Below are 57,671 nucleotides of genomic sequence, written 5' to 3'. Positions count from 1 at the left end.
CCAATCCAATATCCGCATTTTTTGTAGTCATAATTATTGTCTCTAAATAAATGGTTAATTTAGTTGAAAAAAAAGCACAGGCTTTTGGCCTATGCTTGGACTAGATGACATATTGAACGTTCAACGATTGTTTTAACTGCAGACCGTTCAACATATTCATACTAAGTTTTCGGTTTCAAATTATTTCAGCGCATTACCGAGCAGATGCAGAGCCAGCTGATAACCGATGCCGGCCACCTGCGCATCGTATCTTTCCCCTTCATCGCGCATAAAGGCATGTTGCCCGTTCACTTCATGCCAGGTGTAATTCAAGCCGGGTATGTTGGCAAAGCGGTTATATAACTCAGCACGCTTATCGCCAGGGATATGAGGGTCCTGTTTGCCCCAGATCATCAGCAATTCACCTTTGATCTCGTTCACACGCTCCATGCTGTGCTGGCCAGGCTGATTAGGAATAAGATTGGTATGTAGATCGGTCGCGTAGAAGCAGGCGGTCGCTTTCACTTCTGGCTGCAAAGCGGCACGGAACGCTAAATGACCACCGATACAGAAACCGGCGGCGCCCAGCTTGCCGCTATACCACGGCTGTGCATTCAGAAACTCTATCATGGCACGGTTATCAGTGTCGTAAGACTGCACGTCTTTGGCAAACTTGTCCGCGTTACCCTTATCGCGGCCGGCATCATCGTAACCGAGCACAGTACCGATAGGGTTCAGTTCATGAAAGACTTCCGGCACTAACACCGCAAAACCATGGCTGGCTAAAAACCGCGCCGCACGTTCTATAGGGCCGGTTTGCTGGAAGATTTCCGAGTAAAACAAAACCGCAGGCACTTTACCATCCTGCTTGGGACGGTGCACATAAATGCGCATTACCCCGGTCGGCGTGTCCAGATCAACGATTTCGCTAGTAATCAGCATAACTATCCTTCAGCAATCAAAAATATCGGCTATTCTAGCGCTGTTTCGCTGCGTTTTCACTGTTATTCATCGCCAGCGGCAGAATTTTTTGCATTTTACTGGTTTAAACGCGCCCAGACATTGCCCACTAAAATGTCACCGGCGTGAACGTCACAAGGAGTCAGCATGCGTACCCTGCTACATGGCTTGATCACACTGTTACTGGTTTTATCTTTGCACCCGGCGCGGGCAGAGCCTGACCGCGAACTGGTCTACCGTTTAAAAGCCTCGGTGGTGAAAGTGCATGTCATCACGCAAAGTGGTGGCCATGGCGTAGGCACTGGCGTGGTGGTGGCCAAAGACATGATAGCGACTAACTGCCACGTATTAGCCAACAGTAATGGCATCAGCATTTCAAAATTCGGCGAAAGTATCAGCCCGGTCGCACTGGTCGCGGACTGGGCGCACGACGCCTGCCTGCTCAAATTCCAGTACCTGGAGCTGACCCCTGTCAAACTCGCCTCGGCAGCTTCACTGCATTATGGTGATGCCGTGTTCAGCATAGGCTTTCCCGGCGGGCCACCCAAGCCACAAACCATCGCTGGCAAAGTGCGTGCGCTTTACCCGTTTGATGGCAGTACTGTGGTACGTTCGGATGCGGCTTTTATCATGGGCTCCAGTGGCAGCCCGACTTTTAACGGGGCCGGCGAGCTGGTCTCGCTCAGCACATTTAAAAGCCCGGGCAAGCATGCCTATTTTTACAGCATCCCGGTCGAGTGGGTGCAGGCCTTGATGCAGCAGGAGAAAACCTCTACGCCTGCGCCCGACGCAACGCCGTTCTGGGACCTGCCATTGCTGGAACGCCCGTTCTTTATGCAGGTAGTGCAACCTTACCAGAACAGTGACTGGCCAGCGCTGGAGGCGATCGCGCGCGGCTGGCTGAACCAGCAGCCAGAATCAGCAGAAGCTTATTTCTACCTGGCCAGCGCCTTGCATGGACAAGGGCAACTGGCGGCGGCACAGCAGGCTTACCAGCGGGCCCTGGCCTTACAGCCCGCCCATATTGATGCCTGGACCGGGCTGGCTATCCTTGCCCAGCAATATAAACAGCCTGCCCTGCTCGCTGACGCCCAGGAGCACATCAGGCAACTGGACCCGCAGGCATACACCGATCTGGAACAGCGCCTGCAGGAAACGCGCTGACACCTGCAAACGAACTGCTCAGCCGCGCCATCGCCCACATGCATGAGCGATCATGCCTCTGTTAGAATAACGTTTTTGATGTATTGACTCTCAAAGGCCTATGACTTCTCGCAATCAGCAACTGTTTGACCTATCCCAAAAACTGATACCCGGGGGTGTCAACTCCCCGGTACGCGCTTTTCGTAGCGTGGGCGGCACACCGATCTTCTTTAAAAAAGGCGTCGGTTCCAGATTATGGGATGCAGATGGCAAGGAATACATAGACTACATCAACTCCTGGGGGCCTATGATCCTGGGTCACGCCCACCCGGAAGTGGTGGCTGCGGTACAGCAAGCTGCCGCTAACAGTCTGAGTTTTGGCGCCCCCACCGGCCTGGAGCTGGAAATGGCCGAGCTCATCAACCGGCTGGTGCCCAGCATGGAACAGGTGCGCCTGGTCAGCAGCGGCACCGAAGCGACCATGAGCGCCATCCGCGTGGCGCGCGGCTACACCAAACGCAACAAGATCATCAAGTTTGAAGGCTGTTATCACGGCCATGCCGATGCCCTGCTGGTAAAAGCCGGCTCAGGGTTGCTGACTTTCGGTGAACCAAGCTCGGCTGGTGTGCCGGCAGAAGTGGCCGCCCACACCCTGACCCTGGATTACAACAACACGCAGATGCTGAAAGACACTTTTGCCAGCATAGGTGATGAGATCGCCTGCGTGATCCTGGAGCCTGTGGTTGGCAATATGAATCTGATCGTGCCGCAGCAGGAGTTTTTGCAGACCATGCGCGAACTGTGTACCCAACATGGCACGGTGCTGATCTTTGATGAAGTGATGACCGGCTTCCGCGTGGCACTGGGTGGTGCACAAGCGCTGTATGGCATCACGCCGGACATGACCACACTGGGTAAAGTGATAGGCGGCGGCTTGCCGGTAGGCGCCTTTGGCGGTCGCAAAGACATCATGAGCGTACTGGCACCACTGGGTGCGGTGTATCAAGCGGGCACCTTGTCCGGCAACCCGGTGGCGGTCAGCGCCGGCCTGACCACATTAAAGCTGGTGCAAGCGCCTGGCTTTTACGAAAAACTCACAGCACAGACCAGCAAGCTGATGGACGGGTTAAAAGCCGCCGCACAAAAAAGTGGCATTGCCTTTAGTGCGCAAAGTGTAGGCGGCATGTTTGGCCTGTATTTCAGCCACAATATCCCGGCTAGCTATGCTGAAATGATGCAGACCGACAAAACCGCTTTCAACAGTTTTTTCCATAGCATGTTAGATAGCGGCATTTACCTGGGCCCTTCTGCCTTTGAAGCGGGCTTTGTTTCGGCTGCCCATACTGATGCAGATATTGCACAGACCGTTGCCGCGGCAGAAAAAGCGTTTGCCGGGTTGTAAATGCATCACAGTTTGCATCACTAAATGTTTTAAATTTACGCCTTTACTTTAAATTTGAATCTATACGGCCCCGCCTGGTTAACCAGGCGGGGCTGATTATTTTACAAGCCCGCTGAATTCCTGTTTAGTAAATATCTTCGACCGTTTTCTTCTGTGAATCTGCATCAGCGAATCGCATAAGCGGCCTGTCACTATCGTTTATAAAATCATGCTTTTCCATTGATCAGTTATTTAATGTCACTTAAACGCGCGCAATCATAACCCTGGTTTAATGGCAGGTAATAAGCAACTGAAAGCCGCTCGGCAACGCCTTCATTTCATGCTGAATGATGTTGGAATTGCACATGATTTTCACACACGACAATCAACAAATGAAAATGATTCTCAATTATGTGGTTAAAAAGTGAGCCTGAGTTATTTAACGCAGGCTAAACGATTGAAATTGCTAAACTTTAACGGTATCATTGAAGGTTCCTCCAAATGTTTTGTAAGTGAAGAATCTGGCAATGGATATGCAGTCCGACAACAACGTGATGAGTGTTTCTCAAGATACCGCAACCGCTCTGGACAACCAGCTCGGTTTAGCCCCGCAATCGCAGGGTTTATACGACAGACGCCACGAAAAAGATAGCTGTGGCGTGGGCTTTGTTGCCCATATTAAAGGCCAGAAGAGCCACGACATTGTTGCCAAAGGCCTGCAACTGCTCGACAACCTGACCCACCGCGGTGCTACCGGTTACGACCCGAAACTGGGTGACGGTGCTGGCTTGCTGATGCAAATGCCAGACACCTTTATGCGTGAAGAAGCCGCAGCCCTGGGTATGACCTTGCCGGCCGCTGGCCAATACGCTGTTGGTCAGGCGTTTCTGCCACAACAGGCAGAAAACCGCGCCAGGTGCGAAGCCATTTTTGCGCAGATCATCGCTGAAGAGAACCAGACCCTGCTGGGCTGGCGCGATGTGCCGGTAGACAACAGCAATATCGCCGATGCTGCCCGTGCGGTTGAGCCGGTGATGCGCCAGGTGTTTATCGCCAGCACCACCGCTGACAGCAATACTTTTGAGCGCAAATGTTTTGTCATCCGCAAACGCATAGAGCATGCTATCCGCATCCTTAACTTGCAGGATAACGCACAGTTTTACATGCCTTCATTCTCCTCGCGCACCATAGTCTACAAAGGCATGCTGCTGGCGAATGAAGTCGGTATTTATTACAAAGACCTGAAAGACGCACGCGTGGTGTCTGCCCTGGCACTGGTACACCAGCGTTTTTCTACCAACACCTTCCCTGCCTGGGATCTGGCGCATCCATTCCGCATGATTGCGCACAACGGTGAGATCAATACCGTACAAGGCAACGTCAACTGGATGACAGCCAGGCACGAGACCATCAAGTCTACCGTGCTCGGTGAAGACCTGGAAAAACTGTGGCCGCTGATCGTTGAAGGCCAGTCTGACTCAGCCTGTTTCGACAACTGTCTGGAATTGCTGGTCGCTGGCGGTTACAGCCTGCCACACGCCATGATGATGCTGATCCCGGAAGCCTGGAACAACAATCCGCTGATGGACGAAGACCGTCGCGCCTTCTACGAATATCACGCCGCCATCATGGAGCCATGGGATGGCCCGGCAGCAGTGGCATTCACTGACGGCAAGATGATAGGTGCCACGCTGGACCGTAACGGTTTGCGTCCTGCACGCTACCTGGTGACCAAAGATGACATCGTCATGATGGCGTCTGAAATGGGCGTGATCACCTTCCCGCAAGAAAAAATCGTCAAGAAATGGCGCTTGCAGCCAGGCAAAATGTTGCTGATAGACATGGAGCAAGGCCGCATCATCGATGACGAAGAAGTGAAAAAAGAACTGGCACAGGCCAAGCCTTACCGCCAGTGGATAGAACAGACGCGTTTCCACCTGTCTGAACTGCCTGCGGCAGGCACGGGTGAAGTCACCTTGCAAGCTGACCTGCTGGATACCCAGCAAGCGTTCGGCTACTCGCAGGAAGACCTGAAATTCGTGTTGCAACCTATGCTGGATAACGGTGAAGAGGGCGCAGGCTCCATGGGTAACGACGCGGCGCTGCCGGTGTTGTCCAACAAGGCCAAGACCCTGTACAACTACTTCAAGCAACTGTTTGCCCAGGTCACCAACCCGCCTATAGACCCTATCCGTGAAGAACTGGTGATGTCGCTGGTCACCTTTATCGGCCCCAAGCCTAACCTGCTCGGTATAGATGAGACCGACCCGCCGCTGCGTCTGGAAAGCAGCCAGCCGGTGATCAGCCTGGATGGCCTGGAAAAACTCAAAAACATCGCCAGCCTGACCCAGGGCCAGTTCAAGTCCATAGTACTGGACCTGACTTATGATGCGACGTTGGGCAAAGCCGGCATGAAACAGGCGCTGGACCTGTTGCATGACCAGGCGGAAAAAGCCGTGCATGACGGTTATAACGTACTGATATTGTCTGACCGCAGTGTTTCTGCCGCACGCGTGGCGATCCCTGCCCTGCTGGCCTGTTCGGCGACGCATGAGTTCCTGGTCAAAGCCGGTTTGCGTACCAGCACTGGTCTGGTGATAGATACCGGCTCAGCGCGTGAAGTGCACCACTTTGCCTTGCTGGCAGGTTACGGCGCCGAAGCGGTCTGCCCATGGCTGGTATACGAAACCATGAAGACCTTGACCAGCGATGTTGAAAAAGCTGGCAAAAACTTTGTGAAAGCGGTTGGCAAAGGCTTGTATAAAGTCATGTCCAAAATGGGCATTTCTACTTACCAGTCATACTGTGGCGCGCAGATCTTTGAAGCGATCGGCCTCAACAGCCAGTTCGTGAATGACTATTTCACCGGCACTGTCAGCCAGATCGAAGGCATAGGCCTGGAGCAGGTGGCTGAAGAAACCATGCGCATGCATGAGCAGGCATTCGGCAACGACCCTACCTTGCTGAACGCGCTGGAAGCAGGCGGTGAATACGCTTTCCGTGTACGCGGTGAAGAACATTTGTGGACACCGCAATCGATCAGCAAATTGCAAAGCGCCACCCGTACCGGCCAGTACGATACCTATAAAGAATATGCCGCCCTGATCAACGACCAGAGCCGTAGACACATGACTTTGCGCGGCCTGTTCGAAATCAAGCCAGCCGCAGCCGCGATCCCGCTGGATCAGGTCGAGCCGGCCAAAGAGATCGTCAAACGCTTTGCATCCGGCGCCATGTCGCTGGGTTCTATCTCTACCGAAGCCCATGCCACGCTGGCAGTTGCCATGAACCGCATTGGCGGCAAGTCCAACACTGGCGAAGGTGGTGAAGACGTTAAACGCTTTATCCCGGTTAAAGTGGATTCCAGCATCGCCAACGTGCTGGGCAGCGAACTGATAGAAGCCGATGTACCGCTCAAAGCGGGTGATTCCCTGCGTTCACGCATTAAACAGGTGGCCTCCGGCCGCTTTGGTGTGACCGCTGAATACCTGAGCAGCGCTGACCAGATCCAGATCAAAATGGCGCAGGGTGCCAAGCCAGGTGAAGGCGGCCAGCTGCCAGGGCATAAAGTTTCGCCATACATCGCGAAACTGCGTTTTTCTGTGCCTGGCGTAGGCTTGATCTCGCCACCACCGCACCATGATATTTATTCGATCGAAGATCTGGCACAACTGATCCATGACCTGAAAAACGCCAATCCAAAAGCGTCTATCTCCGTGAAACTGGTTTCAGAAACTGGTATTGGTACCGTGGCCGCTGGCGTGGCAAAAGCCAAATCTGACCATATCGTTGTTGCCGGCCATGACGGCGGCACCGGCGCTTCGCCGCTGTCTTCTGTCAAACACGCAGGTACACCGTGGGAGCTCGGTCTGGCTGAAACACAGCAAACCCTGGTCCTCAACCAGTTGCGTGGCCGTATCGTATTACAAGTCGACGGCCAGATGAAAACCGGCCGTGACGTGCTGATCGGCGCCTTGCTGGGTGCGGATGAGTTTGGTTTTGCCACCGCACCACTGGTGGTTGAAGGCTGTATCATGATGCGCAAGTGTCATTTGAACACCTGCCCGGTAGGCGTGGCGACACAAGACCCGGAACTGCGCAAGAAATTTACCGGCCAGCCTGAACACGTAGTGAACTACTTCTTCTTTGTGGCAGAAGAGTTACGCGAGCTGATGGCCAGCATAGGTATCGCCAAGGTGGACGACCTGATAGGCCGTGCTGACTTGCTGGATATGAAAGCCGGCATAGAGCACTGGAAGATCAATGGCCTGGATTTCAGCAAGATATTCCATCTGCCAGACATGCCAGCCAGCGTCTCGCGCAAAAACAACGACATTCAGGATCACGGCATTGCCAAAGCCCTGGATAACCAGCTGATAGCGTTGTCGCAAGCAGCGCTGGAAAAAGGTGAAAAAGTCACCCTGAACCTGCCTATCATGAACACCAACCGTACAGCGGGCACCATGCTGTCGCATGAAGTGGCACGCCGTTACGGCAATGATGGCCTGCCTCACGGCACCATACACGTGAATTTCACCGGCACTTCAGGTCAAAGCTTTGCTGCTTTCCTGGCCAAAGGTATCACCTTTGAGCTGACCGGCGAAGGCAACGACTATGTGGGTAAAGGCTTGTGTGGTGGCCGCATCATCATCAAACCGCCAACCACTTTCCGTGGCCTGTCTTATGAGAACATCATCGTCGGTAATACCGTCATGTACGGCGCGACCACCGGCGAGAGTTTCCTCAGTGGCGTGGCGGGTGAGCGTTTCTGCGTACGTAACTCCGGCGCGACAGCCATCGTTGAAGGCGTGGGCAACCATGGTTGTGAATACATGACTGGCGGCACCGTGCTGGTACTGGGTCAAACCGGCCAGAACTTTGCAGCCGGCATGAGTGGCGGCATCGCCTACATTTATGATATCGATGGCCAGTTCGCCAAACGCTGCAACATGAGCATGGTGTCACTGGAAAAAGTCGAAGCGGCCGAAGCCGACGTCGGTAAAGTACAGCACATGGGCCAGCCTGACGAAGTGCTGCTGAAAGGCTTGATCGAGCAGCATGCAGCGCTGACCGGCAGCCCACGCGCCAAAGATATCCTGGCTGACTGGCCTGCTGCACGCGCAAAATTCGTCAAGGTGTTCCCTAACGAATATAAACGCGTACTGACCGAAATGGCTGCAGCCTCTGCCAAACAAGCCGCTTAATCGTTTTTGTTCATTGAATACCCCGCGCACGCGCGGGGCCTAGTTAAGGTTGCGCCTGAACGGCGTGATAGGGAAGAGATAATTTAACATGGGTAAAGTCACAGGTTTTATGGAGTTTGATCGTCTGGCAGAAGAAAATCTGCCGGTCAAGGATCGCGTCAAAAACTACAAAGAGTTTGTTCTGCATCTGACAGACGACCAGGCCAAGCAGCAGGGTGCCCGTTGCATGGACTGTGGCATTCCGTTCTGTACTACCGGCTGCCCTGTTAACAACATTATTCCTGACTGGAATGACCTGGTGTACCAGCAGGACTGGCGCAATGCGATCGATGTGCTGCATTCCACCAACAACTTCCCTGACTTTACCGGCCGTATCTGCCCGGCCCCTTGTGAAGCCGCCTGTACGCTCAATATCAATAACGACCCGGTCGGCATCAAATCCATAGAACACGCCATTATCGACAAAGCCTGGGAAAACGGCTGGGTCACCCCGCAGATCAACCCCAACAAAACCGGCAAAACCGTGGCTGTGGTTGGCTCCGGCCCGGCTGGCCTGGCGGCTGCGCAACAATTGGCGCGTGCCGGTCACAGCGTGACCGTGTACGAGAAGAACGACCGTATCGGTGGCTTGCTGCGTTACGGCATCCCCGACTTCAAACTGGATAAATCCGGCATAGACCGCCGCGTGACACAGATGGAAGCCGAAGGCGTGACTTTCAAGGTCAACCAGTACGTGGGCGAAAATGTCAGCGCGGCCGATCTCGAGCGTGACTATGACGCAGTGATCCTGGCCGGTGGTGCCGAGTTGCCACGCGATCTGCCAGTCACCGGCCGCGAGCTGGATGGCGTGCATTTCGCCATGGATTTCCTGACACCGAACAACAAAATGGTAGCGGGTGACCAGGTGCCTGACCAGATCAAAGCGACCGGCAAACATGTGGTCGTGATCGGCGGCGGCGATACCGGCTCTGACTGCGTAGGCACCTCCAACCGTCACGGCGCTGCCAGCATCACCCAATTCGAGTTGATGCCGCAACCGCCAGAAAAAGAGAACAAGGCCATGGTATGGCCGAACTGGCCGCTAAAAATGCGTACTTCCAGCTCGCATGAAGAAGGCGCTGCCCGCGACTGGTCTATCACCACCAAAGAGCTGATAGGCGAAAATGGCAAGCTGACCGCACTCAAAGGTGCACGTGTAGAGTGGAAAGACGGCAAGATGACTGAAGTGCCTGGCACTGAGTTCACCATCAAAGCCGACCTGGTATTTTTGGCCATGGGCTTTGTTTCGCCTATCCAGAAAGTACTGGATGCGTTTGGCGTAGAAAAAGATAACCGCGGCAATGCCAAAGCGACTACCGATGGTGAAGGCTGCTACAAGACCAGCAAAGCCAAGGTATTTGCGGCCGGCGATATCCGCCGTGGACAATCACTGGTGGTATGGGCGATACGCGAAGGCCGTCAGTGCGCACGCGAGGTAGATGTTTTCCTGAGCGGAAGCTCAACCCTGCCACGCTAATCGCCGTAGCAACAATTAAACGCCGATGCATCACACCATCGGCGTTTTCGTTTGCGCTGACGCAAAAAAACACCATTCTTTCAGGTGAAAGCAGGCGGCGCACTTTATAATGCTATTTTGATTTTAACTGGTCCCAGCAAGCAGCCAAGCGACTATGTTTTGCTGCCTATCAAGACCCATGCCACCCATGACCCAACTGCAAAACGATACCTTTCTACGCGCACTGCTGCGCCAACCTACCGACTACACGCCGGTTTGGATGATGCGTCAGGCCGGGCGTTATTTACCCGAGTATCGTGAAAGCCGTAAAACCGCCGGCAGCTTTATGCAGCTGTGCCAGAGCCCCTCGTTTGCCACCGAAGTGACCTTGCAGCCGCTGGATCGCTATCCACAACTGGATGCTGCCATTCTGTTCAGTGACATCCTGACCGTGCCGGATGCGATGGGGTTGGGATTGTATTTTGAAGAAGGTGAAGGCCCGAAGTTTGAGCGCACCCTGCAGGATGAAGCCGATATCCTCAAGCTGGAAATTCCGGATATGTCCAAACTGCAATATGTGTTTGATGCAGTGAGCAGCATCCGCAAGGCATTGAATGGCCGTGTGCCGCTGATCGGTTTTTCAGGCAGCCCGTGGACACTGGCGACCTATATGGTGGAAGGCAAGGGCGGCACCGATTTCCTCAATACCAAGAAAATGGGCTATGCCAGACCGGAATTACTACATCGGATTCTGGAAATTACCGCACAGACGGTGATCCAGTACCTGAATGCACAGATCGCTGCCGGTGCGCAGGCAGTGATGATCTTTGATTCCTGGGGCGGCGCGCTGTCGCACAATGCTTATCACGAGTTTTCGCTCAACTATATGCAAAAGATAGTCGCCGGCCTGACCAAAACCGCCGAAGGCCGCCAGGTGCCCTGTATCGTGTTTACCAAAGGTGGTGGCTTATGGCTGGAAGCCCAGGCCGCGATAGGCGCAGATGCACTGGGCCTGGACTGGAGCATGGATGTAGGCAACGCGCGCAAACGTGTCGGTGATAAAGTCGCATTGCAGGGCAATATGGACCCTGCGATCCTGCTGAGCTCGCCCGCCGCGATTGAAAAAGAAGTCGCCAGTATTCTGGCGAGTTACGGCCACGGCAACGGCCATGTATTCAACCTGGGCCACGGTATCACGCAGTGGACGCCGCCAGAACATGCCGCCTGCATGCTGGAGACGGTACGCAAGCTGAGCCCGCAATACCACCAGTAATCATCAGGTGTATAAAAAAATCCCGCGATAGCATCAGCGGGATTTTTTTATTGCGCCTGCCTTACTTGAGCGTCATGCGCGACAAGGTCTTATCCTTATCAATAAAGTAATGTTTGAGTGCTCCGACGACATGCAGGGCAATCACAACCAGCAAGATAGTTGCAAACAACTCATGCGAGTCTTTGAAAATATCGCGCAAATCGGCATTGTCCAGGCCGCCAAATACTTCCAGCCCGAACCACTTCAAGCCATATTTGCTATACAGCGTCATTAATACGCCTGTCAGTGGCATTGCTACCATTAAAACATACAGAAAATGATGTGCGGCAGTCGCCAGTTTACGTTCAAAGGTGGAGTTGCTCAGCATGGCAGGCGGGGTATGACTAACGCGCCAGAACACGCGGAATACCACCAGCCAGAGCAAGGTAAAACCCAGTGATTTGTGCAGATTGAAATACAGGGTACGTGCACTGCCTGCTTCATCCATATGCCAGGTGTAAAGCCCCCAATCAAATAAATCGAACTCGGTTTGTTTTGGGCCGTCTTTAGGCAAGCCCCCCATATACCAACCCAGTGCAAACATCCCGGCAATGGCCAATGCGATCAGCCAGTGCAAAATAACGGCAACTTTGGTATATCGTTGCGTAGAACTCATGTCTTCTCCTTGAAATCCCCGGTGACAACGGTCACTTTGTCCTCATGAATATATTGATTATGATGTATGAAACATTCATGGGTGAGTCAGCATGTTATCAAAAATCACGCGACTGTGTGTCGCTGTTACATTCGGCTTTGTAACGTTTTGTACTCCTGTGTGGGCAGACAGCTTTGAGTTGAAAAAAGTTGCCGAAGGCGTGTATGTGCATCATGGCCAGCACCAGGATATCGATGAGGGTTACCAGGGCGATATCTGCAACCTGGGCGTGGTGATAGGCCGCGACGCCATTGCCGTGATAGACAGCGGCGGCAGCAAACATACCGGCGAGCAATTACTGCAAGCCATACGCCGCATCAGCAAGTTACCGATACGCTATGTGATCAACACCCATGTACACCCTGACCATACTTACGGCAATGCCGCTTTTCAGGGTGAGCCCGTGCATTTTGTCGGCCATGAAAAACTGGCCAACACCATGTTGCTACGCAAAGAGCAGTACGAGAAACTCAATGCCAGCCTGCTGGGCGATGCCGGCAAAGCCAGCCCCACTATCCCGCCTGATACTGCGGTACATCAGCAGTTGTCGCTGGACCTGGGCGACCGCGTATTGCAGCTGCAAGCGCAAACCGTGGCGCATACACATACCGACCTGACCGTGCTGGATAGCAAAACCAATACCCTGTTTACCGGCGACCTGGTGTTTGCGCAACGCACGCCTGTGGTTGAGGGCGATATCAAAGGCCTGATCGCGGTGCTGGAAAAGATCAGCCAGAGCCGATATGCCCTGATCGTGCCTGGCCATGGCCAGGAGAGCGCAGACCAGAAAACCATTATCGGCGATGAGCTGCGCTACCTGAACCTGTTGCTGGCCGACGTGCGCAGCAATATCAAAAAAGGCATCAGCATGGAGCAGACCATGGATACCGCGGCCGAATCCGAACGCAAGAAATGGCTGCTGTTCGAGATCGCCAACCGCCGCAATGTCAATCTGATCTACCCGCAGCTGGAATGGGAGTAAGCAGCACCTGGATGCTGAAAACAGCATAGCCCTGATCAGCCAGACAGGGCTATGGCATTGAACCACTGGTTCTGGCCAGGCATTCTGCTCTAGAATAACAGCATGCCATTACATATCCTGATCGTTGAGGATGAACCCTCAATCGCTGACACACTCATCTATGCCTGCCAGTCCGAGCAAATGCTGGCAACACATGTCACCTTGGGCCAGCTGGCGCTGGACTGCCTGAAACAGCAGCCATTTGACACGATACTGCTGGATATAGGCTTGCCTGACATGACCGGATTCGAGGTATGCAGGCAGCTACGCCGCTTTTGCGCAACGCCGGTTATTTTTCTGACTGCGCGCGATCATGAAGTAGACAGGATAATGGGACTGGAGATAGGGGCAGATGACTACGTGCCTAAACCATTCAGCCCGCGTGAAGTCATCGCCAGGATAAAAGCCATACAGCGCAGGCTGCACCCTGAAAATACACCTGCGGTCGCTGGGTTGCAATTAGACGAGCTGGCTAGCCGTATCTACTACCACCAGCATCTGCTGCAACTGACACGTTATGAATACCTGCTGCTTAAGACACTGATACAGCAGCCTCACCGTGTCTTCTCGCGCACTGCGCTCATGGATACTATCTGGCAATCTGCCGAAGAAACCATGGAGCGCACAGTCGATACCCACATCAAGACCCTGCGCAATAAATTACGTGAACTCTCGCTCAAGCAGGCATTGCATAGTCAGGAAATGATAGTCACCCACAGGGGCATGGGCTACAGCCTGCTGCCATGATGCGCTCATGAAGATCAGCCTGAAGATCTTTCTCGGTTATTTTTTGCTGGTCGGCCTGGCGGCATGGTTTGTCCTGGTGGTATTCGTGGACGAGGTAAAGCCCGGTGTACGGCAAGCCATGGAAGACGCCTTGGTGGATACCGCCAACGTGCTGGCGGAACTGGCAAAGCGTGATCTGAAAGAAGGCCATATCCTGAATGGCCAGTTTGCAGAAAGCTTGCGCAACTACCAGGCAAAAGCAGGCGTCGCCAATATCTGGGGCATTCCAAAATCCACAGCCGATTATCGTGTTTATATTACTGATAGTCAGGGCATCGTCGTGTTTGACTCCAAGGCACTGGCCATAGGCCAGGATTACTCCCACTGGAACGATGTCTACCTCACTCTAAAAGGCCAGTACGGTGCCCGTTCCACACCCATAAATGCCTCTGAACCAGACGGCGATACTATCATGTATGTCGCTGCACCTATCGTGGACATGGGCCAGACCATAGGTGTGTTAACGGTGGCAAAACCTAACAGCACCATGCAGCCTTTCATCCGGCGCGCACAACAAAAAATCATGGGTTGGGGCGCACTATTATTTGTCTTATCTCTAGGCTTGGGCATTGCATTTACCTGGCGCTTTACCCGCGCCATTCACCGCTTGCGAGACTATGCCATTGCGGTGGCGCAAGGCAAAAAAGCGGTCGCACCTGATTCCAGCAATGATGAACTGGCGGAGCTGGCACAAGCGATGAAGACCATGCGCGATGAACTCGATGGGCACCAGCATATCCAGCAAGCCATCCAGCAGTTAACACATGAACTGAAAAGCCCGATCACAGCGATACAGGCCGCCGTTGAACTGATACAGCCAGACATGCCGGTGCAGGACCGCACCCACTTCCTCAACAGCATCAAAACACAAAGCCACCGCCTGCAACAGATGGTAAAAAACATACTGGGCCTGGCTGCGCTTGAACAACAGCAAATGCTGGAGCTTCCAGTCAACATTGAACTAGCAACGTTAGTCAGGCAGCAAGTCCAACTGGTACAGGACCGCGCTGATCAACGCGGCATAGCACTCGTCACCAGCCTAGCCCCTGCATTATTGATTCAGGGAGATGCCTTTTTATGCGGACAGGCCATCAGCAACCTGCTGGAAAATGCGCTTGATTTTAGCCCTGACCACAGCACAATACAGATTCGGTTAGCGCCTGCTGCTGAAGGTATCTGTTTACAAATTGAGGATGAAGGGAGTGGCATCCCTGATTATGCTCTCAATAAAGTCAGTGATAAATTTTACTCATTACCCAGGCCTGCAAACACACCCAATGCCGGGCAAAAAAGCACAGGGCTGGGCCTTAACTTCGCACTTCAGATCATGGCTTTGCACCGAGGCACTCTCGCTATTCGCAATGCAGAAAACGGCGGCGTCATTGCCAGCCTGCTTTGGCCAAATTGAGCTCAGGCATCACGGCTAGCCACTTCACACCCGCTTCACATTCAGCACAACATCACTTCACTCAGCCCTTTTAAGCTGCAAGCTCCTTCATAACGGAGTTTGTCATGCAAAAACCACTTTTTTATAAATCCTTGGCCATATTGGGGCTGATACTGCTCATGTCGATAGCCATAGGCTATGTCAATGGTCTGATCACTGAACGACAGGCAAGGCAGGCCCAGGTTGAAAGCGACATCGCCAGATCTTCCACCACCGCACAAACGCTGACCGGCCCGATACTGATCATCCCCTATACCGAGCATTACACAGAGACGCAAGGCTCGGGCGCTTTACAGACCACCGTTGAATACAAAGATGAAAGGCGGGTTTATTTGCTGCCAAGCGCGCTTGATCTTTCTGGCGGGTTTGCCCACAACTTTAAACAAAGAGGGATTTTCAAAGCCTTGATGTATGGCTTTGATGGCGATCTTTCCGGCACCTTCAATCTGGACCAGATCAAGATTGAACCACGGCGTACAGGTGGCAAACTGGTAATGGGGCACCCTTTGCTGGCGATAGGCCTCAGTGATACGCGTGGTATCGATGGCCAACCGCTGTTGAACTGGGGTGGACAAAAGATCGCCTTGAAACAAGGCACTCAGTTACCATTGCTGAATACCGGCATTCATGCTGACCTGGGCAGTTTAAAACCCGAGCAACATAGCGTTGATTTCAAATTAAACCTGCATATCCGTGGCATGCAGCAATTCAGCATCATTCCGCTGGCTGACAAAAACATAGTCCAATTACACTCCAGCTGGCAGCACCCGCATTTTGACGGCCATTTCTTACCTGATGCTTCCAGCCAGAAGATAGACCAGCATGGCTTTCAGGCCAGATGGGAAGTCTCCTCCCTCTCCAGCAGCATTCAGGAGACCCTGCTCACTAAACTGGACCAGAGGTCTGACGATTTCAGCCTCGACGCTATCAGCGTCGGCTTTGTTGAACCGGTGAATATCTACAGCTTGTCCGACAGAGCCACTAAATATGGCCTGCTGTTTATCGGGCTGACTTTTGCCGGTTTCTTTATCTTCGAAATACTTAAACAGCTACGCATACACCCGGCGCAATACACCATGGTTGGCCTGGCCATGGCTGTTTTTTATCTGTTGCTGATCTCACTGGCCGAGCATATCGGTTTTGCCTATGCCTATTTGATCGCCAGTCTTGGCTGCATCAGCCTGATCGGTTATTACCTGGCAAACGTCATGAAAAACACCCGCTTCGGGTTGGTATTCTCACTCAAACTCGGCCTGCTATATGCGACTTTATACGGCATTCTCATTTCGGAAGACAATGCGCTGCTTATGGGTTCGATATTGATATTCAGCCTGCTGGCTTTCACCATGATAGTGACCCGCAAAATTGACTGGTATGCGCTTCGTCTGGATTAATAGACCGCAAGGGCAGATGAGGGAATGGAAACGCTTGGTCTACCTTGGCCCCACTTTCTACTGACCGGCACCTGAATTTTCTCTACACATAAAACCCTGCATCTTTTGCAGGGTTTTATCTGCTTGGCATAGGCTGTTTTCTGCAAAACTTGCACAAGCCGCTTAGCTTCCAATCAAGCAGACCGATAAAAACCACTGTTAAATCATATGGTTATTAATAATTTAATCTTACATACCCAGCTGGCATAACGCTTGCAAAGACATTGCCGTATTGATTCAAAACAATAAGGAAAGTCTTTGTGAAGCATCCATTTTTACGTGCCTATGGCCTGTTCTTGCTACTGGGCGGATTAACTCAATTCCTGCTCTGGCTGTTTGGTGCCTCTTCGCTTGAAGGATTCAAGGATGCGGTGATCGTTTCCACCTTGTGGCTGATCCCGCTCTGGTGGCAACCACAACACTTGCGCAAATGGAGCGCAGGCATCGCAGCATTCATCGGTGTCTCCGCTTTGCCTGGCCTGGCTTATTTCCTGGTTTATCGTCAAGAACTGACCCAGAGCCTGATGATGATTTTGTTTGAATCGAATAAAAGCGAATCCCAGGAATATCTGCATAACTATTTCTCATGGTGGATCCTGCTGGTGTTGCTGGCGTTCATCCTGATCCCCGCCGTTTACTGGCGTGCCTTGAAACCGGCGCAACTGCCAAGATCGCGCGCCGCGGTTTATACCCTGATCACCGTGCTGATCGCTTTCTCTTCGCCTATCAAACCGGCCCTGCAGAATGAGTGGGGCTATGCCTACAAGAGTTTTAACAAGCATTTTAGCGGTGTGCCGCCCTACCAGCTGGCGCTGGGTTATTTGAACTACCAGCAGCAACTGGATGAAGTCAACCGCACCTTGCTGACCATGAACAGCATCCCGCCACTGGCGCACTTATCAGAACAAGCCAAGCCGGGGCCGACCACGATAGTGCTGGTGATCGGTGAGTCGACCTCGCGCCTGCACATGGGTCTGTATGGCTATGGCCGCGACACCAACCCCGAGCTGAGCAAGATCAGGCATGAGCTGACTGTGTTTGAAAATGTGTATTCGCCGCGCCCGAATACCATAGAAAGCCTGCAACAGGTGCTGACCTTTGCCGACCAGAAACACCCGGATGATTACAAGACCAAACCTTCACTGGTGGCGATGATGAAGCAGGCTGGCTACCACACCACCTGGATCACCAACCAGCAGACCCTGACCGGCCGCAACACCATGCTGACTACGTTCGCCAAGCAGGCGGACAAGCAGTATTTCCTCAATAACGAGCGCAGACAGAACGCCTACAGCTTTGATGAAAAGGTGCTGGCACCGTTTGCTGAAAGCCTGAATGACCCGCACCCGAAAAAGCTGATCATCGTGCATCTGCTGGGCACGCATATGAAGTACAGCTACCGCTACCCTGAAAGCTTTAACGTATTTAAAACAGCACAAGGCTTGCCGTCGGCCGGGCTGGATGAAGAGAAGACTGCATTGATCAACAGTTATGACAATGCCATCCGCTACAACGACTGGATCATGGCGCAGCTAATTTCCACCCTGAAAGCCAAACAGCAACATAGCCTGCTGATGTACTTCTCTGACCATGGTGAAGATGTGTATGACACTGCACCACACGATTTTCAGGGACGTAACGAAGCCGCCCCTACCCTGCCCATGTACAGCATACCGCTGATCGTCTGGCACTCAGATAACTGGTTCAACGCCAAGACACTACTCGCGCATGTGGATACGCATGTGCAGTACGACAATGCGGATCTGATTTACACCCTGGCCGATCTGACAGGCCTGACATTCGATGGTTTTCGCCCGGATGAAAGCATAGTCAATGCGCGATTCATGCCGGACAGCATACTGGTCGGCGACCCCTATCTGGGCAAATTAAAGACCCTACCTGGCACCATCAACTTTCCTGAAAACGAGGTCGCGTCATGGAACGCTGGCTTGCCAACAAGCGACTAGCCTGGTTGTGGGGCTTGCTGGGCGTGAGTGCCGTGGGCATTTTCGTCATGGCGGATTACACGCCGCTGGACCTGCTGCTGGCGGACCGTATGTTCGATTTCAGCCTGGGGCAGTTCAGCTACCGGCACACGTTCTTTTTCGACACCGTCATGCATGATGATGCCAAGCAATTGTTACTCGGCATCTGGCTGTTGTGCATGCTGTTCGCCATCTTGCCCAGCAGCCTGCGTCCGGCCTGGCTATCACCGGCCCAGCAGTACCGCTTGCGTTGGGTAGCTGCGCTGGCGCTAGTGCATAGCGGGCTGGTGGCCTGGCTCAAACACCAGATGCCGCACGCCTGCCCCTGGGATATCACACGCTACGGCGGCAGCCTGCCGTGGTTTCCTGCATTTTCTGCACATAGCCCTTACATGGCCGGGCACTGCTTCCCGGCTGGGCACGCCAGTAGCGGTTTATGGCTATCGGCCTTGTGCCTGTGCTGGTTACCGCAACATCCGCGTAAAGCCCTGGCGGTCGCGCTTGCCGGGCTGGCAGTCGGCCTGCTGCTTGGCTGGTGCCAGCAAATACGCGGCGCGCATTTCTTTTCTCACACGCTGACCTCGGCATGGCTGATGTGCGCCTTGCTGCTGTGCGTGTTGTCGTTTTCCCGCAGTGGCTACGCCAATCGTTCTCATATAAAAGACAGTTACGCATGAAAAACTTTTCCTTTCCGGCAGCATTGCGCCAGCTATTCACACCGCAGATTTTATTGATCTGGGGCGTGACACTGTGGCTGATGGTATTTGATAACTATGCACTGGTTTCAAACCTGACCCAGCTCTACCCGCCGCTGGGCGGGCAAAGCGGCTTGCTACTCAGCCTGCTATTGTTTTTTACGCTGATCACAGCTTTATGGCTATTGCTGATCAGCCATGGGCGCAGTGCGCGCTGGTTGCTGGCACTGGTGCTTTTCAGCAGTGCGTTTGCCGGGTTTTATATGCAGGAGTTTGGCATCATTATTGATACGGTGATGCTGGACAATCTGTTACAAACCGATAAAAAAGAAGCGGCTGGATTGTTTTCCTGGCAAATGATCTATTTTGTCACTGCGCTCGGTGTAGTGCCTGCTTTATGGTTGCTGTTCAGAGCGCCGCAAGCCTGGTTTCAACGTGATAGCCTCCGCATACGTGGCCTGCATATCGTGCTGTTACTGGTGGTCTTAGTCACTTGCGTATGGCCGTATTCTGCTGGATATGCCAGTTTTATTCGTGAACACAAACTGGCGCGTATGTATTTAAATCCAGGCTTTACGCACTACTCCCTGATCAAATGGGCCAATCAGCACCTCACTATGCCCGACAATGGCGCACTGCAACAGGTAGCTAAGGATACGCAAAGAATTGGGCACAACAGCAAACATGAATTGGTGATTATGGTGGTCGGTGAAACCGCACGCTATGATCGTTTTTCATTGAACGGTTACCATAAACTGACCAATCCTCGCTTGCAGCAAGAGAATGTTGTGAGCTTTAAACAAGTGAGTTCCTGCGGGACATCCACCGGTGTCTCGGTGCCCTGCATGTTTTCGATACTCGGCAGGGAACAGTATTCGGCGAAAAAAGCCAAGCATATGGAAAATGCGCTCGATGTATTAAAACAGCACAAGATCAGCGTGTTATGGCGTGACAACAACTCCGATTCCAAAGGCGTGGCCACGCGCATGGCTTACGAAGATTTCCAATCGCCGGCCCTCAATAAGGCATGCGATACAGAATGCCGTGATGTAGGCATGTTGGGCGGCCTGGACACGTACATTCAGACGCATCAGGACAAAGACATCATGATAGTACTCCACCAGATGGGCAATCATGGCCCTGAATATTATCGCCGCTACCCGAAAGCGTTTGAGAAATTCACGCCGGTGTGCCGCAGCAGCGATTTGTCGAAATGCAGCCAGCAGGAAATCGATAATGCCTATGACAACGCGATCTTGTATACCGATTATTTTTTGAGCGAGGTGATTCAACTATTGAAGAAATACGACCATAGCCATGAAACCGCGATGTTATATGTCGCAGATCATGGCGAGTCTTTGGGCGAACATGGCCTTTACTTGCATGCCGCCCCCTATATGATTGCCCCCAAGGAGCAAACACATGTACCGGCCATTTTATGGCTGGGCACGCAGTTTGAATATTCAACGCAGCAGATTCGACCCTACCATGACTACCCGCTCAGCCATGATGATCTGTTCTGCACTTTGCTGACGGCGTATGAGTTGAAATCAGATACTTGCCACTCGCATTACAACTGGCTGATTGCAAACCCTGAGGTACGTGCAGAACTCAAATTGCCACCGTTGCCAGCACCGCCTGCGGCACCGCAACTTGCAGCGCCTGCTGTCGTCAGCGGTAATCAGAAAATACAAACTCAAGACGGGCCAGGACCACAGGTCGTCAGTGTGAAATCCATCCCTAATACTGCATCAAGGCGTAGCAGCGCTGCAACGTAGACTGGGCGGATCGCTGAGGACTTTGTTGCCGGCGACCCACAGAATGGCGCGCACACGCTCATCCAGCTTGCAGGCATCGATATACCCTATCGCACTTTCGGTATAGGCGACATAGCGTATCATTGCTTCCTGCGATTCCACGGTATAAGGCGGCTGGGTACCGTGGAAATACAGCTCGTTCCAGTAACCTACCTGCGACTTGGGGCTACTGTGCAACACCTGCTGCGAAAAGCGCAGGCGCAAAGGATGGTCGCTGGATAAATTGGCCGGGTGCAATGGCTTGCCGTGGTTGTCGTATAACTTTTTGCGCCAGTAGACCGAAGCCAGGTCATTGACAGCCACCGGAACGCTGTAAGCCGCCTGGGCAGACACAATGACGGCGATCACCGGCTCTTCTGCCATCGTCACCGATGGCAGGCATACAATCAAGATGAGCCAGGCCCTGAGCAGGTGCAAACGCATCAATACATCATCGCAAATGAAGTGGTGAATCCGCGAGGTACGTCTTCATAATCTCCGCTGCCGCCAACCACCTCGAACTTCAGCAATTGGTTGGGCTTGAGCCGCTTGGTCACACCCAGCACCCAGCGATCGCCATCAGGTGCATCCGGCTTATGCAGGCTTTCCAGACGTGTGATCCAGTACCAGTCATTCTTGATCAGGAAAGCACTTTGCAAATAAGCACCACTGCCGCCGCCCTGGCCATGCTCGGCTTTGCGGGTATAGGCCTCGCCGCTGAACTCCCAGCGGTTGAACTCGAGCAGGAAATCGAGACCGACTAGGTTGTACTTGGTACCGTTTGGTTTCTCGTCGCGATAACTTGAAACATTGAGGCCTATGGTGTTGAGACCGGCATTATCATCGCTGAAATTGAAGACGTTATTGATGGCGACGCGGGCGCCGCGCATGTCCTTGTATTGCGTTTCGCCACGGCTTTCAGGCTGCGCGTTCATGGTCGCGGTGTACAGCTGGTAATCTACAGAGCGCTCACTGAAAGGCACGGTGCCGAACAGTTGCAAACCACTGGTAAAACTTGGAAATAACTCTGTGGTCGACAGTGGCCGGCTGGCTGTCCACACCAGCGGCGAAGCATGCAGCTGGTTCCAGCGGCCCAAGGGGGTTAAAAAACGACCTATGCGCAGATTGGCTTTTTCATGCAGATTGACATCGAAATACAGGCGTTCGGGGTTGATATACACGTCACGGAAATCCAGGCCTTGCCTGTGGGTATAACTGGCGACATTTTCCAGGTCCAGTTCGCCGAAAAATTTGATGCGTGAATTCTTATCCCAGGTCACGATCATGCTTAATTCGTTCCAGTTCAGGCGGGTAGATTCGGTGCGCGGCACATGCAGATCGACACTGGTATAGCCACCGACGCGGAAGCCTTCCCAGAACGAAGACTCCTCCTCTGCCAGCAGTGGCTTGCACATCATGCACAGGCTGATTACACTGACCGCGCAACGCAGTAAAATAGTGGACATAAACACTTTCTGATCAAGCAAACAAACGCCTAAATTAAGCCACCATTTTCTCATATATCATGCCAAAACAAGCGCCTTTAACCATCCGAAAAATGCTGCTGATCGCATTTTTGCTGGCAGGATTACTGCCAGCATTGCTGGTGAGTGTGCTCAGCTTTTACCAGGCGCGTACCGCATTGCGCACCGAGATCAAACATGACCTGCAAACCACAGGCAAAGCGGTGGGTGAACACATAGACCGCGTGCTGTTTGAGCGCGTGCAGAACGTGCGCAGCTGGAGCCAGCTGGCCATCATGCAGGATATGCAGATCGGCGATATCGATAAACGCTTGTCTGTGTTTCTGGAAGAGACACGCCTCAGTTATGCCGCACAATATATTTCTATAGACGTGGTCGACCTGCAATCAGGCATAGTGGCATCCAGTGATCCGCACCATATCAACCAAAGGCTGAGCAGCCCGCCAGTCTGGTTTTCGTTCAAAGACGGTGACCAGCCTGTCACCATCTACCATTTGCAGAATGACCAGCTGATGATCGCTACGCCCATCTACTCTGATTTCACCTTGCAGCCTATGGGCCACCTGATCGCCACGTTTAACTGGTCAGTGATACAGGACCTGCTTAATCACGCCGCACAGCACGCCACCGAACTGGCACTGGTGGACGAGCATGAGCGGCTGCTGGCGCAATCCAGGAACTGGTCGCAGCCGCGCTACAACCTGCATACCCATATCCCCATGCAAAGCACGCTACCTATCTATGGCTGGGAAGTAAAACTCAATAAAGAGCATGATGTCGCCGTCGCACCAGTGCACAGGCTGGGGCTTATTTTCCTGATCCTGCTGGTGGTGATCCTGTTTTTCTCCCTGATCCTGGTCAGGCCACTGGCCAGGCGCATCACCCAGCCACTGGACGAGCTGCTGGAGTTTGTGAAAAAACTGCGCCAGCCCAACGTGGTGAGCCCGCCCCTGACCGGCCCGGTTGAAGTGCAGGCACTGCACCAGACCTTTACCAGAATGGCAGCAGATCTGGCGGAGTCAGAGCAGCAACTGACGCGTGCAGCCAAGCTGGCGGTGGTGGGTGAAATGGCCGCCGCCATGAGCCACGAGGTGCGTACGCCGTTAGGGATCATGCGTTCTTCTGCCGATGTGTTGAAACGTGAACCTGCCCTGACTGACGATGGCCGCGAAGTATTGGGATTCATTGTTTCCGAGACCGAGCGCCTGAACAAGCTGGTGACTACACTGATCGATTCGGCCAGGCCGCGCTTGCCGGTCAAAACGCCGCTGGAACTGCAATCGCACCTGCAACACGTATGCGATATGCTGCAAAAGCAGGCACAGGATAAACATATCCAGTTGTCGCTGCATGCGCCTGAGCCGCTGACTATCCAGGTAGACCAGGACCAGATGACACAGGTGATGGTCAACCTGATCATCAATGCCATCCAGATATTGCCAGAACAGGGCCAGGTGGCTGTCTCACTCGCGCAAGATACGCGATACGCCCATATCTCGGTCGCAGATAACGGCCCTGGTGTGCCACCAGCACAGCAGGCACATTTGTTTGAAGCCTTTTTTACCCAGCGCGCCGGCGGTGTCGGCCTCGGGCTGGCAGTGGTGAAACAGATCGTGGAAGCGCACGGTGGTACAATCAGCTACAGCACCAGCCCATGGCAAGGCGCCCAATTCAACCTGGCACTGCCGTTAGACCCTTAACCTGAATCCAGCACACTGCCGATAGACTATGTCCACCCCGACCCTCACCATACTGGCCGTAGATGATGAACCGAATATGCGACGCCTGCTGGAGATCAGCCTGCGCCAGGCCGGCTATAGGGCTTTATCTGCGGGCAATGGCCGCGAAGCGCTGGAGATCATACGCCAGCAACAGATAGACCTGGTGGTGAGTGACCTGCATATGCCGGGCATGAATGGCCTGCAATTGCTGGAAGTCTTGCGTAACGAGCATGAGCACCTGCCGCTGATCATGGTCACGGCGCAAGGCGAGATAAAAACGGCGGTGGCGGCGATGAAACTGGGGGCCAGCGATTACATTTTGCGGCCGTTTGAGCTGGAGACCCTGGAAATCGCCATCGCAAAAGCGCTGAACGTCAAACGTATACAACAGGAAAACACTTTTCTCAGGCAGATCCAGCAGCCGGACGTGACCGGGCTGATAGGCAACAGTGCGGCCATGCAGTCGCTGAAACAGATGATTCAGCAAGTGGCGCCGGAACGGGCCACAGTGTTTATTGTGGGCGAGACCGGCACCGGCAAAGAGCTGGTGGCGAAAGCCCTGCACGAAGCATCACCGCGGCATGCGGCACTGTTTGTCGCTATCAACTGTGCTGCCATCCCGGCAGATATGCTGGAGTCTGAACTGTTTGGTCATGAAAAAGGGGCTTTCACCGGCGCGCTGAAAGAGCGTATCGGTAAATTTGAACTGGCCAATGGCGGCACGCTGTTCCTCGATGAGATCACCGAGATGCCTATCCAGCTGCAATCAAAATTACTGCGCGTATTACAGGAAAGCGTAGTGGAAAAGCTGGGCGGTAACCGGCAGATCACGCTGGATGTGCGCGTGGTGGCCGCCACCAACCGCGACCCGATACAGGCAGTCAAAGAAGGCAAGCTGCGTGAGGACCTGTATTACCGCTTGAATGTATTGCAACTACAGATCGCACCGTTGCGCGAGCGTCACGATGATATAGGCCTGCTGGCTGAATTTTTTCTGGCGAAACGCCAATGCCAGCTAAGTGAAGAGGCGCGCTTGTGCCTGCAGCATTATGGCTGGCCAGGCAATGTGCGTGAGCTGGAAAATATTCTGGAACGTGCGGCTATTCTGGCAGGCAACCAGCTGATACAGCCGCAACACTTACCGGCCGATATCGGCCAGCATGCGGCGAGTGCCGCTGCAGAAGTGACCACCCCTGCAGAAACAAATATGCTGTCTATCCCGCGCACCACAGAAGCCATGGAGCGCCGGCTGATCATGCAGGCGCTGGATACCTGCCAGGGCAACAAAACCAAGGCGGCCAAGCTTTTGGAGATCAGTGAGCGTTCACTGTGGAACAAACTGAATCAATACCAGTTACGTTGATCCTGTTGTATCACTGGCGGTTTTAACACCGGCGGTATCGCCGCGTTTTTTCTAAGCACTTTCCCAGACATAGGCATCCATCGCCAGGATACCGTAAGTGGTTTCCGGCGTGAATCTTCTGGGGGCCCCCTGACCACTGCCTGCGGCGACAAACAGCGGCATCAGGTGATCTTCACTCGGGTGAGCCTGACTACCATGCTCACTGACAAGCCGGTAGTTCAACAAGGTTTGCGCCTGTTGCGTGTGTAGTTGCGTGGCCACCCAGTCGGCAAAACTTTCCACATAGGCTAATGGCGCAGCATCACGCTCAGCGCTAAAAAAATCCGACAGATTATGCGTGACCGCGCCGGAAGCCAGTATCAGCACATTCTGTGCATGCAAGGGCTGTAAGGCCTGGCCTAAAGCAAACTGCTCTGCCGTCGTGCTGCGGCTCTGTATCGATAGCTGCGTGATCGGAATATCGGCCTCTGGATACATCAACGCCAGTGGCACCCAGGCACCATGGTCCAAGCCGCGCTCGGCATGGCTATGCACCGCTATGCCGTTCGCCTGCAGCAATGCCATGACTAGCTCAGCCAGCGCCGGCGCACCCGGTGCCGGATAGCGGATGTCATAAAGGGCTGCCGGAAAGCCGGAAAAATCATGTATGGTGGCCGGGTGTGCCGCCAGGCTGACGGTCGCCACCCGGGTATCCCAGTGCGCGGAGACCACCAGGATGGCATCCGGCCTGGGCAATGACGCAGCCAGGTGCGCCAGCATCTGGCCAGTCTGCCCCGGTTCCAGTATCAACGAGGGCGCGCCATGCGAAACAAATACGGTGGTCATTCAGTCACTTGCGGCCACTGCCAGGTTAACGACGACGGTTATCCAGGCTATAAGCACCCGGGCCGAAGGCAACCACCAGCAACAAGCCACCTGTAATGGTCAGGTTTTTCAGGAACATGATCTGTTGCATCTGGTCAGCCAGGTTGAAATGGAACAGGAAAGCCGTTGCAATGGTAAACAATGCAATACCCGCCGCAGCCCAACGTGCCTTAAAGCCGACCAGCAAAGCAGTCGCCAGGCCGAGCTCTACGATCAGGGCAATGGCGTAAGCGACTTCAGGCAACGGCGCGCCCACACTCTGGATATAGCCTATGGTGCCTTGCGGATCTGCGGCCTTGCTTATGCCACTGATAATAAAGATATGTGATAACAAAATGCGCCCAACGACACTGACGACGGATTGAAAACTATTCATCTTGTGCTCCTCCTGTTAATAGTCTTAGGTTTATTTTCGTAGGTTAATTTTCAAAGATAAACAGTCACCGCCGGTCTGGTTCCGGCCACTATGCGTAACTGCGTATGCGTATTGTATGCCTGATTGGGCAAAAGCGGAGCCTCTATACAACCGGGATGACTTCCTGATGGAATAGCAGTGGTCGAACATCGCTCGCTGCCTGGCCGCCATATCACCAGCCTTCACTCCATGGCACTTAAGTGTCGGACCCTGTCTACGCTATAGCCGCCAGGGCCAAATGCAATGACCACCAGCAAGCCGCCTATGATAGTGGTGTTTTTCAGGAACATGACCACCTGCACCGGGTCTGCCATATTGCTGTGAAACATCAAGGCCGTGATAAAGGTAAAGATGGCGATGCCGGCCGCGGCCAGTTGGGCGTGAAAGCCGACCATTAAGGCAGTGCCCAGGCCCAGCTCTACGCACAGTGCCACCACATAAGCGACCTGTGGCAGCGGCAGATGCGCGCTCTCGATATAAGCGATGGTGCCCGCCGGGTCTAGCAGCTTAACCACCCCGCTGATAATAAAAATCAGGGATAACAATACCCGCCCCACTAAACTGACCCAACGTTGCCGCACATTCATACTCATCGCTCCTGATCATGATAGTACTAGTCGTCCGCGCAGCTCTGTGGCCACTACGAACCTCGGTATGATGCAGCCGGCGACAGGCTGGGCAGCGATGTATCACTCAGCGACTCAGCCCCTCTGACTACCGGTGTACCACATTTGTTACTCTGCACCATTCTGGCCTTAAATACCAGCATATAAACCAGCAGGCGTTGACTTTATAAATTAACAATGTTAAGTTAACGGCGTTAATGTTTTAAAACCGTGTTTAACCACGCGTATTTATTCATGCCGCCAAAAGTGAAAACCGAAGCAGAAAAACAGGCCTTGCGCACCGTGATCATCGATGCCGCGCGCGAACTGTTTATTCATCAGGGCGTAGAGGCGGTGACCATGCGCGCCATTGCCACCCGCATCGGCTATTCAGCCACCAGCCTTTATCTTTATTTCAGCGACAAGGAACAATTACTGCGGGCAGTGGTAGACAGCGATGTGTTGAAACTGGCACAGGCACTGCAATCGACCTTAAGCATAGCCGACCCCTTGCAACGCTTTCTGCAATTCGCGCAGCACTATGTGCAGTTCGCGCTGACCAATCCCAACCACTATCGCATGATGTTTATGACCCAGCATCCGCCATGCGACCCGGCCCTGTCTAGCATAGAACAGAATAATCCCGAACAGGACGCCTACTCGCAACTGATAGGCGTGGTCAGCAGCGCTTATGCAGCCGGCATCTTCAAACCGGCCTTTACCGATGCGACCCTGATCGCGCAAACGGTGTGGGCCGCCATGCATGGGCTGTGCTCATTGCAGATCAATATGGCGGAAGATGCCTGGATCAACTGGCGGCCGCTGGAAACACGCATCAACTGCATGGTGCAAATGTGTACGCATGGACTCCTGAAAGAAGCTCAGCATGAATAAAACCATCATGATTGCGACCATTGCCTTGCTGCTGACCGCCTGCCAGCAGCCAAGCCAGCAAGCAGCTGCGCCGCGCCCGGTGTGGGTCATGACGGTGGGCACTTCCGGGCACGCTGTCGGCGGCAGTTATACCGGCGAAGTGCGCTCGCGTTACGAATCAAACATAGGCTTCAGGGTCGCGGGCAAGATCACGGCGCGAGCAGTCAATGTCGGCGACCAGGTGAAAAAAGGCCAGCTGATCGCACAACTGGACCCGAATGACTCCAGGCTCAACGCGCAAGCGGCCAGCGCCGACGTGCAGAGCGCACAGGCCAACCTGGCACTGGCACAAGCCGAACTGGAACGCCGTCAGCAACTCTACCAACAACAATTCATTTCCAAGTCTGCGCTGGACACTTACGAGACCCAGGTCAAAACCGCCCAGGCGCGCGTGACCCAGGCACGATCACAAGCCGCGGTCAGCCAGCACCAGACCGCCTATACGCAACTGCTGGCCGACCGCGCCGGGGTGATAGGCATGATACAGGCCGAACCAGGGCAGGTCGTTGCCGCCGGGCAAACCGTGGCGCAGATCTATGACCTGCAAACACTGGAAGTACAGATCTCGGTGCCCGAGACCTTGATAGACCGCCTGCAGGTCGGCGACAAGGCACAGGTCAGCCTCAGCGACGCGGCCCAGGTGCATGCCGGGCGTATCCGCGAAATCTCGCCAGCGGCCAACAGCCAGACCCATGCCTTTGATTTGCGCATCCAGCTGTTGCAGGTGGACACTCGCATCAAGCTGGGCATGACCGCACAGGTGACTTTTAGCCAGGCAAGCGCGATACAGAAAATCATCATTCCCGCTACCGCGGTCACCCGGCATGGCGATCAGGCAGCGGTGTGGGTGATAGATAAAAAGCAGCAGGCACATTTGCGGCCAGTCACCACCGGCGACCTTACCGAAGCAGGCATAGAGATTACCACCGGCCTGCAAGCACAGGAGACCATTGCCACCATAGGTGTACACACCCTGACTGAGGGCATGCAGGTACAAGCGGTGACACCAGGGCCGGAGGTGCTCAACTGATGTCAGCGCCACAAGCACCAGAACCGCAGATGCCGGATGGGCAGCCAGCCCATCGCTTCAATCTTTCCACCTGGGCACTCAAAAACCAGGCGCTGGTGCTTTATTTTATTATCCTGACCCTGCTAGGCGGCATGCTGGCCTATACCCACCTCGGCCAATCCGAAGACCCGCCGTTCACCTTCAAGGTCATGCTGATCCGCAGCAGTTGGCCTGGCGCTTCCGCGCATGAAGTCGAGCAACAGGTCACTGACAGGATAGAAAAAAAGCTGCAGGAGATCCCGTCTATCGATTACATGAACAGCTACTCGCGCCCCGGCGAGTCGGTCGTGTTTGTGGTGATACGTGACGATACCTTCTCGGAGAAGATCCCGGAACTGTGGTACCAGATACGCAAGAAGATCGGTGATATCCGGCATACTTTTCCGGCAGACCTGCAAAGCCTGACCTTTAATGACGAGTTCAGCGATGTCTACGGCACCATGTACGCCATGACCGCCGATGGCCTGACGCCACAGCAGCTGAAACGCCAGGCGGAGTGGGTGCGCGCCCGCCTGCTGAAACTGCCGGACATTGAAAAAGTCGATCTGTTTGGCGAGCAGCCGCAAAAGATCATTATCGAGTTGTCCAACCAGAAACTCACCTCCCTGGGCATCAGCCCGGCGCAGCTGGCGCAAATGCTGCAGCAGCAAAATGCGGTCACAGGTGCCGGCACGTTTGATGCAGGCCTTGAGCGCATACGCATGAGTGTGAGTGGCCGCTTGCAGACGCTGGCAGACCTGCGCGATTTTCCTATCCGCACTGGCAGCCAGAACCTGACCCTGGGTGAGATCGCCAGCATTAAACGCGGTTATGCCGACCCGCCGGCACAGCGCATACACTTCAATGGCAAGGCCGCGTTACTGATAGGTGTCAGCATGCAACAGGGCGGCGATGTGATCGCCCTCGGCAAAGCCTTGCAGCAGAATATCACCAGCGTACAAAAGCAATTACCGCTGGGCGTGCAATTACAACTGGTCACCTCGCAGCCCGAGATCGTCCAGCATTCGGTGCAGGATTTTGTCCACTCGCTGACTGAGGCGCTGCTCATCGTGCTGGCGGTCAGCCTGCTGTCACTGGGCTGGCGCACCGGCATCGTGGTCGCCGTGGCTATCCCTATCGTGCTGGCCGGCACTTTCCTGCTGATGGACTGGTTTAACATAGGCCTGCACAAGATCTCGCTAGGCGCTCTTATCCTGGCGTTAGGCTTGCTGGTGGATGACGCCATTATTGCGGTAGAGATGATGGCGGCCAAAATGGAGCAAGGCTGGGAAAGGATGCAGGCGGCTTCGTTTGCCTTCACCTCTACCGCCATGCCCATGCTCACAGGCACCCTGGTCACCGTGGCCGGTTTTCTGCCTATCGCCACTGCCGTTTCTTCCACCGGCGAATACACGCGTTCTATATTTCAGGTGTCCGCGATCGCACTGACTTTATCCTGGGTCGCCGCTGTGATCGTGGTGCCATTCCTGGGTTATCACCTGTTGCCCGGGGCCCATCAATCCAAGCAGGATTCCTCAGGCAGGCTATCCAGGATCAAACAGTATTTTGGCTGGAAAGAAAAGCCTGCAACCGAAGCAAGTACTCACCACACCGCGCTTTACGAGACGCGTTTCTACCGGCGTCTGCAAGGCATAGTCAGCTGGTGTGTGCTGCATAAAGGCAGTGTGATCATCGCCACCATCGTGCTGTTCGTGGTGGCTATGCTCAGCTTCGGCAAAGTACAACAACAGTTTTTCCCTGACTCTACCCGGCTGGAGATTGTAGTCGACCTGCGTCTGGCTGAAAACGCCAGCGACCAGGCCACGGATGACGCCGTCAGGCGGCTGGAGCACTGGCTGCAGCAATGGCAACAAAGCCATGCGCCATTGCAGAACGTGGTGTCTTATGTCGGCTCCGGCGCACCGCGTTACTACCTGCCGCTGGATGTGCAATTGCCGCACCGGGCATTCTCGCAACTGGTGATCCTGTGTAGTGACCTGCAGCAGCGAGAAGCCTTGCGCAATGATTTGCTCACGCTGTTTGAACATGACTTCCCGCAGTTACACGCCTCTATCCTGCGTCTGGAAAACGGTCCGCCGGTGGGGTTCCCGGTGCAGTTCAGGGTCAACGGCCAGCATTTGCCGGCTATCCGGCAGGTGGCGCACGACATTGCCGATGCCATGCGTGCCAATCCGCACCTGCGCAACGTGCAGTTAAGCTGGGAAGAGCCGAGCAAAGTCATGCGGGTGGACATTGACCAGCACAAGGCGCGCCTGCTGGGTGTCAGCTCTGCCGATATCGCGCAATTGCTGAATACCCAGTATTACGAGCAAGTGATCAGCGAGTTCCGCGAAGGTAACGAGCGCATAGACCTGGTGATGCGCAGCACCGAAGCCGAGCACGCCAGGTTGTCGCAACTGGCGCAATTGACGGTATTAAGCCAGCGCGGCGAACGCGTGCCGCTGGCGCAAGTGGCCAATATCCATTATGGCTTTGAAGAAGGCGTGGTCTGGCGGCGCAACCGCGTGCCATCGATCACGGTCAGGGCGCACCTGAGCGGCAATATGCAGGCGCCTGTGGTTTCAGAACAGATACAGCAGGCACTGCAGCCGCTACTGCAAAAACTCCCTGCTGGCGTGGCAGTAGAGACTGGCGGCGCGATCGAAGAATCAGCCAAAGGTGCTCAATCGGTAGCCAAAGGCGTGCCGCTGTTTCTCGCCGCCGTATTCACCTTATTGATGCTGCAACTGCGTAGTATCAGCAATGTGCTGTTAGTGGTATTGACCGCGCCGCTGGGCATGATAGGCATCACCTTCGCCCTGCTGATATTCAACATGCCATTCGGCTTTGTCGCCATGCTGGGCAGCATCGCTCTCTCGGGCATGATCATGCGTAACTCGGTCATTCTGGTGGACCAGATCAACCAGGATATTGCCGAAGGTGCCACGCTGCAACAGGCGGTGGTGCAATCCACCGTGCGCCGCTTCCGGCCTATCGTGCTGACGGCGGCAGCGGCGATACTGGCGATGATCCCGCTCACACGCAGCGTGTTTTTCGGGCCTATGGCGGTGGCTATCATGGGGGGCCTGGCAGTGGCGACCGTGTTGACCATATTATTTGTGCCGGCCTTGTATACATTCTGGGCCGGATTGACTGCCAGAGCCTCGAAATAAGGGCGCAATAAACTATAATGGTGACAGAAACAGGCATTAAATGCAGGGCGGGCTGCAAGGGCACTTGCTTAGCATCCTGCAACTAGTGGACATTGAACTTACACACAGGACTAGACCATGACAGACCAGGCAACCGCACGTTTTAACATGATAGAGCAACAGATCCGCACCTGGGAGGTGCTGGACCCCAAAGTGCTGGCAACGCTTAACAGTATACCGCGTGAGAACTTTGTGCCGGATGCCTATCGCGGGCTGGCCTTTGCCGATATTGAGATCCCCCTGGCGCACGAGCAGCAGATGCTCAGCCCTAAAGTCGAAGGCCGCTTTTTACAGGCACTGCAACTGCAGGCAACCGACAAGGTATTACTGATAGGTGCCGGTAGCGGCTATCTGGCGGCGCTGATGGCGCAGCATAGTGCGCAAGTGACTGCGCTGGAAGTATTCCCTGAATTATGCACGCTGGCCAGCCATAACCTGAGCAAGCAGGGCATACAGAATGTGCAGGTCATAGCAGCCGACGGCCACAGCGGTTACGAATCGCACGCCCCGTTCGACGCCATCGTGTTCACCGCCTCCAGCCCGGTAGAGCCTGAAGGCGTGCGCCGCCAGCTCAGCATAGGCGGCCGCATGCTGATCGTGCTCGGCAAGGCCCCGGTGATGCAGGCAACCCTGATCCAGCGCCTGGCCGAGCATAGCTACAAACAGGATGTGCTGTTTGAGACCAGTCTGACCGAGATGCAGAATGCCCCGCAAGCACAGGCATTTTCATTCTAACTTGCCAGCGCTCATGCCAGTTGCCAGGCTTATCCGCTACTTGTTGCTGGCCGGGCTGAGCCTCGCATCATCGGCCTGGACATCACCAGCCTGGGCTTCATCGCAAAGCCTGCTGGATATTTATCAGGAAGCCAAAGCCAATGATCCGCAACTGGCTTCTGCCGGCAGCGCCAACCAGGCGGCGCAGGAGATCATAGAACAGGCCAAAGCCGGTTACCGGCCTTCGGTCAATTTTCTGGCCGGGGCCAGCGCCAACCGCACCGACTTGAAGATCGTCGGTAGCCAGGCACCTTTCCCTGGCGGTCGCAATAACTTTGAAGGCTACCAGGCGCAATTGCAAGCCAGACAGCCGATATTCCGCAAGGAAAACCTGGAACGCATAGACCAGAGCAAGGTGCAGGTCAGCATTGCCGACAAGCAATATCATTTAGCCCAGCAAGGGTTGATGCTGCGCACCACCCAGGCTTATTTTGATATGTTGCTGGCGCAAGACCGTATCAAGCTGATAGATGCACAGAAAAAAGCCATTCAACGCCAGTTACAACAGGCCAGGGCCACTTTTGAGGTCGGTTCCGCCACCATTACCGACGTCAATGAAGCGCAGGCCCGCTATGACCTGATCGCCGCACAAGAGCTGTCCGCACTGAATGAGATAGAGATCGCCAGACGCAGCCTGCAGTCTATCACCGGCAAACTGCCGGAGCAGCTGGCCGCTGTACGCGAAGATATCCAGGTCACACCCAGCCTGAAACCGATGCAGGAATGGCAGGATGTGACCAATGCCAGCAACCTGAATATCCAGATCCAGCAGGAAACCATACAGGTCAGTGAAAAAGACATTGAGATCGCCCGCGCCGGCCATTACCCGTCAGTGGATGCGGTGGCCAGCTATCAGGACAGTTACAGCAATGGCGGCCAGTACGGGTTTGGCAGCGACCTGACCAGTGCCAGCATAGGTGTAGAAGTCTCCATACCGCTGTATCAGGGCGGCGCTGCGACGTCACGCGTGCGCCAGGCCGCCTTTAACCGGCAAAAAGCAGTGGATGATCTGCAGAATGCATTGCGCCAGACCACACTGGAAACCCAGCGCGCCTATTTGAACCTGAATACCAGCATCGCCCAGGTGAAAGCTCTGGAGCAGGCGCTCAAAAGCAGCCAGAGCCAGATGGATTCTACCCAGTTAGGCTACGAAGTCGGCATACGCACCAGCGTAGATGTGCTCAACGCACAACAGCAATACTTCAGCGCCAACCGCGATTTATTACAGGCGCGGTACAACTACCTGGTGAATATCATCCGCCTGAAAACCGCCAGCGGTATCGTATCCGAAGCGGATCTGCAGGATATAGACCAGCAACTTGCCAAAAAGTAAACTTGCCACAAAGTAAAAAGGTATAACCATGAACCCTGTCATCGCCAGCACTGATGCTGTCTGGATGCTAGTCGATGTGCAAACACGATTGTGTGCTGTGATGCCTGACAGCCACATGGCTACGGTGGTCAAAAATATCCAGCGCCTGATCCAGGCTGCGCAACTGCTCAATATCCCGCTGTGGGTGACCGAGCAATACCCGGAAAAACTGGGCGACACGCTGCCGGAATTACAGATGATGCTGCCTGAATATACCCCGCGCTATGGCAAACTGGCTTTTTCAGCCTGGCACGAAACAGCGTTACAGGAATCCTCGGTCAGTGTCGCACCCCAGGTGGTGCTGTTCGGGCTGGAAGCGCATATTTGCGTACTGCAAACGGCGCTCGATGCGCTGGCCGCAGGCAAGCAGGTATTTATAGTTGAAGACGCCGTCATCTCCCGCAGTGAAGCCAACCGCCTGAATGCCCTCGCGCGCCTGCGCGATGCCGGTTGCATCATCACCAACACCGAATCCATGTTGTTTGAACCGCTGCAAGGCGCTACCCACCCACAATTCAAGGCCATCTCGGCGTTGATCCGTTAATAAAAGCGCGTGGTTTTTTCTGCGATAATGTTTTATCGCAGACACGGGTCGATCGCAAAAATGAATCAAATCGAATGGAATGATTTCACCAAAGTAGAACTGCGCGTTGGTCGCGTACTTTCAGCAGAGGCGTTTCCTGAAGCTCGTAAACCCGCCTACAAGTTGCACATAGATTTTGGGCCTGAAATCGGCATGCGAAAATCCAGTGCGCAAATCACTGCCCATTACTCGCAACAAGACCTGATAGGCAAACTGGTGGTTGCGGTAGTGAATTTCCCTAGCAAACAAATCGGGCCGTTTATCTCCGAATGCCTGGTGACCGGCTTTCACGATGCTGACGGCAATGTCACGCTGTGCATGCCCGAACATGAGGTGCCACTGGGCACCAAGCTACTGTAAGCCATTAAGGCTAGTGTAAGTCATCAAGAAAAGTGTTCTATGCATATTCGTGAAGCAACCATCGCAGATTTTGATCAAATATGGCCTATCTTCCAGACCGTAGTCACTGCTGGTGAGACCTACACCTACCCTCGCGATACCACTAGAGAACAAGCCATCAAACTTTGGCTGGAAGCGCCAAGAAAAACCTTTGTCGCCGAAGAAAACGGCAAGATCCTCGGCACCTATTACATCAAGACCAACCAGCCTGGCGGCGGCGACCATGTCTGCAATTGTGGCTATATGGTCTCCCCTGCCGCGCGTGGCCGCGGCCTGGCAAGCAGCATGTGCGAACACTCGCAACAGATCGCCAGATCACTAGGTTACCTGGCCATGCAGTTCAACTTTGTCGCTTCGACCAATGAGGGCGCAGTGAGACTATGGACAAAATTAGGGTTTGAAACGGTGGGCAGATTGCCCAAGGCATTTAACCACCCTGGCCTGGGCTATGTGGATGCACTGGTCATGTATAAATGGCTGGCTGCATGTTAAAACTTCAGCTACCCTGATTTACCTTGTTGTGTTGCAGTCACTTTGGAAGATCAAGCTTATGCGATTGGATGCAGTACTGTTTTCATTTAAATCGGCGCTCAGCTATTCGACTCGCTGCTTGCTGGTATTTTGTCTGTTGACACCTTTACAGTCATCTTATGCAAATGAAACAGCCAATCAAGACGATGCCGAGTTGATAAAGCTCAGAATAAAAGAATTGGAATTAAAAAAGGAAATACTTGAGCTAGAGGCAAAGAAAGAGAAAAGAAATACTTATCCTGCGCCTACGCCGCAATCATATTCAGCTCCGCATTCAAATAGCGTAGATAGTAGCCGATTCATCAGAGGGCCCAGAGGCGGATGCTATACCTACTCAGCATCTGGTAACAAAAGATATGTAGATCGTAGCCTGTGCAATTAAAAAAGCCCGCTTGCGCGGGCTTTTTTGTTGACGGCTAATTACTCAGCAGCCGGTGTTTCTTCTCTTGCTGGTGGGTCGATCAGGGCTTTGATGCTTAAACGCACTTTGCCTTTGTCATCGATCTCTACCACTTTCACTTTCACAACGTCGCCTTCTTTGAGGTAGTCGCCTACCGCTTTTACGCGTTCGTGAGCGATCTGTGAAATATGTACCAGGCCATCTTTACCTGGCAGCAGTGTCACCACGGCACCGAAGTCCAGGATCTTGACCACTGGGCCTTCGTAAACCTGGCCGATTTCAACTTCTGCAGTGATGGCAGCGATACGGCGTTGTGCTTCAGCACCTTCTTCTGCACTGGTGCAGGCGATCTTCACGGTACCGTCATCTTCAATATCAATGTTGGTGTTGGTTTCTTTAGTCAGTGCCTGGATCACAGCGCCGCCTTTACCGATCACGTCACGGATCTTGTCCGGATTGATTTTCATGGTGATGATACGTGGTGCGAATTGTGACATCTCGGTGTTAACGCCGGATACCGCTTCTTTCATCAGGCCCAGGATATGCGCACGGCCTTCTTTGGCTTGCGCCAGTGCCACTTGCATGATCTGTGCCGTGATACCGGTGATCTTGATGTCCATCTGCAGCGCAGTGATACCTTGGTCGGTACCAGCTACTTTAAAGTCCATATCACCCAGGTGATCTTCGTCACCCAGGATATCGGTCAGCACCGCGACGCGGTTACCTTCCTTGATCAGGCCCATGGCGACACCTGCTACGTGTGCAGTCAATGGCACGCCAGCGTCCAGCATGGACAAGCAACCACCACAGACAGATGCCATGGAGCTGGAACCGTTAGACTCGGTGATCTCGGAAACGACACGGATAGTGTAATCAAACTCGCCTTTGGCTGGTAACACTGCTTTCAACGCACGTTTAGCCAGGTTGCCATGGCCGATCTCGCGGCGTTTTGGTGTACCTACGCGGCCAGTTTCACCAGTGGCGAACGGAGGCATGTTGTAGTGCAGCATGAAGTTTTCGTAGTATTCGCCACCCAGCGCATCAATCAATTGCTCATCTCTGCCGGTACCCAGGGTAGTCGCGACCAATGCCTGTGTTTCACCACGGGTAAACAGGGCTGAACCGTGTGTACGTGGCAATACACCTGAACGGATCACGATAGGACGCACAGTGCGTGTATCGCGGCCATCAATACGTGGTTCGCCGTTCAGGATCTGGCTACGCACGGTTTTGGCTTCCAGTTTAAAGAACTCGTCTTTGATCTTGTTGGCTTCCAGCGTTGAGGTCTCTTCAGTGATCAAAGTGCTCATCACTTTAGATTTCACTTCATCCAGCTTGGCAGAACGCTCACCTTTGGATTTGATCTGGAAAGCGGCATTGATATCAGCAGCAGCGATAGACTCGATTTTTGCGATCAAGGCAGTGTCTGGCTCTGGAACAGTCCAGTCCCAGGCATCTTTACCGGCTTCATTTGCCAGTTCGTTGATGGCTTTAATCACAGACTGCATTTGCTCGTGGCCGTAAACAACAGCGCCCAGCATCACATCTTCTGGCAACTGTTTCGCTTCTGATTCCACCATCATCACAGCAGTTTCTGTCGCTGCAACCACCAGGTCCAGTTCAGATTCTTTCAGCTGTGTCGCGGTTGGGTTCAATACATATTCACCATTGATATAACCCACACGCGCAGCACCCATAGGGCCGTAGAATGGGATACCTGATAATGCGATCGCGGCAGAAGCACCGATCATGGCCGGGATATCGGCGTCGATCTCAGGATCGTAGGACAATACTGTGGCCACGATCTGCACTTCGTTGTAGAACGCATCCGGGAACAGAGGGCGCATAGGGCGGTCGATCAAACGTGCGGTCAATGTCTCTTTTTCTGAAGGACGGCCCTCGCGTTTAAAGTAGCCACCTGGAATACGGCCAGCTGAATAGGTTTTTTCCTGGTAATCAACCGTCAGTGGAAAAAAGTCCTGGCCTTCTTTCACTGTGGTTTTTGCAGTAGCGGCAACCAATACGACGGTATCGCCATAGCTCACCATCACGGCACCGTCAGCCTGGCGCGCAACTTCCCCGGTTTCAATGGTCAGGGTATGCGCACCGAACTGCACGCTTTTTTTAGTAATTTCAAACATTGTTTTTCCTTTATCTACCATGGCTATTCACTACCTAATAGCCAATCTCAACAATAGAAACAGCGAATAAATGATTTATTCCCTGTTTCGCGATATGCGGTGACTTCTATCAGCACGCTGTTTGTTTGCTCAGCAAGCAAAACGCACTCACAGAAGCCACCCCGTTGGTGATGTTTCACCCTGGTATTTCATGCAGATCCAGGATTTTTAAAGCAAAAAAGCCGAGGCAATCACCATGCCGTCGGCTTTTATTTCGTTAAAAGTGAGCTGTAACTTTCGTCACTTTAACCAAATTATTTACGCAGGTTCAAACGCTCGATCAATGTCTGATAGCGGCTGACATCTTTACCTTTCAGGTAATCCAGCAAGCTACGACGTTGGCTTACCAGCGCCAGCAGACCACGACGTGAGTGGTTGTCTTTTTTGTTGGATTTGAAATGCTCTGTCAGGTAAGTGATACGGTTGGTCAATAAAGCAACCTGCACTTCTGGGCTAGCAGTATCGTTAGGACTGCGTTGGAAATCTTTGATAATTTTTGCGGATTGTTCTGCGGTAACAGCCATCTTTAATCTTCCTAATTAGCGTCAATATCGTTGCAGCCAGACAACCTATTTGCCTTACCGCGTCGATAATCAATTTACTCGAACCCAGCATTATAGTGACAAAGCATTGCCTTGCAAAGTGATTTGTTCAGTAAGTTTCTGTTTTTGCTAATTTTTTGCCGATGGCAGCGCAAAACTGGCCAGACGAAATCATAAGCCAGGTGAAAGCCGGAGCTAAGTGAAATCCTGATAAAACCCGGCTTGCTCAGGCACGGCACCCCGGATACCACAAATGGCCGCAGCAAATCTGGCCGCCTCTGCCAGCATGGCTTGTCTGGGCTTATCAGCCAGCAGGCCGCGAATGACGATCGCAGTGTAGGCATCGCCAGCGCCCACGCTATCTACAAAGGCTGTTTTTAACGGCACAGGTGCCTCGCGGAAACTGCTGCCTTGCGCATCCAGCCAGAAACTGCCTTGCTCGCCACAGGTGACGAACATTTCGCGCAGCTGGAATGCTGCCAGCAGCTGCCTGGCCTGCGCGTTTAAGTCCGGTTGCTCCGGCAAGCCCAGCAGCTTGCTTACTTCAGGCAGCTCTTCATGGTTGATCTTGAGGATATCAGCCGCGTTCAGGGCCAGCGCCAGGCTGTTTTTGTCATACCAGGGCGCGCGCAGGTTGATATCGCAAAACACCGTAGCGCCATGACAAAGCTTTAACCATTGCTCTGCCACACCTTGCATGGGCGCATGCCTGAGGGCCAGGGTGCCGAAATACACCAGCTTGGGCGGATATTGCTCGGTCAAGGCCTGCACCGGCAGCCAGTCCAGCGCATCATAGGCCTGCCCATCCAGGATCTCGAATCTATGCCCATGTTGCTCAAAATGCACCTGCACCTGCCCGGTGGGCAGCGTTGCGTGCTGCTGCACGCCTTTGGTCGACAAGCCAGCCGCCTGCATCTCATTCAGGATACGCTGGCCCAGGGCATCTTTGCCGACTGCAGTTAACAGGTGTACGTCCAGGCCAAAAGCATGGCTATGCCGCGCAACGTTATACGGAGCGCCGCCGATAATGGTTTGCTCGGGGAAAACATCCCCCAGCACTTCGCCTAAAATCATGACTGAATCTGACATACGTTTTATCCTATTTTTATTAAGTGCTGACTTTGTAATGCTCACGCTAGTTCACTGCCGCAGGCGGTGTTCGAGGTTTGACCGCCATCTACCGCGGTTGTTGCAGTTTGCGTACGCACACCGCCATATCCATCATACAGCCGCATCAGGCCTGGGCTGCCGCTGCGATGCCGCAAGTATAGCTATACAAAATAACGCCTTTAAAATAGCTTACACATGGTCGCTGTGAAATTTTTTATCTTTTGTGTGCATTCGCGAATATCTTTGCTATAATGCGCCTCTTGCAATTCGGGGCGACTCGGATTGTTGTTGGCCAGATAGCTCAGTCGGTAGAGCAGAGGATTGAAAATCCTCGTGTCGGCAGTTCGATTCTGCCTCTGGCCACCACTTCTTCCATGCCTTCCGGCATCTTATTCCTGGGTTTGTTGATGTCATTAAAACACTTAACACCGGATGAATTACACCCCCTATTGAATGACCCATCCTTGTTGCTGATCGATATCCGCAACGATCACGAGCTGGTTTCCGGCATATTGCCTGGCGCATTGCATGTGCCTTTGGGCCATCTTGCCAGCGCTTTCAACCAACTGCCACACGATAAAAAACTGGTGTTTTACTGCCGCAGCGGCGTTCGCTCCGTGTCTGCAGGTGAATTCGCCCTAGCACAAGGCGTGACGGATGTCTCGCATCTGGCGGGTGGCATATTGGCATGGGCTGGCGCTGGCTTGCCGATCACAGCTGCCTAGCAGGCGCCAACCTTCCAGGATATTCATATGCTGAGTGATAAAGAAGTCGATGCCCGCAACCTGAATTGCCCCTTGCCTATTTTGCGCTGCAAAAAAGCCCTGAATGATATAGGTCCATCCCAGGTGCTGAAGATCATGGCGACCGACCCGGGGTCGAAAAAAGACTTTGACGCGTTTTGCCGCCAAACCGGCCACAGCCTGCTTGAAATGCAGGAAGCCGATGGCGTATTCACCTTCTGGATCAGAAAACGCACCGATTAACCCGGCCATAAAACAAAAAAGCCCGCATCGCTGCGGGCTTTCTTATTTGGGTCAGCTATGATTATTTAGCGTTTTCCAGGCTACCCATGGCTTTAGGGAAGGTGACCACACCCCAAGGCATGTTTTTCACTTCCACCTGCTTGGTCACTTCTAGTTTTTCGGCATCGATCACAAATACGGCATCAGACTTGCCGCATGCCAACAGGATATCCTTGTTGTCCGGGGTAAAGCTGAAATGCCAGCAACGATTGCCGGTTGGCACTTCCTTGATCTTGTCATAGGTCTTGGCATCAAACACCTGCAACAATTTGGCCTTATTGGTGGCGACAAAGATACGCTCGCCTTTGGCATCATAGGCAATGCCATACGGCGTTTCTGCGGTATCTACCGTGCGCACCACATTGAACTCTTTATCCAGCACCAGGAATTTATTGCCGAATTCCAGCGTGGCCAGATAGGTGTTGCCGTCTGGTGAGACCTTGATACCACGCGGACGGTCACCATGCGCATGTGTCTGCACGGTTTTGATCAGTTCGCCGGTTTCAATGTTATGCACGGTCACCGTATTATCGGCTTCGTTGGTGATCACCAGTTGCGTGCCATCGGCTGAAAACTCGATACCTTCGGTTTCCGGCCCGCCAGTGATCTCGCGGATCTTCTCGCCTTTGCTTAAATCAACCACCGCGATCTTGGCCGGTACTTTTTCATCATCATCGTCATCGTCGTCTTCTTCACCTGCTTTTGGTGGAGGCCCGCCTTTTGAGCTAGGCTCGGATGATACAAAAGCATAATTGCCGCTCACGCGCACAAATTCGGGGTTTTTGCCGACATTGATCTGCTGCAGGACTTCGCCTGTCGCCGTATCGATCACAGAGATACTTTCGTTATCTTTAGTCGCGACTATCAGTTTCTTACCGTCGTCTGTGACTGCCAGGCCGCGTGGGCCGGTTGCCTTGACGTCAAAATGCCTGGCGACTTGCCAGGTGGTCAGGTCAATGACATCTACGCCTGCATCCTGGGTAGACACATAGGCCACAGCGCCAGCCGGCGCACTGGCAGCAGGGGCGGCAGCCTCTGGCGCGGATTCGTCGACTTTATTACAGGCAGCCACGCTGGCAACCAGCGCCAGCAGTAGCAAACTGATGCGCGTACGACGCGCGAAAGGTGAGTTCAACATGCAAAGTATCTCCTGATTATTATTTAAAGTTTAATCACACCAGCAAAAATCATTCTCGCCCGGTAAACGGGCACCAGGCGCCACCCAATACTGATTGATATCAATACGCCCGCAAAATTGGCTGTTATAAACCACCATCATGGCTGTTTTCAGCCGACCAATCCCTCTCAGCCGAGGAATAATTGATAGGCCGGGTTAGCGCTTTCATCCCAGTAGGGATAGCCTAATTGCTTGAGAAACTGCTCAAACGCCGCCTTCTCTTCAGGCGGCACTTGCATGCCTACCAGCACGCGGCCAAAATCAGCGCCATGGTTACGGTAATGAAACAAACTGATGTTCCAGTTGTGACCCATAGATTCGAGAAAGTTCATCAAAGCGCCGGGTTTCTCGGGAAACTCGAAGCGGTAGACCACTTCATGCTGCGCTTGCGGCGCATGGCCGCCCACCAGGTGCCGCAAATGCAATTTGGCCATTTCATTGCCGGTCAGGTCCAGGGCTTTTAACCCGGCCGCATCCAGCGCCCGTGTGATCTCGGCCGGCTCGCCAGTGCTTTGTACCGAGACGCCAACAAAGATATGTGCCTGCCTGGCATCGGCGTAGCGGTAATTGAATTCGGTGATATTACGGTTGCCCAGCAAGCGGCAAAACGTCTTGAAAGCGCCAGGTGTCTCCGGGATGGTCACCGCAAACACCGCTTCGCGGTGCTCGCCCAGTTCGGCACGTTCGGCAATAAAGCGCAGGCGGTCAAAATTCATATTGGCGCCGGAGGCGACCGCTACCAGATTCTTGCCCTGCAGCCCATGTTGCGCGGCATAGGCTTTCAAGCCGGCCACCGCCAGCGCGCCGGCCGGTTCCAGTATGCTGCGGGTATCTTCAAACACATCCTTGATCGCGGCACAGATCTCATCGTTATCGACCACTATCATGTCATCAACATATTGTTGCACCAACGCAAAGGTATGCTCGCCCACCTGCTTGACGGCTGCGCCGTCGGCAAACAAGCCCACTTGTTCCAGCATGATGCGCCGGCCGCTTTGCAGCGATGCTGTCATGGCTTCGGCATCTTGCGCCTCTACGCCTATGACTTTGATCTCAGGGCGCAAAGCCTTGATATACGCAGCCACCCCAGCCAGCAGACCGCCGCCGCCTACACAACAGAAGATCGCCTCTATAGGCTCGGGGTGATCCTGCAACACTTCCATGGCGATCGTGCCCTGGCCGGCGATCACATCCGGGTCATCATAAGGGTGCACAAAGGTCAGGCCTTCGGATTTTTCAACTTCCAGTGCATGGGCATATGCGTCTGAATAACTGTCGCCAAACAGCAGCACTTCCGCACCACGCGCCCGCACGGCATTGATCTTGATCGCTGGCGTAGTCGTCGGCATCACGATCACCGCACGGCAACCCAGCTTTTGCGCACTGAGCGCCACCCCTTGCGCGTGGTTGCCGGCACTGGCGCAGATCACGCCGCGCGCAAGCGCCTCGGCAGAGAGGTTGGCCATTTTGTTATAGGCACCACGCAACTTGAATGAGAATACCGGCTGCATATCCTCGCGTTTGAGCAGGACCTGGTTACGCAGGCGCACACTCAGGTTAGGCATCAGGTCCAGCGGCGTGTGGCGGGCAACGGCATAGACTTGGGAGTGTTCGATTTTTTCGCGGTAGTCGGTGGTCATCAAGTGCTTTAAGATTTTAAAACCGCATGGTTGCAGTGTATGATAGGAAATTGTTTGTATTATAAAGAATTAATCAAGGATTTAAGCAGATGGCATTGGATAAAGCACAACAAGACGCACTCAAACTGGAAGTGGCAAAAGCGGCAATCACCTACGTAAAAGACGGCATCATAGGCGTGGGCACCGGCTCTACCGCCAATTTTTTTATTGATGAACTCGCCAAGGTCAAACATAAGATCGAAGGCGCAGTAGCCAGCTCAGAAGCGACCGCGCAACGTTTGCGCGCCCACGGCATTGAAGTATTCGATTTAAACAGCGTAGACAGCCTGGATATTTATGTAGACGGCGCCGATGAAATCACCGAGCACCTGCATATGCTCAAAGGCGGCGGCGGTGCATTGACACGTGAAAAGATCGTGGCAGCGGTGGCCAAATCATTTATCTGCATCTGTGACGAAAGCAAATTTGTACCGGTCATGGGTAAATTCCCATTGCCAGTGGAAGTATTACCTATGGCCCGTAGCCAGGTCGCACGTGAGCTGGTCAAACTTGGCGGCCAGCCAAAACTGCGTGATTTCACCACTGATAATGGCAACATTATTCTGGACGTGCACGGCCTGACCATCACTGACCCGATAGAACTGGAAACAAAAATCAACCAGATCGTCGGCGTAGTGACCAATGGCTTGTTTGCGTCACGTCCAGCCAATGTCTTGCTGCTGGCAACGCCAAACGGTGTTAAAACCCTGACCAAATAATTGAAAACTATCACGCTAACAACTATCATAAACTTGTCATATTGTACTGGTAACCTAGCGGGCACAATAATTAGGAAATTACGTCATGCAATTTGAACACACCTCAAAACAATATGATGTTGAACTGGAATCGGTACGCGCCAAGGTTCTGGAAATGGGTGGGCTGGTTGAACAGCAGATTGTAAACGCGCTGGAATCGCTTACGACTGCCGATGTCAATCTGGCCAAAGACGTGATGGCGCGTGATGCTCGCGTCAACGCACTGGAAGTACAGGTTGATGAAGACTGTAGCCATATCATCGCCCGCCGCCAGCCAGCGGCACGTGACCTGCGCATGATCATGATGATGGTGAAAACCATTACCGACCTGGAACGTATAGGCGACGAAGCAACCAAGATCGCGCGCACTGCACAGCGTATCTACGAGCAGGACCGCATGTATAAACCGCGTTTTAACGAGATCAAATCCATGGTCGGCATCGTGCGCGAGATGCTGCGCACTTCGCTGGATTCATTTGCGCGTCTGGACGTGAGCCAGACAGTAGAAGTAGCCAAACAGGATGAGCAGGTCGACGAGCAATTCCGCGCCGCCATGCGTCAGCTGATCACATTTATGCTGGAAGACCCACGCACCATCTCCATGTCACTGGAAGTGTTGTTTGTGGCAAAAGCGGTGGAGCGTATCGGTGACCACGCGAAAAATATTTCCGAATATGTGGTCTACATGGTGAAAGGCAAAGATATACGCCACACCAGCCTGGAAGACATCAAACGCGAAACCATGTCTTGATCAGCCAAACAAAAAGCACTCCTAGGAGTGCTTTTTTTCAGCCCGGTGATTTAAGCACTGGGTGGCACATAACCCGTGGCGACATCCGCACCATCCCCAAAGAAATACTTTTCAGTTTGCTCAGACAGATATTTCCTGGCACTGGCATCTGCCAGGCTCAGGCGGTTCTCATTGACCAGCATGGTTTGCTGCTTTAGCCAACCTGCCCATGCTTCCTTGGACACATGCAGATAAATCTTTTTACCCAGCTCGCCAGGATAGGGAGGGAAATCCAGCCCGTCCAGCTCTTTGCCCAGTTTCACGCACTGCACCAATCTTGCCATGTTCATCCTCATTCCACTGCTAAAAGCGTTATCATAGCGCATGTTAAAATGTGATGTAGAATTTTAGAGACTATCCATGCAAAACAAACCCTCACCCACTCACGAAGAAAGCCCGTTCAAAGGCAAAACCGGCCTGCGCCGCCTGGTGAATGCTTTCGGTTACTCCATGGACGGTTTTAAGGCCGCCTACCAGCATGAAGACGCCTTCAGACAGGAAGTATGGCTGTCGCTGGTGCTGATCCCGCTGGCGTTCTATCTTGAAGCCCAAGCCTTGCACCGTATCCTGATGGTAGGCAGCGTGCTGCTGGTCATGATAGTGGAATTACTGAATTCTGCGGTGGAAGCGGTGGTAGACCGTGTATCGATAGAGCGCCACGCACTGGCCAAACGTGCCAAGGATATCGGCAGTGCTGCGGTGCTGCTGGCACTAATCAACCTGGGGGTCGTGTGGGGTCTGATATTACTCGGCTAAATTCTGAATCAACGTGTTCAGGCAAATAAAAAAAGGTTGGCGATCGCCAACCTTTTTTATTTTGTCATATTGCGGCAGACACTCTCAATGCTAGAAGTCAGCCCTGGCACCTACCAGGATAGCACGCGAACCCGCCGGAGAAATATCCTTGAGGAAAGAGGCATGCTCGCGGATCTCGTCATTCAGCAGGTTATTCGCTTTGGCAAACAATTCAACGTGATATTTCACTGGCAGCTTGTAAGCCAGCAGTGCGCTCAGGTTGGTATAGCCATCAGTTTTCAACTCGTTTTCGGCGACGTCATTCTGCTTGAAAGCACGCAACACATCGACACGCGCATTCCAGTTACCCAAACGGTAATCCAGGCCGCCGCCGAGACGCCATGGGGAGATGCGCGGCAGGTACTCGTTGTTGCGGGTATCTTTGGCATGTACATAGTCACCACGCATTTTAAGTGTCCACTCGTCGTTCAGGGCAAACTTGCCTTCCAGTTCCAGCCCTTTGAACAAAGCCGGCACTGCAGTGAAATTGGCAATCGGCTGACCTGTCCCGGGGTCGGTCTCGCCTGAATTCAATAGCCCGATAAAATTCTGGAAGCGGGTAGCATAAGCACCCAACGTGATGCTGTGGCCGTTGGCCTTCCACTTCAACTGCGCATCAATACCATTGGATATTTCTTTATCGAGGTTGGCGCTACCGACTTCAAATTGCCCGGTTGCGGCGTGTTCGCCATTGGCATATAGCTCGAAGTAGCTAGGCGCACGTTCATTATGTGACAGGTTAGCCGTCGCACTCCAGGCATCATTGAGCGTATATAAACCACCTAAAGCAAAGCTGTTAGGATTGAAGCGGTTGTTAAATGCCTGGGTAAATTTATCATCCGCTGTTGAGTTGACTGAGGTTTCACCAAAGCGTGCGCCAAAGGTGATCTTGTGCTTATCTATAGGCAACTCTTCATAGACATACAGCGCCTGTGATTGTGTCACTACATTAGGCACAAAGGCCTCTTCGCCCAGCGCCTGGAAACGTGTGTTCTGAAGTTGATAGCCGACCACGCCATTGATACCGGCCCAGGGCACATGCGTTGCCTCCAGGCTGCCTTCCATACCCCGGTTCTTAAATGTTGTCACCGCTTCGCCATCTTCCAGTTCGACGTGCTGGTAATCAGTATGCGCCATGCGTAATTTCAGTTTCTGGATGGGACCGCGCAGTTCCCTCACTTCACCGGCCATCTCCCAGCGCTGCTGGTCCATATCGATACGCACATTGTCTTCAGCCACCACACCATAATTGTTATTCATATTGGCGTAGGAAATACCCAGATAACCTGTATCGAATGTCCATGCCGCGCCCAACGCTGCACCATCGGCATTGGCGCTACTGTTACCAAGTTTTCCGTTATTGGTACGTGCCTCGCCATCCGCCAGCGCTTTGCGCTTGGAAACGGCATAGCCTGGGATATCCAGGTTGCTGGTTTCACGTGTATATACATCTGCATGGATCGCAAACGTACCATTGCCTACATCCACCACAGCGGCGCCATTGCGTGTGCTGTCCGGACCGCCAAAACGTGCTTCGGCACGGCCAGTGGCGCCATTTAAAGGCTCTTTGGGAATGCGGTGATCAATGGCATTCACCACGCCACCGACCGCACTGCCACCATAGAGCAAAGCCGCTGGCCCGCGCACAACATCGATCTGCTCTATGACCAGCGGGTCTATTGCTACCGCATGGTCAAAACTGAGAGATCCTGCATCCAGGATGCCGACGCCGTTTTGCATGATACGCACGCGCTCACCATCCAGGCCGCGAATGATAGGGCGTGATGCATTGGGGCCAAATTGCGTGGCGGTGACGCCGGGAATACCATTCAATGTTTCGCCCAGTGTACCCTGGCGCCGCAAACTCAGTTCACGCCCGCCCAGCACCGAGACCGGCACTACCATATCATCAGAGGCGACCCCTAATGGATTGCCGGTGACCGGCACATTGTCCAGATCCAGGGTGTGGCTGTGTTCTTCGGCATGCAAGGCCGTGACTGGTAACGTCAATGCTGTCGTTAACGCCAGCCAGATCGGGTTCAGGGTTAACCGGGACACACGGGCAGTGTGTTTCACTGTATTCATCATGATTCTTTCTCAACAATTATCCGTTCGCAGACAAGCACACACGCCACAGTCATGTGGCAACAGCCTCTGCAAACAATGATTCAAACGCGCTGATGCGCGGTGATAGGGTGCTTAAAGTTGAGTGAGTACAGGTGGGGCACGTGCAGCGTAGATCCTGTGAAAGGACTGCACCAAAGCGTGGGAGGCAAAGGTATCAACCGGCTCAGCGCTGGTGACCACCGGGAAGACAAAAGTCAGTGTGGGCAAAGCACCTGCCATTAAAGACAGGCTCAAGCAGAGCGTACAAGGCTCGCTGCCGGTATGCTTAGAATCAGGTTGTGACTGGCTGGCAAGCTCGTTTAAGTGGCTGATCTCATGCGCGGCCAAACTGATCTGCGTGACCGCAAACAGCATGGACAAGAGCACATAAATATAAAACCGCTTTAACATGTTGAATATATTAACATATCTCGCGCCACCTTTTTTGCAATTTTGTTGCAAAAATATGACTACTGCACTATCTATGACTACTGCACTATCAGGGTCTGCAAGATAGACTCAACTGCATGGGCATTGTTTGCTGGCACATAGCCCCCTTCCAGCACCCAGACGCTTCTGCCTTGCGCGTACTGATCAGCCAAGCCGATCACTTTGCGCGCGATGGCGGCGTAACCGGCATCTGAATAATTCAAGCCGCCAAGTAAATCACCCTGGTGCGTATCCAACCCAGCCGAGACTAAGATCAGCTCGGGCTGAAACCCTTGCATGGCAGGTAGCAGTTGTTTTTCTATGGCTGCCAGCAGCACCGACTCGTCACTGCCTGGTGCTATATCTATATTCATGGTGTAACCCTTGCCTTTGCCAAGCCCGGTCTCTTGCGGACGGCCTGACCTCGGATAAAGCGGGTGCTGATGTGCGCTAAAGTAAAACACACTGTCATCCTGCGCAAAAATATCCTGGGTGCCGTTGCCGTGGTGCACGTCTATATCCACGATCAATATCTTTTTCACAGCATATTGCTTTTGCGCATAGCGCGCTGCAACCGCCACATGATTGTAAATACAGAACCCCATGCCGCGATCTGCGGTGGCGTGATGCCCGGGCGGCCTGACCAGCGCGAACGCACTCTTGCTCTGCTGCTGCATGACTGCATCGACACCTGCCATGGCGGCACCACTTGCCAGCCTGGCGACGGCTAGCGAATCTTTTGAGATCACGGTATCGCCGGTAGTTAAGGTGAGATAAGGTCTGGTGGGGCTTAGCTGTTGCTGCCCGGCTTCTAACAGGTCAAGGTAGCTGGCTTGATGCACAGCGAGCAAGTCTGTGCGGCTGGCGGCAGAAAACACAGGCCAGCGCAGCTGGTCGTTCAGGGTGTTGTGCTGTTTAAGTTGCTGGACGATAGTTGCAAGCCGGTCCGGGGTATCTGGGTGGCCGCTACCGGCATCATGCTGCAGAAAGCGTTCACTGTAGAGCAGTGTGACAGGTGCGGCCTGGCAATCAGGCGGCAGTATGGATAGCATCAAGAAACCAAGTACATAACTGCGTAACCAGAAATGCATGTTACTCCCCTCAATGACCGTTTTACCAGGATGCTCTTATCCAGGAAGTCTTTATAAAGACCAGCCAGACAGTGACGTTATAAATTCACCACCCGCTTGGGCGCGATGCGGCCATTCGCCAGTTGCACACCCAGGCCGAGAAACAAGCCTGCTTCACTGTAAACCCGCAAATCACCCTCGGGTATCAGGCCAGGCAGCCATACCGGGTTGCCCTGCTTGAAATAATACGCGGCATCTACAGAAAGCTCTAATTTAGGCAGAGCAGTAATAGCAGTGTCCACTGGCAGCAACAGTGCATCCCGTGCTTCCAGGCTCATGGCTTCCAGAGCTTCCAGTGTCACCGTATGCCCTATCTGGTAGGTGGCTGTCGCTGTCCTGCGCAAATCTGTCAGGTGGGCACCTACCTTTAGCGCATGGCCTATATCTTCGGCCAGCGTGCGGATATACGTGCCTTTACTGCAGGTGACGGTTATACGCGCAATATTATCCTGGCACTCCAGCAATTCCAGCGCATAGATAGTCACCTGGCGTGGCTTGCGTTCCAGTTCTATGCCTTCCCTGGCATAAGCATACAAGGGTTTGCCATCTACCTTGAGGGCAGAATACATGGGCGGGATCTGGGTGATTTCACCTGTCAACGCAGGCAGTACCGCATTGATCTGCTGTGGCTGCACATTGCAGGCGACCTGCTGCAGAATATCGCCTTCTTTATCGCCGGTGGTCGTGGTGACGCCAAATTTGACGGTGGCAATATAGGTCTTGTTCTCGTCGGTCAGGTGTTGCGCAAACTTGGTCGCTTCACCCAGGCAAATAGGCAGTACGCCAGTCGCCAGCGGGTCCAGCGTGCCGGTATGGCCGGCTTTTTGTGCCTGGTACAGCCATTTGACCTTCTGCAATGCCTGGTTGGATGAGTAGCCATGCGGCTTATCAAGCAGTAACACGCCGTGAACGGCGCGTTTGATGCGTTTGGTTTGCATAAAAGAATTATTCTTGCGCTGTATCGGGCGCAGCCGGTTCAGGCACTGCTGGTTCGGAAACCGCCTGGTTGATCAGCTTATCCATGTGCATGCCGCGGTCTATGGATTCGTCATAGACAAAATGCAGTTGCGGCATGGTACGCAGCATCATGCGTTTGCCTAGTTGCGAGCGTAAAAAACCGGCGGCTTTTTCCAGGCCTTCCTGCAGGCCTTTGCTGTTTTTAGCGGCAGTGTAGAACACCTTTGCATGTGCCATGTCACCAGCCACTTCAACATCGGTCAAGGTGACCATGTGCACACGCGGGTCTTTCACCTCGAACATGAGCAGATCCGCCAGTTCGCGGCGTATTTGCTCGGATACACGGTCGTTACGTGAAAATGCTTTAGCCATTTATTCCTCCTGACTTTAAAAGCCTAAATGAGGCCAGGCGTCACACAAAAAATGGAGCGCGGCATATCTTGAATATGTAAGCGAACATTTTTTGGGTGGCAACAAAGCATCATGACGGATTTTAAAGTCAAAGCGTACGAGCCACTTCAACGACTTCATATATTTCCAGCGTATCGCCGACTTCGATCTCGTTGTAGTTCTTGAGTGACAGACCACATTCAAGGTTGTTTTTCACTTCCTTGACGTCGTCTTTAAAGCGCTTCAGCGAATCCAGCTCACCAGTATGAATGATCACATTGTTACGCAACAGACGCACTTTGGCATTCCGTTTGACCACGCCGTCCTGTACATAACAACCAGCCACAGAGCCCACTTTGGAGATACGGTACACTTCGCGGATCTCCACCGTACCTATCATCTGCTCTTTCTGCTCTGGTGCCAGCATGCCACCCAGTGCAGCTTTGATCTCGTCTACTGCTTCATAAATAATGTTGTAGTAGCGCAGATCCACACCCATGGTTTCAACCAGCTTGCGTGCGCCAGTATCGGCACGCACGTTAAAGCCTATCAATACCGCTTTAGATGCAGCTGCCAGGTTGACATCAGACTCACTGATGGCACCTACAGCCGTATGGATGATGTTAACGCGCACTTCGCTGGTAGACAGTTTTTGCAGGCTGGTGGTCAATGCCTCGAAAGAACCCTGAACATCTGATTTCACAATCAGGTTCAATGTCTGCACTGCGCCTTCACCCATATTTTCAAAAATATTTTCCAGCTTGGCTGCATGCTGTTTAGCCAGTTTCACATCACGGAACTTGCCTTGACGGAATAAAGCGATCTCACGTGCCTTACGCTCGTCATTCAGAACGATAGTTTCTTCACCGGCACTAGGCACGTCAGACAAACCAAGCACTTCTACCGGAATAGAAGGACCGGCTTCTTTGATGTCATTACCGTTCTCATCCAGCATGGCGCGTACACGGCCATAAGCAGTGCCCGCCAGCAACATATCGCCGCGGCGCAGGATACCAGACTGTACCAATACGGTAGTGACCGGACCACGGCCTTTATCCAGACGGCCTTCAATCACCAGGCCTGTGGCCGGCGTATTTTGTGGTGCCATCAGCTCAAGCACTTCTGCCTGTAACAGCACAGCTTCTAACAGCTCATCGATGCCTTTACCTGTTTTAGCAGACACCTCACGGAACATGGCTTCACCACCATATTCTTCCGGCACCACTTCATGCGTGATCAGTTCGCTTTTCACACGCTCAGGCTGCGCTTCTGGTTTATCTATCTTGTTGATCGCCACCACGATAGGCACATTACCCGCTTTAGCGTGGTGTATCGCCTCTATGGTTTGTGGCATCACGCCGTCATCGGCAGACACCACCAGGATCACAATATCGGTGGCCTTGGCACCGCGGGCACGCATGGCAGTAAATGCCTCGTGACCCGGGGTATCCAGGAAAGTCACCATGCCACGCGGTGTTTCCACATGGTAGGCGCCAATGTGCTGGGTGATGCCACCGGCTTCACCAGAAGCAACACGGCTACGGCGGATATAATCCAGCAAGGAGGTTTTACCATGGTCGACGTGACCCATGACAGTGACGACAGGCGGGCGTGCTTGCAACACGGCTTCCGTCATATCAGTTGCTTCGAGGAAACTCTCAGGATCGTTGGCAGCAGCGGCCAGGGCTTTATGGCCCATTTCTTCCACCAGAATGATCGCGGTATCTTGATCCAAAACCTGGTTGATGGTGACCATCATGCCCATTTTCATTAAAGCCTTGATCACTTCAGCTGCCTTGACTGACATTTTGTGTGCCAGATCAGCCACTGAAATGGTTTCAGGGATCATCACTTCTTTGATCACAGGCTCAGTTGGTGCATTAAATGCGTGTTGATCATCTTTGTTAGATTTGTGATGCTTGCCTTTGGGCGTGCGCCAGCCTTGAGAGGCGCCACCCGCTGCATCACCGCGGGTTTTAATACCGCGTTTTTTGTTTTCGTTATCGTTCCAGTCGCGGTTACCCGGCTTGGCCTTTTTATCTTTGCTGTCTGCCGGTTTGTCAGCGACTTTGTTCGCTGGCTTATGCAATGTACCTTCTGACAATTTTGTCGGAGCGGCAGGCTTGTTCTTGGCGGCTTCGGCATCGGCCTGGCGTTTCGCTTCTTCTTCAGCGCGACGCAGTGTCAATGCCTGCTTACGTTGTACATCTTCTGCTTGGAGCGATAACAATTTAGCATGGCGCGCCGCTTCGTTTTCACGCAAAGCGATTTCTTGCACAGACAATACCGCACCTTTGGCTTTGGCGACAGGCGCCGCCACTGGTGCAACTGCTTCAGGCGCAGACTCGGCCACTTCAGCCACTGGCTCTACCACCGGCTCAGGTTCGGCTTCTGCCACTGGTTCTTCGATGACCGGCGCTTCGATTTCTGGCTGTACTTCAACGACTGGTGTTTCTTCCAGCTCTTCAGGCAACGCAGTCGCTACTTCTTCAACCGCTGCTGCATCTAACGGAGATTCATAAGCGCCATCTTCAGGGCGCTCTAATACACGTTTTTTGCGTACTTCAACCTGAATAGTGCGTGCTTTACCTGAACTATCCGTTTTTTTGATTTCGGTGTTCTGTTTGCGCATCAGGGTGATCTTGTTTTTTGGAGCATTGGCAGCGCCATGCTCTTTACGCAAGTAATCCAGCAGTGCAGCCTTGTCACCTTCTTCCAAAAAATCATCCACAGACGTTTTATTCACGCCTGCGCCTTTCAGTTGCTCGATGAGCAGGGTCGTTGGAAGACCCAGCTCTGCGGCAAATTGTGCGACGGTTGAAAGTGCCATGTACTGCTCCAGTTCAATTACTTTATATTCTAATTTAAGGTGTACGCATGATTCTTGCCTGGCGGCTTACAGCCGCTGATTGCTTAAACTCAGGTTATCAAAACCCAGACTATTTAAACCCGATCACTTGAACCGTGATTATTTAAACCACGGTGCACGTGCAGTCATAATCAATGACTTGGCACGCTCATCATCTATACCAGTCAACTCAACCAGCTCATCCACAGCCAGTTCGGCCAGGTCTTCACTTGAGTGAATATTATTAGCAGACAACTTGTGTGCCGTGTCTGCATCCATACCTTCAAGCGTCATCAAGTCGTGCGTGTCTTCTTCAACTTTCTCTTCCTTGGCGATCGCCTCGGTCAACAAAGCCGCACGAGCACGTGAACGTAATTCATTCACAGTGTCTTCATCAAAGGCATCGATCTCAGCCATTTCTGCGATAGGTACATAAGCGATCTCTTCCAGCGTGCTAAAGCCTTCTTGCACCAGAATGTCGGCCACTTCTTCATCCACATCCAGTTTTTCAATAAACAACTGGCTGATCTTTGCGTATTCGTCCTGGTTTTTCTGGGCAGCGGCTTCTTCGGTCAGGATATTCAGACTCCAGCCAGTCAGTTCTGAAGCCAGGCGCACGTTTTGACCGTTACGGCCAATCGCCACCGCTAATTGCTCCTCACTCACCACTACGTCCATGCTGTGTGCATCTTCATCCACGACAATCGAGCTCACTTCAGCCGGGGCCAGTGCATTGATCACGAACTGGGCCGGGTCCATACTCCACAACACGATATCGACACGCTCGCCACCCAACTCTGAAGTGACCGCCTGTACGCGTGAACCACGCATACCGACACAAGTCCCTACCGGGTCCAGGCGCTGGTCATTGGTTTTGACTGCAATCTTGGAACGCAAGCCCGGGTCACGTGCTGCAGAACGGATCTCCAGCAAACCTTCTTCAATTTCCGGCACTTCCAGTTCGAACAGGCGCTTGAGGAAATCAGGCGCAATACGCGACAGGATCAGTTGCGGGCCACGGCCACCGCGGTCTACGCGTGACAGATAGGCACGGACGCGATCACCGACGCGCAGGTTTTCTTTTTGTATCATGGCCTCACGTGGCAACAGGCATTCAATGCGGCCAACTTCGATGATCGCATTGCCTTTTTCCATACGCTTGATCACGCCGGTGACCAGGCTTTCGCCACGACCCAAAAAGTCCTGGATCATTTGTTCACGTTCAGCTTCACGTACTTTTTGCAGAATGACCTGCTTAGCCGCTTGTGCGCCAATACGGCCAAAAGAGATAGACTCTAACGGCTCTTCGACATAATCACCGATCTGGCGGCCTTCAGCGCGTGCGTCTTCTTCGTCAAACTGATAGGTAGAGCTTTCGAGCAGATCGTACTCAACATATTGCCAGCGTCTAAAAGTACTGTAGTCGCCACTTTCGCGGTCTATCTCTACACGAATGTCGGCACCTTCTTCATGGTTCTTTTTAGTTGCCGAAGCCAATGCCAGCTCCAATGCCGTAAAAATGACTTCTTTACTGACATTTTTTTCATGTGCCAGAGCATCCACCAACAACAATATTTCACGACTCATCGTAATCTCCAACGCACCGTACGAATTAACTAAACAAATTAATCAAAAACCGGGCTCAAACGAGCCTTGTCTATGTTATCCAGCGATAAACTGTAATTCCAGCCATCGCACTCAATCTTTATCTTACCTTCTTCAACGCCTTGCAGAATCCCTAAAAAGGTTTTTCTTGGCAGCGTGGTAGGCGTGGCTTTAGGGCCATCATCCTTGATCCCTACCCGCAGCTTGATCTGAACGCGCTCGCCGGCAAAGCGAATAAAATCATTCTCTTTGCGCAACACACGGTCCAGTCCTGCGGATGACACTTCCAGCCGGTCGTAATCGATATCCAGCTCAACCGTCAACACGTTGCCCAGCTGATTACTGACCAGCACGCAGTCATCAATATTGACGCTGTCTTTAATATCTGTAGGTGCCAGCTTGTCGATAAACACGCGCAGCAACTTACCGCGGTTGGCCGTTTCAAAATCAACCAACTCATACCCCAACTGGGTAACTGTCTTTTCAACAACCGAATGCAAATCTTGCATGGCGACCCTTATTTCCCAAACATAGCGACCAGAAACGAAAAATGGGCGTAAAGCCCATCAATCCAGAACATTATACCAAAAATCCTTTTAAATTTAAAGCCATAACTTGACGCCAGCGCCTATTGTCTGCCTTACATTCTGCGCGTAAATAAAGCCATCCGTGCTGAATAGCCCACTTGGGTCAATGACAAGCGGGCCTGGTTTTCTTATGATGCTTGCAAACGAGGGAGAAGACTCACATAACAGCCGCATCAAGCAGGCTAGACCTGTAGAAGTGGCGTGAACGACCATCACTAGTACAGCAAGCAGCAGTACAGCAAGACAGATTTCATGGCAGTCTATTTAATGTTTTATCCTAATAGACTTTGATAGCCCGGTGCGTGCACCGGGTTTTTTTATGCGTGTCGGCACTTAAGCTGGCGGGCAGTTCAACCAAACCACTCAGCTTGCTGAGCACTTGAGTCTTATAAAAGCAAAAACCCCGCTATTGCTAGCGGGGTTTTCTTGTAAGGAGCTTGGGGATGACCTACTTTCGCATACGAAGAGTACACTATCATTGGCGCAAGTTCGTTTCACGGCCCTGTTCGAGATGGGAAGGGGTGGTTCCAAACCGCTATTGTCCCCAAACATAACTGGTAATGTTAT

At 53.2% G+C, this 57,671-nt stretch carries 49 protein-coding genes, 1 tRNA gene and 1 rRNA gene (1 of these 51 running past the window's edge); 28 read left to right on the top strand and 23 right to left on the bottom strand.

Translation table 11 applies throughout. The features are described from left to right. Both gndA and ACT6RZ_RS00250 read right to left on the bottom strand, forming a co-directional pair. Positions 1–31: the 5' portion of an NADP-dependent phosphogluconate dehydrogenase gene (gndA, locus tag ACT6RZ_RS00255; RefSeq protein ID WP_444700190.1), read on the bottom strand. Its footprint begins 1,484 nt before the window's first position; only the first 31 of its 1,515 coding nucleotides appear in the window; it begins with the start codon at positions 29–31; the stop codon falls past the left edge of the window. Positions 32–180: 149 nt separating this feature from the next. Further along, on the bottom strand, positions 181–921 hold the full coding sequence (locus tag ACT6RZ_RS00250) for a dienelactone hydrolase family protein (protein ID WP_444700189.1): 741 nt from the start codon (positions 919–921) through the stop codon (positions 181–183). Between the two features lie 165 nt (positions 922–1,086). On the opposite strand from ACT6RZ_RS00250, the gene ACT6RZ_RS00245 reads away from it, so the two are divergent. The 5 genes from ACT6RZ_RS00245 to hemE all read left to right on the top strand — a co-directional run bounded on the left by ACT6RZ_RS00245 (position 1,087) and on the right by hemE (position 11,435). Further along, a complete protein-coding gene (locus ACT6RZ_RS00245; protein WP_444700188.1) occupies positions 1,087–2,103 on the top strand; it encodes a trypsin-like peptidase domain-containing protein in 1,017 nt (338 codons plus the stop codon). Between the two features lie 100 nt (positions 2,104–2,203). Next, positions 2,204–3,484, top strand: coding sequence for a glutamate-1-semialdehyde 2,1-aminomutase (gene hemL / locus ACT6RZ_RS00240; protein WP_444700187.1), 1,281 nt, complete (start codon positions 2,204–2,206; stop codon positions 3,482–3,484). 512 nt (positions 3,485–3,996) lie between these two features. Next, complete coding sequence (locus tag ACT6RZ_RS00235; protein WP_444700479.1) at positions 3,997–8,667, top strand: glutamate synthase-related protein; 4,671 nt, start codon at positions 3,997–3,999, stop codon at positions 8,665–8,667. Positions 8,668–8,755: 88 nt separating this feature from the next. Beyond that, entirely contained in the window at positions 8,756–10,183 is a 1,428-nt protein-coding gene (locus ACT6RZ_RS00230; protein ID WP_444700186.1) for a glutamate synthase subunit beta, read from the top strand. A 187-nt stretch (positions 10,184–10,370) separates the two neighbouring features. Then, on the top strand, positions 10,371–11,435 hold the full coding sequence (gene hemE, locus ACT6RZ_RS00225; protein WP_444700185.1) for a uroporphyrinogen decarboxylase: 1,065 nt from the start codon (positions 10,371–10,373) through the stop codon (positions 11,433–11,435). A gap of 61 nt (positions 11,436–11,496) precedes the next feature. Here the strand turns inward: hemE and ACT6RZ_RS00220 are convergent, their stop codons facing one another. Beyond that, positions 11,497–12,090 (bottom strand): cytochrome b, encoded by a 594-nt coding sequence (locus tag ACT6RZ_RS00220; RefSeq protein ID WP_444700184.1) that lies wholly within the window; start codon positions 12,088–12,090, stop codon positions 11,497–11,499. A 91-nt stretch (positions 12,091–12,181) separates the two neighbouring features. Between ACT6RZ_RS00220 and ACT6RZ_RS00215 the strand changes: the two genes are divergently transcribed. The 7 genes from ACT6RZ_RS00215 to ACT6RZ_RS00185 all read left to right on the top strand — a co-directional run bounded on the left by ACT6RZ_RS00215 (position 12,182) and on the right by ACT6RZ_RS00185 (position 21,274). After that, on the top strand, positions 12,182–13,111 hold the full coding sequence (locus tag ACT6RZ_RS00215; protein ID WP_444700183.1) for a quinoprotein relay system zinc metallohydrolase 2: 930 nt from the start codon (positions 12,182–12,184) through the stop codon (positions 13,109–13,111). A gap of 102 nt (positions 13,112–13,213) precedes the next feature. Then, positions 13,214–13,897, top strand: a complete 684-nt coding sequence (gene creB, locus ACT6RZ_RS00210; protein WP_444700182.1) for a two-component system response regulator CreB — start codon at positions 13,214–13,216, stop codon at positions 13,895–13,897. Positions 13,898–13,904: 7 nt separating this feature from the next. Then, positions 13,905–15,344, top strand: coding sequence for a two-component system sensor histidine kinase CreC (creC, locus tag ACT6RZ_RS00205; protein WP_444700181.1), 1,440 nt, complete (start codon positions 13,905–13,907; stop codon positions 15,342–15,344). A gap of 104 nt (positions 15,345–15,448) precedes the next feature. Then, the gene (creD, locus tag ACT6RZ_RS00200; protein WP_444700180.1) at positions 15,449–16,777 is read left to right on the top strand and encodes a cell envelope integrity protein CreD; all 1,329 of its coding nucleotides are present in this window, start codon (positions 15,449–15,451) and stop codon (positions 16,775–16,777) included. A 299-nt stretch (positions 16,778–17,076) separates the two neighbouring features. Next, complete coding sequence (gene cptA, locus ACT6RZ_RS00195) at positions 17,077–18,783, top strand: phosphoethanolamine transferase CptA (RefSeq protein WP_444700179.1); 1,707 nt, start codon at positions 17,077–17,079, stop codon at positions 18,781–18,783. After that, the gene (locus tag ACT6RZ_RS00190; RefSeq protein WP_444700178.1) at positions 18,753–19,478 is read left to right on the top strand and encodes a phosphatase PAP2 family protein; all 726 of its coding nucleotides are present in this window, start codon (positions 18,753–18,755) and stop codon (positions 19,476–19,478) included. The genes cptA and ACT6RZ_RS00190 overlap by 31 nt, the downstream gene beginning before the upstream one ends. Next, positions 19,475–21,274, top strand: coding sequence for a phosphoethanolamine transferase (locus ACT6RZ_RS00185; protein WP_444700177.1), 1,800 nt, complete (start codon positions 19,475–19,477; stop codon positions 21,272–21,274). Before ACT6RZ_RS00190 ends, ACT6RZ_RS00185 begins: the two co-directional genes overlap by 4 nt. Here ACT6RZ_RS00185 and ACT6RZ_RS00180 read toward each other — a convergent pair. After that, the gene (locus tag ACT6RZ_RS00180) at positions 21,248–21,736 is read right to left on the bottom strand and encodes a hypothetical protein (RefSeq protein WP_444700176.1); all 489 of its coding nucleotides are present in this window, start codon (positions 21,734–21,736) and stop codon (positions 21,248–21,250) included. The genes ACT6RZ_RS00185 and ACT6RZ_RS00180 overlap by 27 nt on opposite strands. Next, a complete protein-coding gene (locus ACT6RZ_RS00175) occupies positions 21,736–22,758 on the bottom strand; it encodes a hypothetical protein (RefSeq protein ID WP_444700175.1) in 1,023 nt (340 codons plus the stop codon). The genes ACT6RZ_RS00180 and ACT6RZ_RS00175 overlap by 1 nt, the downstream gene beginning before the upstream one ends. A gap of 92 nt (positions 22,759–22,850) precedes the next feature. On the opposite strand from ACT6RZ_RS00175, the gene ACT6RZ_RS00170 reads away from it, so the two are divergent. Beyond that, a complete protein-coding gene (locus ACT6RZ_RS00170; RefSeq protein ID WP_444700174.1) occupies positions 22,851–24,476 on the top strand; it encodes an ATP-binding protein in 1,626 nt (541 codons plus the stop codon). A gap of 28 nt (positions 24,477–24,504) precedes the next feature. After that, positions 24,505–25,860, top strand: coding sequence for a sigma-54-dependent transcriptional regulator (locus tag ACT6RZ_RS00165; protein WP_444700173.1), 1,356 nt, complete (start codon positions 24,505–24,507; stop codon positions 25,858–25,860). Between the two features lie 51 nt (positions 25,861–25,911). Here ACT6RZ_RS00165 and ACT6RZ_RS00160 read toward each other — a convergent pair whose 3' ends face one another. The 3 genes from ACT6RZ_RS00160 to ACT6RZ_RS00150 form a co-directional block, all read right to left on the bottom strand. Next, positions 25,912–26,685, bottom strand: a complete 774-nt coding sequence (locus ACT6RZ_RS00160) for a DODA-type extradiol aromatic ring-opening family dioxygenase (protein WP_444700172.1) — start codon at positions 26,683–26,685, stop codon at positions 25,912–25,914. 25 nt (positions 26,686–26,710) lie between these two features. Beyond that, a complete protein-coding gene (locus ACT6RZ_RS00155) occupies positions 26,711–27,100 on the bottom strand; it encodes a DoxX family protein (protein ID WP_444700171.1) in 390 nt (129 codons plus the stop codon). Positions 27,101–27,321: 221 nt separating this feature from the next. Then, positions 27,322–27,726: a DoxX family protein gene (locus ACT6RZ_RS00150; protein WP_444700170.1), complete on the bottom strand. Its 405-nt coding sequence runs from the start codon at positions 27,724–27,726 to the stop codon at positions 27,322–27,324. A 285-nt stretch (positions 27,727–28,011) separates the two neighbouring features. Between ACT6RZ_RS00150 and ACT6RZ_RS00145 the strand changes: the two genes are divergently transcribed. The 8 genes from ACT6RZ_RS00145 (at position 28,012) to ACT6RZ_RS00110 (ending at position 36,557) form a co-directional block, all read left to right on the top strand. Then, positions 28,012–28,638 carry a TetR/AcrR family transcriptional regulator gene (locus ACT6RZ_RS00145; protein WP_444700169.1) on the top strand — a complete coding sequence of 209 codons (627 nt, stop codon included), beginning with the start codon at positions 28,012–28,014 and terminating at the stop codon, positions 28,636–28,638. Further along, positions 28,631–29,707 (top strand): efflux RND transporter periplasmic adaptor subunit, encoded by a 1,077-nt coding sequence (locus ACT6RZ_RS00140; RefSeq protein ID WP_444700168.1) that lies wholly within the window; start codon positions 28,631–28,633, stop codon positions 29,705–29,707. Before ACT6RZ_RS00145 ends, ACT6RZ_RS00140 begins: the two co-directional genes overlap by 8 nt. Further along, positions 29,707–32,898 (top strand): efflux RND transporter permease subunit, encoded by a 3,192-nt coding sequence (locus ACT6RZ_RS00135; RefSeq protein WP_444700167.1) that lies wholly within the window; start codon positions 29,707–29,709, stop codon positions 32,896–32,898. Before ACT6RZ_RS00140 ends, ACT6RZ_RS00135 begins: the two co-directional genes overlap by 1 nt. A gap of 117 nt (positions 32,899–33,015) precedes the next feature. After that, positions 33,016–33,672, top strand: a complete 657-nt coding sequence (locus tag ACT6RZ_RS00130) for a protein-L-isoaspartate O-methyltransferase family protein (RefSeq protein ID WP_444700166.1) — start codon at positions 33,016–33,018, stop codon at positions 33,670–33,672. A 13-nt stretch (positions 33,673–33,685) separates the two neighbouring features. Beyond that, a complete protein-coding gene (locus tag ACT6RZ_RS00125) occupies positions 33,686–35,044 on the top strand; it encodes a TolC family outer membrane protein (protein ID WP_444700165.1) in 1,359 nt (452 codons plus the stop codon). 28 nt (positions 35,045–35,072) lie between these two features. Then, positions 35,073–35,627 carry an isochorismatase family protein gene (locus tag ACT6RZ_RS00120; RefSeq protein ID WP_444700164.1) on the top strand — a complete coding sequence of 185 codons (555 nt, stop codon included), beginning with the start codon at positions 35,073–35,075 and terminating at the stop codon, positions 35,625–35,627. A 60-nt stretch (positions 35,628–35,687) separates the two neighbouring features. Then, a complete protein-coding gene (locus ACT6RZ_RS00115; protein WP_444700163.1) occupies positions 35,688–36,026 on the top strand; it encodes a tRNA-binding protein in 339 nt (112 codons plus the stop codon). A 39-nt stretch (positions 36,027–36,065) separates the two neighbouring features. Beyond that, positions 36,066–36,557 carry a GNAT family N-acetyltransferase gene (locus ACT6RZ_RS00110; protein ID WP_444700162.1) on the top strand — a complete coding sequence of 164 codons (492 nt, stop codon included), beginning with the start codon at positions 36,066–36,068 and terminating at the stop codon, positions 36,555–36,557. A 459-nt stretch (positions 36,558–37,016) separates the two neighbouring features. On the opposite strand, the gene pnp is transcribed toward ACT6RZ_RS00110, so the two are convergent. From pnp to ACT6RZ_RS00095, 3 genes are all read right to left on the bottom strand, one after another. Then, the gene (pnp, locus tag ACT6RZ_RS00105) at positions 37,017–39,137 is read right to left on the bottom strand and encodes a polyribonucleotide nucleotidyltransferase (protein ID WP_444700161.1); all 2,121 of its coding nucleotides are present in this window, start codon (positions 39,135–39,137) and stop codon (positions 37,017–37,019) included. 293 nt (positions 39,138–39,430) lie between these two features. Then, entirely contained in the window at positions 39,431–39,700 is a 270-nt protein-coding gene (rpsO, locus tag ACT6RZ_RS00100; RefSeq protein WP_379034001.1) for a 30S ribosomal protein S15, read from the bottom strand. A gap of 213 nt (positions 39,701–39,913) precedes the next feature. Further along, positions 39,914–40,807: a PfkB family carbohydrate kinase gene (locus tag ACT6RZ_RS00095; RefSeq protein ID WP_444700160.1), complete on the bottom strand. Its 894-nt coding sequence runs from the start codon at positions 40,805–40,807 to the stop codon at positions 39,914–39,916. A 311-nt stretch (positions 40,808–41,118) separates the two neighbouring features. Between ACT6RZ_RS00095 and ACT6RZ_RS00090 the strand changes: the two genes are divergently transcribed. The 3 genes from ACT6RZ_RS00090 (at position 41,119) to ACT6RZ_RS00080 (ending at position 41,814) form a co-directional block, all read left to right on the top strand. Beyond that, positions 41,119–41,194, top strand: a tRNA-Phe gene (locus ACT6RZ_RS00090). A 41-nt stretch (positions 41,195–41,235) separates the two neighbouring features. Then, a complete protein-coding gene (locus ACT6RZ_RS00085) occupies positions 41,236–41,553 on the top strand; it encodes a rhodanese-like domain-containing protein (protein ID WP_444700159.1) in 318 nt (105 codons plus the stop codon). Between the two features lie 27 nt (positions 41,554–41,580). After that, positions 41,581–41,814 (top strand): sulfurtransferase TusA family protein, encoded by a 234-nt coding sequence (locus ACT6RZ_RS00080; protein ID WP_444700158.1) that lies wholly within the window; start codon positions 41,581–41,583, stop codon positions 41,812–41,814. 61 nt (positions 41,815–41,875) lie between these two features. Here the strand turns inward: ACT6RZ_RS00080 and ACT6RZ_RS00075 are convergent, their stop codons facing one another. Together ACT6RZ_RS00075 and ilvA are read right to left on the bottom strand one after the other, a co-directional pair. Beyond that, a complete protein-coding gene (locus ACT6RZ_RS00075) occupies positions 41,876–42,991 on the bottom strand; it encodes a YVTN family beta-propeller repeat protein (protein WP_444700157.1) in 1,116 nt (371 codons plus the stop codon). A gap of 167 nt (positions 42,992–43,158) precedes the next feature. Then, the gene (ilvA, locus tag ACT6RZ_RS00070) at positions 43,159–44,670 is read right to left on the bottom strand and encodes a threonine ammonia-lyase, biosynthetic (RefSeq protein ID WP_444700156.1); all 1,512 of its coding nucleotides are present in this window, start codon (positions 44,668–44,670) and stop codon (positions 43,159–43,161) included. 89 nt (positions 44,671–44,759) lie between these two features. Between ilvA and rpiA the strand changes: the two genes are divergently transcribed. Together rpiA and phoU are read left to right on the top strand one after the other, a co-directional pair. Then, a complete protein-coding gene (gene rpiA, locus ACT6RZ_RS00065) occupies positions 44,760–45,428 on the top strand; it encodes a ribose-5-phosphate isomerase RpiA (protein ID WP_444700155.1) in 669 nt (222 codons plus the stop codon). 85 nt (positions 45,429–45,513) lie between these two features. Further along, positions 45,514–46,218 (top strand): phosphate signaling complex protein PhoU, encoded by a 705-nt coding sequence (phoU, locus tag ACT6RZ_RS00060; RefSeq protein ID WP_444700154.1) that lies wholly within the window; start codon positions 45,514–45,516, stop codon positions 46,216–46,218. Between the two features lie 50 nt (positions 46,219–46,268). Here the strand turns inward: phoU and ACT6RZ_RS00055 are convergent, their stop codons facing one another. Beyond that, positions 46,269–46,541 carry an oxidative damage protection protein gene (locus tag ACT6RZ_RS00055; RefSeq protein ID WP_379033986.1) on the bottom strand — a complete coding sequence of 91 codons (273 nt, stop codon included), beginning with the start codon at positions 46,539–46,541 and terminating at the stop codon, positions 46,269–46,271. 76 nt (positions 46,542–46,617) lie between these two features. On the opposite strand from ACT6RZ_RS00055, the gene ACT6RZ_RS00050 reads away from it, so the two are divergent. Then, positions 46,618–47,013 carry a diacylglycerol kinase gene (locus ACT6RZ_RS00050; RefSeq protein WP_444700153.1) on the top strand — a complete coding sequence of 132 codons (396 nt, stop codon included), beginning with the start codon at positions 46,618–46,620 and terminating at the stop codon, positions 47,011–47,013. 90 nt (positions 47,014–47,103) lie between these two features. Here ACT6RZ_RS00050 and ACT6RZ_RS00045 read toward each other — a convergent pair whose 3' ends face one another. From ACT6RZ_RS00045 to rrf, 9 genes are all read right to left on the bottom strand, one after another. Beyond that, a complete protein-coding gene (locus ACT6RZ_RS00045) occupies positions 47,104–49,137 on the bottom strand; it encodes a TonB-dependent receptor (protein ID WP_444700152.1) in 2,034 nt (677 codons plus the stop codon). A 114-nt stretch (positions 49,138–49,251) separates the two neighbouring features. Next, positions 49,252–49,569 (bottom strand): hypothetical protein, encoded by a 318-nt coding sequence (locus ACT6RZ_RS00040; RefSeq protein ID WP_444700151.1) that lies wholly within the window; start codon positions 49,567–49,569, stop codon positions 49,252–49,254. Between the two features lie 77 nt (positions 49,570–49,646). After that, the gene (locus ACT6RZ_RS00035; RefSeq protein WP_444700150.1) at positions 49,647–50,678 is read right to left on the bottom strand and encodes a histone deacetylase family protein; all 1,032 of its coding nucleotides are present in this window, start codon (positions 50,676–50,678) and stop codon (positions 49,647–49,649) included. 77 nt (positions 50,679–50,755) lie between these two features. Beyond that, positions 50,756–51,655, bottom strand: a complete 900-nt coding sequence (truB, locus tag ACT6RZ_RS00030; RefSeq protein ID WP_444700149.1) for a tRNA pseudouridine(55) synthase TruB — start codon at positions 51,653–51,655, stop codon at positions 50,756–50,758. 7 nt (positions 51,656–51,662) lie between these two features. Beyond that, positions 51,663–52,046, bottom strand: a complete 384-nt coding sequence (gene rbfA, locus ACT6RZ_RS00025) for a 30S ribosome-binding factor RbfA (RefSeq protein WP_444700148.1) — start codon at positions 52,044–52,046, stop codon at positions 51,663–51,665. Positions 52,047–52,173: 127 nt separating this feature from the next. Continuing rightward, positions 52,174–54,894, bottom strand: a complete 2,721-nt coding sequence (gene infB / locus ACT6RZ_RS00020; RefSeq protein WP_444700147.1) for a translation initiation factor IF-2 — start codon at positions 54,892–54,894, stop codon at positions 52,174–52,176. A 138-nt stretch (positions 54,895–55,032) separates the two neighbouring features. Continuing rightward, positions 55,033–56,499, bottom strand: a complete 1,467-nt coding sequence (gene nusA, locus ACT6RZ_RS00015) for a transcription termination factor NusA (protein WP_444700146.1) — start codon at positions 56,497–56,499, stop codon at positions 55,033–55,035. A 38-nt stretch (positions 56,500–56,537) separates the two neighbouring features. Continuing rightward, the gene (gene rimP, locus ACT6RZ_RS00010; RefSeq protein WP_444700145.1) at positions 56,538–57,026 is read right to left on the bottom strand and encodes a ribosome maturation factor RimP; all 489 of its coding nucleotides are present in this window, start codon (positions 57,024–57,026) and stop codon (positions 56,538–56,540) included. A 513-nt stretch (positions 57,027–57,539) separates the two neighbouring features. Next, a 5S ribosomal RNA gene (gene rrf / locus ACT6RZ_RS00005) occupies positions 57,540–57,653 on the bottom strand. Positions 57,654–57,671 lie beyond the last annotated feature (18 nt).

This window comes from Methylophilus sp. (genome assembly GCF_052437885.1).
GTDB lineage: Bacteria > Pseudomonadota > Gammaproteobacteria > Burkholderiales > Methylophilaceae > Methylophilus.
This window is presented reverse-complemented; position numbering and strand designations above follow the sequence as displayed.

Coding starts and splice junctions, on each gene's coding strand:
- rpiA (WP_444700155.1), top strand. CDS start 44,760: ATGGCATTGGATAAAGCACAACAAGACGCACTCAAACTGGAAGTGGCA.
- ACT6RZ_RS00035 (WP_444700150.1), bottom strand. CDS start 50,678: ATGCATTTCTGGTTACGCAGTTATGTACTTGGTTTCTTGATGCTATCC.
- ACT6RZ_RS00050 (WP_444700153.1), top strand. CDS start 46,618: ATGCAAAACAAACCCTCACCCACTCACGAAGAAAGCCCGTTCAAAGGC.
- ACT6RZ_RS00165 (WP_444700173.1), top strand. CDS start 24,505: ATGTCCACCCCGACCCTCACCATACTGGCCGTAGATGATGAACCGAAT.
- truB (WP_444700149.1), bottom strand. CDS start 51,655: ATGCAAACCAAACGCATCAAACGCGCCGTTCACGGCGTGTTACTGCTT.
- hemE (WP_444700185.1), top strand. CDS start 10,371: ATGACCCAACTGCAAAACGATACCTTTCTACGCGCACTGCTGCGCCAA.
- ACT6RZ_RS00180 (WP_444700176.1), bottom strand. CDS start 21,736: ATGCGTTTGCACCTGCTCAGGGCCTGGCTCATCTTGATTGTATGCCTG.
- ACT6RZ_RS00075 (WP_444700157.1), bottom strand. CDS start 42,991: ATGTTGAACTCACCTTTCGCGCGTCGTACGCGCATCAGTTTGCTACTG.
- hemL (WP_444700187.1), top strand. CDS start 2,204: ATGACTTCTCGCAATCAGCAACTGTTTGACCTATCCCAAAAACTGATA.
- ACT6RZ_RS00170 (WP_444700174.1), top strand. CDS start 22,851: ATGCTGCTGATCGCATTTTTGCTGGCAGGATTACTGCCAGCATTGCTG.
- ACT6RZ_RS00130 (WP_444700166.1), top strand. CDS start 33,016: ATGACAGACCAGGCAACCGCACGTTTTAACATGATAGAGCAACAGATC.
- ACT6RZ_RS00045 (WP_444700152.1), bottom strand. CDS start 49,137: ATGAATACAGTGAAACACACTGCCCGTGTGTCCCGGTTAACCCTGAAC.
- ACT6RZ_RS00115 (WP_444700163.1), top strand. CDS start 35,688: ATGAATCAAATCGAATGGAATGATTTCACCAAAGTAGAACTGCGCGTT.
- ACT6RZ_RS00155 (WP_444700171.1), bottom strand. CDS start 27,100: ATGAATAGTTTTCAATCCGTCGTCAGTGTCGTTGGGCGCATTTTGTTA.
- ACT6RZ_RS00140 (WP_444700168.1), top strand. CDS start 28,631: ATGAATAAAACCATCATGATTGCGACCATTGCCTTGCTGCTGACCGCC.
- ACT6RZ_RS00245 (WP_444700188.1), top strand. CDS start 1,087: ATGCGTACCCTGCTACATGGCTTGATCACACTGTTACTGGTTTTATCT.
- ACT6RZ_RS00080 (WP_444700158.1), top strand. CDS start 41,581: ATGCTGAGTGATAAAGAAGTCGATGCCCGCAACCTGAATTGCCCCTTG.
- infB (WP_444700147.1), bottom strand. CDS start 54,894: ATGGCACTTTCAACCGTCGCACAATTTGCCGCAGAGCTGGGTCTTCCA.
- ACT6RZ_RS00095 (WP_444700160.1), bottom strand. CDS start 40,807: ATGTCAGATTCAGTCATGATTTTAGGCGAAGTGCTGGGGGATGTTTTC.
- ACT6RZ_RS00125 (WP_444700165.1), top strand. CDS start 33,686: ATGCCAGTTGCCAGGCTTATCCGCTACTTGTTGCTGGCCGGGCTGAGC.
- creD (WP_444700180.1), top strand. CDS start 15,449: ATGCAAAAACCACTTTTTTATAAATCCTTGGCCATATTGGGGCTGATA.
- ACT6RZ_RS00185 (WP_444700177.1), top strand. CDS start 19,475: ATGAAAAACTTTTCCTTTCCGGCAGCATTGCGCCAGCTATTCACACCG.
- ACT6RZ_RS00235 (WP_444700479.1), top strand. CDS start 3,997: ATGCAGTCCGACAACAACGTGATGAGTGTTTCTCAAGATACCGCAACC.
- ACT6RZ_RS00220 (WP_444700184.1), bottom strand. CDS start 12,090: ATGAGTTCTACGCAACGATATACCAAAGTTGCCGTTATTTTGCACTGG.
- ACT6RZ_RS00160 (WP_444700172.1), bottom strand. CDS start 26,685: ATGACCACCGTATTTGTTTCGCATGGCGCGCCCTCGTTGATACTGGAA.
- ACT6RZ_RS00135 (WP_444700167.1), top strand. CDS start 29,707: ATGTCAGCGCCACAAGCACCAGAACCGCAGATGCCGGATGGGCAGCCA.
- rbfA (WP_444700148.1), bottom strand. CDS start 52,046: ATGGCTAAAGCATTTTCACGTAACGACCGTGTATCCGAGCAAATACGC.
- ACT6RZ_RS00120 (WP_444700164.1), top strand. CDS start 35,073: ATGAACCCTGTCATCGCCAGCACTGATGCTGTCTGGATGCTAGTCGAT.
- nusA (WP_444700146.1), bottom strand. CDS start 56,499: ATGAGTCGTGAAATATTGTTGTTGGTGGATGCTCTGGCACATGAAAAA.
- phoU (WP_444700154.1), top strand. CDS start 45,514: ATGCAATTTGAACACACCTCAAAACAATATGATGTTGAACTGGAATCG.
- ACT6RZ_RS00230 (WP_444700186.1), top strand. CDS start 8,756: ATGGGTAAAGTCACAGGTTTTATGGAGTTTGATCGTCTGGCAGAAGAA.
- creC (WP_444700181.1), top strand. CDS start 13,905: ATGAAGATCAGCCTGAAGATCTTTCTCGGTTATTTTTTGCTGGTCGGC.
- ACT6RZ_RS00190 (WP_444700178.1), top strand. CDS start 18,753: ATGGAACGCTGGCTTGCCAACAAGCGACTAGCCTGGTTGTGGGGCTTG.
- ACT6RZ_RS00110 (WP_444700162.1), top strand. CDS start 36,066: ATGCATATTCGTGAAGCAACCATCGCAGATTTTGATCAAATATGGCCT.
- ACT6RZ_RS00085 (WP_444700159.1), top strand. CDS start 41,236: ATGTCATTAAAACACTTAACACCGGATGAATTACACCCCCTATTGAAT.
- ACT6RZ_RS00175 (WP_444700175.1), bottom strand. CDS start 22,758: ATGTCCACTATTTTACTGCGTTGCGCGGTCAGTGTAATCAGCCTGTGC.
- ACT6RZ_RS00215 (WP_444700183.1), top strand. CDS start 12,182: ATGTTATCAAAAATCACGCGACTGTGTGTCGCTGTTACATTCGGCTTT.
- creB (WP_444700182.1), top strand. CDS start 13,214: ATGCCATTACATATCCTGATCGTTGAGGATGAACCCTCAATCGCTGAC.
- ACT6RZ_RS00055 (WP_379033986.1), bottom strand. CDS start 46,541: ATGGCAAGATTGGTGCAGTGCGTGAAACTGGGCAAAGAGCTGGACGGG.
- ACT6RZ_RS00040 (WP_444700151.1), bottom strand. CDS start 49,569: ATGTTAAAGCGGTTTTATATTTATGTGCTCTTGTCCATGCTGTTTGCG.
- rpsO (WP_379034001.1), bottom strand. CDS start 39,700: ATGGCTGTTACCGCAGAACAATCCGCAAAAATTATCAAAGATTTCCAA.
- rimP (WP_444700145.1), bottom strand. CDS start 57,026: ATGCAAGATTTGCATTCGGTTGTTGAAAAGACAGTTACCCAGTTGGGG.
- ilvA (WP_444700156.1), bottom strand. CDS start 44,670: ATGACCACCGACTACCGCGAAAAAATCGAACACTCCCAAGTCTATGCC.
- pnp (WP_444700161.1), bottom strand. CDS start 39,137: ATGTTTGAAATTACTAAAAAAAGCGTGCAGTTCGGTGCGCATACCCTG.
- ACT6RZ_RS00250 (WP_444700189.1), bottom strand. CDS start 921: ATGCTGATTACTAGCGAAATCGTTGATCTGGACACGCCGACCGGGGTA.
- ACT6RZ_RS00150 (WP_444700170.1), bottom strand. CDS start 27,726: ATGAATGTGCGGCAACGTTGGGTCAGTTTAGTGGGGCGGGTATTGTTA.